Annotated in this window: 51 protein-coding genes and 1 pseudogene (1 of these 52 cut by a window edge); 14 read left to right on the top strand and 38 right to left on the bottom strand. The window is 66.6% G+C overall.

The window, feature by feature from the left end:
- The 4 genes in view from EH199_RS13390 to dnaE are tightly spaced (at most 21 nt apart) and all read right to left on the bottom strand, a layout consistent with a single transcriptional unit that may run on beyond the window.
- Positions 1-246, bottom strand: partial view of a YbjQ family protein gene (locus EH199_RS13390; RefSeq protein WP_124809797.1) — the 5' portion only. The gene continues 75 nt to the left of window position 1, outside the view; only the first 246 of its 321 coding nucleotides appear in the window; it begins with the start codon at positions 244-246; the stop codon falls past the left edge of the window.
- A gap of 4 nt (positions 247-250) precedes the next feature.
- Positions 251-664 carry a DUF1330 domain-containing protein gene (locus EH199_RS13385; protein WP_124809796.1) on the bottom strand — a complete coding sequence of 138 codons (414 nt, stop codon included), beginning with the start codon at positions 662-664 and terminating at the stop codon, positions 251-253.
- 3 nt (positions 665-667) lie between these two features.
- Complete coding sequence (locus tag EH199_RS13380; protein ID WP_223806659.1) at positions 668-2,272, bottom strand: long-chain fatty acid--CoA ligase; 1,605 nt, start codon at positions 2,270-2,272, stop codon at positions 668-670.
- Positions 2,273-2,293: 21 nt separating this feature from the next.
- Positions 2,294-5,884: a DNA polymerase III subunit alpha gene (gene dnaE, locus EH199_RS13375; protein WP_124809795.1), complete on the bottom strand. Its 3,591-nt coding sequence runs from the start codon at positions 5,882-5,884 to the stop codon at positions 2,294-2,296.
- A 186-nt stretch (positions 5,885-6,070) separates the two neighbouring features.
- On the opposite strand from dnaE, the gene EH199_RS13370 reads away from it, so the two are divergent.
- Positions 6,071-7,243, top strand: a complete 1,173-nt coding sequence (locus tag EH199_RS13370; protein ID WP_124809794.1) for a Yip1 family protein — start codon at positions 6,071-6,073, stop codon at positions 7,241-7,243.
- Between the two features lie 153 nt (positions 7,244-7,396).
- Here EH199_RS13370 and EH199_RS13365 read toward each other — a convergent pair whose 3' ends face one another.
- The 5 genes from EH199_RS13365 to EH199_RS13345 all read right to left on the bottom strand — a co-directional run bounded on the left by EH199_RS13365 (position 7,397) and on the right by EH199_RS13345 (position 10,464).
- Positions 7,397-7,885 (bottom strand): glutathione peroxidase, encoded by a 489-nt coding sequence (locus tag EH199_RS13365; RefSeq protein ID WP_124809793.1) that lies wholly within the window; start codon positions 7,883-7,885, stop codon positions 7,397-7,399.
- Complete coding sequence (locus tag EH199_RS13360) at positions 7,882-8,118, bottom strand: hypothetical protein (protein WP_223806658.1); 237 nt, start codon at positions 8,116-8,118, stop codon at positions 7,882-7,884. The genes EH199_RS13365 and EH199_RS13360 overlap by 4 nt, the downstream gene beginning before the upstream one ends.
- 46 nt (positions 8,119-8,164) lie before the next feature.
- A complete protein-coding gene (locus EH199_RS13355) occupies positions 8,165-8,431 on the bottom strand; it encodes a hypothetical protein (RefSeq protein WP_124809792.1) in 267 nt (88 codons plus the stop codon).
- Positions 8,432-8,525: 94 nt separating this feature from the next.
- A complete protein-coding gene (locus EH199_RS13350) occupies positions 8,526-9,215 on the bottom strand; it encodes an ABC transporter ATP-binding protein (protein WP_124809791.1) in 690 nt (229 codons plus the stop codon).
- Between the two features lie 7 nt (positions 9,216-9,222).
- A complete protein-coding gene (locus EH199_RS13345) occupies positions 9,223-10,464 on the bottom strand; it encodes a lipoprotein-releasing ABC transporter permease subunit (RefSeq protein WP_124809790.1) in 1,242 nt (413 codons plus the stop codon).
- Between the two features lie 201 nt (positions 10,465-10,665).
- Here EH199_RS13345 and EH199_RS13340 point away from each other — a divergent pair, with 201 nt between their 5' ends.
- Positions 10,666-12,426: a HAMP domain-containing methyl-accepting chemotaxis protein gene (locus tag EH199_RS13340; protein ID WP_190287266.1), complete on the top strand. Its 1,761-nt coding sequence runs from the start codon at positions 10,666-10,668 to the stop codon at positions 12,424-12,426.
- Positions 12,427-12,438: 12 nt separating this feature from the next.
- On the opposite strand, the gene EH199_RS13335 is transcribed toward EH199_RS13340, so the two are convergent.
- On the bottom strand, positions 12,439-13,089 hold the full coding sequence (locus EH199_RS13335) for a GGDEF domain-containing protein (RefSeq protein WP_190287265.1): 651 nt from the start codon (positions 13,087-13,089) through the stop codon (positions 12,439-12,441).
- Between the two features lie 15 nt (positions 13,090-13,104).
- A complete protein-coding gene (locus EH199_RS13330; RefSeq protein ID WP_124809787.1) occupies positions 13,105-14,190 on the bottom strand; it encodes an MASE1 domain-containing protein in 1,086 nt (361 codons plus the stop codon).
- Between the two features lie 202 nt (positions 14,191-14,392).
- Between EH199_RS13330 and purF the strand changes: the two genes are divergently transcribed.
- Together purF and EH199_RS13320 are read left to right on the top strand one after the other, a co-directional pair.
- Positions 14,393-15,877, top strand: a complete 1,485-nt coding sequence (purF, locus tag EH199_RS13325; protein WP_124809786.1) for an amidophosphoribosyltransferase — start codon at positions 14,393-14,395, stop codon at positions 15,875-15,877.
- On the top strand, positions 15,878-16,597 hold the full coding sequence (locus EH199_RS13320) for an SDR family NAD(P)-dependent oxidoreductase (protein ID WP_124809785.1): 720 nt from the start codon (positions 15,878-15,880) through the stop codon (positions 16,595-16,597). It begins immediately after the preceding gene.
- 4 nt (positions 16,598-16,601) lie between these two features.
- Here the strand turns inward: EH199_RS13320 and EH199_RS13315 are convergent, their stop codons facing one another.
- From EH199_RS13315 to EH199_RS13290, 7 genes and pseudogenes are all read right to left on the bottom strand, one after another.
- Positions 16,602-17,861 carry a cyclopropane-fatty-acyl-phospholipid synthase family protein gene (locus tag EH199_RS13315; RefSeq protein WP_124809784.1) on the bottom strand — a complete coding sequence of 420 codons (1,260 nt, stop codon included), beginning with the start codon at positions 17,859-17,861 and terminating at the stop codon, positions 16,602-16,604.
- A gap of 57 nt (positions 17,862-17,918) precedes the next feature.
- Positions 17,919-19,289, bottom strand: a complete 1,371-nt coding sequence (locus EH199_RS13310) for a deoxyribodipyrimidine photo-lyase (RefSeq protein WP_124809783.1) — start codon at positions 19,287-19,289, stop codon at positions 17,919-17,921.
- An 80-nt stretch (positions 19,290-19,369) separates the two neighbouring features.
- Positions 19,370-20,047: a metal-dependent hydrolase gene (locus tag EH199_RS13305; RefSeq protein ID WP_223806664.1), complete on the bottom strand. Its 678-nt coding sequence runs from the start codon at positions 20,045-20,047 to the stop codon at positions 19,370-19,372.
- Positions 20,048-20,150: 103 nt separating this feature from the next.
- Positions 20,151-20,438: pseudogene (locus EH199_RS24690) on the bottom strand (metal-dependent hydrolase); the annotation flags it as partial.
- The gene (locus tag EH199_RS13300) at positions 20,359-21,387 is read right to left on the bottom strand and encodes a 2-oxoacid:ferredoxin oxidoreductase subunit beta (protein ID WP_124809782.1); all 1,029 of its coding nucleotides are present in this window, start codon (positions 21,385-21,387) and stop codon (positions 20,359-20,361) included. The gene EH199_RS13300 and the pseudogene EH199_RS24690, both read right to left, overlap by 80 nt.
- A gap of 3 nt (positions 21,388-21,390) precedes the next feature.
- The gene (locus tag EH199_RS13295; protein WP_124809781.1) at positions 21,391-21,732 is read right to left on the bottom strand and encodes a hypothetical protein; all 342 of its coding nucleotides are present in this window, start codon (positions 21,730-21,732) and stop codon (positions 21,391-21,393) included.
- A 12-nt stretch (positions 21,733-21,744) separates the two neighbouring features.
- Positions 21,745-23,631, bottom strand: a complete 1,887-nt coding sequence (locus EH199_RS13290) for a 2-oxoacid:acceptor oxidoreductase subunit alpha (protein ID WP_124809780.1) — start codon at positions 23,629-23,631, stop codon at positions 21,745-21,747.
- Between the two features lie 240 nt (positions 23,632-23,871).
- On the opposite strand from EH199_RS13290, the gene EH199_RS13285 reads away from it, so the two are divergent.
- Both EH199_RS13285 and EH199_RS13280 read left to right on the top strand, forming a co-directional pair.
- Positions 23,872-24,840, top strand: coding sequence for an alpha/beta hydrolase (locus EH199_RS13285; protein ID WP_124809779.1), 969 nt, complete (start codon positions 23,872-23,874; stop codon positions 24,838-24,840).
- Entirely contained in the window at positions 24,837-25,322 is a 486-nt protein-coding gene (locus EH199_RS13280) for an RNA pyrophosphohydrolase (RefSeq protein ID WP_124809778.1), read from the top strand. The genes EH199_RS13285 and EH199_RS13280 overlap by 4 nt, the downstream gene beginning before the upstream one ends.
- An 18-nt stretch (positions 25,323-25,340) precedes the next feature.
- Here the strand turns inward: EH199_RS13280 and EH199_RS13275 are convergent, their stop codons facing one another.
- The 4 genes from EH199_RS13275 to EH199_RS13260 all read right to left on the bottom strand — a co-directional run bounded on the left by EH199_RS13275 (position 25,341) and on the right by EH199_RS13260 (position 30,158).
- Positions 25,341-25,847, bottom strand: coding sequence for a hypothetical protein (locus EH199_RS13275; RefSeq protein WP_223806657.1), 507 nt, complete (start codon positions 25,845-25,847; stop codon positions 25,341-25,343).
- A gap of 62 nt (positions 25,848-25,909) precedes the next feature.
- Positions 25,910-27,091 (bottom strand): RsmB/NOP family class I SAM-dependent RNA methyltransferase, encoded by a 1,182-nt coding sequence (locus tag EH199_RS13270; protein ID WP_124809776.1) that lies wholly within the window; start codon positions 27,089-27,091, stop codon positions 25,910-25,912.
- Positions 27,088-28,545, bottom strand: a complete 1,458-nt coding sequence (gene guaB, locus EH199_RS13265) for an IMP dehydrogenase (RefSeq protein ID WP_124809775.1) — start codon at positions 28,543-28,545, stop codon at positions 27,088-27,090. The genes EH199_RS13270 and guaB overlap by 4 nt, the downstream gene beginning before the upstream one ends.
- 65 nt (positions 28,546-28,610) lie before the next feature.
- The gene (locus tag EH199_RS13260; RefSeq protein WP_124809774.1) at positions 28,611-30,158 is read right to left on the bottom strand and encodes a M28 family metallopeptidase; all 1,548 of its coding nucleotides are present in this window, start codon (positions 30,156-30,158) and stop codon (positions 28,611-28,613) included.
- Positions 30,159-30,339: 181 nt separating this feature from the next.
- Here EH199_RS13260 and EH199_RS13255 point away from each other — a divergent pair, with 181 nt between their 5' ends.
- Together EH199_RS13255 and EH199_RS13250 are read left to right on the top strand one after the other, a co-directional pair.
- Positions 30,340-31,233, top strand: a complete 894-nt coding sequence (locus EH199_RS13255; RefSeq protein ID WP_124809773.1) for a neutral zinc metallopeptidase — start codon at positions 30,340-30,342, stop codon at positions 31,231-31,233.
- A gap of 59 nt (positions 31,234-31,292) precedes the next feature.
- The gene (locus EH199_RS13250) at positions 31,293-31,952 is read left to right on the top strand and encodes a hypothetical protein (protein WP_190287264.1); all 660 of its coding nucleotides are present in this window, start codon (positions 31,293-31,295) and stop codon (positions 31,950-31,952) included.
- Positions 31,953-32,177: 225 nt separating this feature from the next.
- Here the strand turns inward: EH199_RS13250 and sdhA are convergent, their stop codons facing one another.
- From sdhA to sdhC, 3 genes are read right to left on the bottom strand one after another with little or no spacing between them, the layout of a single operon-like run.
- Positions 32,178-34,001, bottom strand: coding sequence for a succinate dehydrogenase flavoprotein subunit (sdhA, locus tag EH199_RS13245; protein ID WP_124809772.1), 1,824 nt, complete (start codon positions 33,999-34,001; stop codon positions 32,178-32,180).
- Positions 34,002-34,004: 3 nt separating this feature from the next.
- Positions 34,005-34,388, bottom strand: coding sequence for a succinate dehydrogenase, hydrophobic membrane anchor protein (sdhD, locus tag EH199_RS13240; RefSeq protein WP_124809771.1), 384 nt, complete (start codon positions 34,386-34,388; stop codon positions 34,005-34,007).
- A gap of 35 nt (positions 34,389-34,423) precedes the next feature.
- Positions 34,424-34,849 carry a succinate dehydrogenase, cytochrome b556 subunit gene (sdhC, locus tag EH199_RS13235; protein ID WP_124809770.1) on the bottom strand — a complete coding sequence of 142 codons (426 nt, stop codon included), beginning with the start codon at positions 34,847-34,849 and terminating at the stop codon, positions 34,424-34,426.
- Between the two features lie 163 nt (positions 34,850-35,012).
- Between sdhC and EH199_RS13230 the strand changes: the two genes are divergently transcribed.
- The 3 genes from EH199_RS13230 to EH199_RS13220 are packed head-to-tail and all read left to right on the top strand — an operon-like array spanning position 35,013 to position 37,574.
- On the top strand, positions 35,013-35,726 hold the full coding sequence (locus EH199_RS13230) for an SDR family NAD(P)-dependent oxidoreductase (RefSeq protein ID WP_124809769.1): 714 nt from the start codon (positions 35,013-35,015) through the stop codon (positions 35,724-35,726).
- Positions 35,716-36,621: a subclass B3 metallo-beta-lactamase gene (gene bla / locus EH199_RS13225; protein ID WP_124809768.1), complete on the top strand. Its 906-nt coding sequence runs from the start codon at positions 35,716-35,718 to the stop codon at positions 36,619-36,621. Before EH199_RS13230 ends, bla begins: the two co-directional genes overlap by 11 nt.
- Positions 36,618-37,574, top strand: a complete 957-nt coding sequence (locus tag EH199_RS13220) for a 50S ribosomal protein L11 methyltransferase (protein WP_124809767.1) — start codon at positions 36,618-36,620, stop codon at positions 37,572-37,574. The genes bla and EH199_RS13220 overlap by 4 nt, the downstream gene beginning before the upstream one ends.
- A 1-nt stretch (position 37,575) precedes the next feature.
- Here EH199_RS13220 and EH199_RS13215 read toward each other — a convergent pair whose 3' ends face one another.
- The 6 genes from EH199_RS13215 to recN are packed head-to-tail and all read right to left on the bottom strand — an operon-like array spanning position 37,576 to position 43,668.
- Positions 37,576-38,070: a CinA family protein gene (locus EH199_RS13215; RefSeq protein WP_223806656.1), complete on the bottom strand. Its 495-nt coding sequence runs from the start codon at positions 38,068-38,070 to the stop codon at positions 37,576-37,578.
- Positions 38,067-38,693, bottom strand: a complete 627-nt coding sequence (locus EH199_RS13210) for a LysE family translocator (RefSeq protein ID WP_124809766.1) — start codon at positions 38,691-38,693, stop codon at positions 38,067-38,069. The genes EH199_RS13215 and EH199_RS13210 overlap by 4 nt, the downstream gene beginning before the upstream one ends.
- Positions 38,694-38,697: 4 nt before the next feature.
- Complete coding sequence (gene ligA / locus EH199_RS13205) at positions 38,698-40,881, bottom strand: NAD-dependent DNA ligase LigA (RefSeq protein ID WP_124809765.1); 2,184 nt, start codon at positions 40,879-40,881, stop codon at positions 38,698-38,700.
- On the bottom strand, positions 40,878-41,561 hold the full coding sequence (locus EH199_RS13200; RefSeq protein WP_124809764.1) for a GNAT family N-acetyltransferase: 684 nt from the start codon (positions 41,559-41,561) through the stop codon (positions 40,878-40,880). Before EH199_RS13200 ends, ligA begins: the two co-directional genes overlap by 4 nt.
- Positions 41,558-41,962 carry a putative quinol monooxygenase gene (locus EH199_RS13195; RefSeq protein WP_124809763.1) on the bottom strand — a complete coding sequence of 135 codons (405 nt, stop codon included), beginning with the start codon at positions 41,960-41,962 and terminating at the stop codon, positions 41,558-41,560. The genes EH199_RS13200 and EH199_RS13195 overlap by 4 nt, the downstream gene beginning before the upstream one ends.
- Positions 41,962-43,668, bottom strand: coding sequence for a DNA repair protein RecN (gene recN, locus EH199_RS13190; protein ID WP_124809762.1), 1,707 nt, complete (start codon positions 43,666-43,668; stop codon positions 41,962-41,964). Before recN ends, EH199_RS13195 begins: the two co-directional genes overlap by 1 nt.
- A 141-nt stretch (positions 43,669-43,809) precedes the next feature.
- On the opposite strand from recN, the gene EH199_RS13185 reads away from it, so the two are divergent.
- The 3 genes from EH199_RS13185 to EH199_RS13175 all read left to right on the top strand — a co-directional run bounded on the left by EH199_RS13185 (position 43,810) and on the right by EH199_RS13175 (position 46,696).
- On the top strand, positions 43,810-44,730 hold the full coding sequence (locus tag EH199_RS13185) for a UDP-2,3-diacylglucosamine diphosphatase (protein WP_223806655.1): 921 nt from the start codon (positions 43,810-43,812) through the stop codon (positions 44,728-44,730).
- Positions 44,727-45,788: a glycosyltransferase family 1 protein gene (locus EH199_RS13180; protein WP_124809761.1), complete on the top strand. Its 1,062-nt coding sequence runs from the start codon at positions 44,727-44,729 to the stop codon at positions 45,786-45,788. The genes EH199_RS13185 and EH199_RS13180 overlap by 4 nt, the downstream gene beginning before the upstream one ends.
- A 101-nt stretch (positions 45,789-45,889) precedes the next feature.
- Positions 45,890-46,696, top strand: coding sequence for an enoyl-CoA hydratase/isomerase family protein (locus EH199_RS13175; RefSeq protein WP_124809760.1), 807 nt, complete (start codon positions 45,890-45,892; stop codon positions 46,694-46,696).
- Positions 46,697-46,735: 39 nt separating this feature from the next.
- Here EH199_RS13175 and EH199_RS13170 read toward each other — a convergent pair whose 3' ends face one another.
- The 7 genes from EH199_RS13170 to ahpF form a co-directional block, all read right to left on the bottom strand.
- Positions 46,736-47,545: an outer membrane protein assembly factor BamD gene (locus tag EH199_RS13170; RefSeq protein ID WP_124809759.1), complete on the bottom strand. Its 810-nt coding sequence runs from the start codon at positions 47,543-47,545 to the stop codon at positions 46,736-46,738.
- An 84-nt stretch (positions 47,546-47,629) separates the two neighbouring features.
- Positions 47,630-48,064 carry an Rrf2 family transcriptional regulator gene (locus EH199_RS13165; RefSeq protein WP_124809758.1) on the bottom strand — a complete coding sequence of 145 codons (435 nt, stop codon included), beginning with the start codon at positions 48,062-48,064 and terminating at the stop codon, positions 47,630-47,632.
- Between the two features lie 56 nt (positions 48,065-48,120).
- A complete protein-coding gene (locus EH199_RS13160; RefSeq protein ID WP_124809757.1) occupies positions 48,121-51,744 on the bottom strand; it encodes a hydantoinase B/oxoprolinase family protein in 3,624 nt (1,207 codons plus the stop codon).
- Positions 51,745-51,892: 148 nt separating this feature from the next.
- Complete coding sequence (locus EH199_RS13155; RefSeq protein WP_124809756.1) at positions 51,893-52,282, bottom strand: cytochrome c family protein; 390 nt, start codon at positions 52,280-52,282, stop codon at positions 51,893-51,895.
- A 147-nt stretch (positions 52,283-52,429) separates the two neighbouring features.
- The gene (locus EH199_RS13150) at positions 52,430-52,891 is read right to left on the bottom strand and encodes a MarR family winged helix-turn-helix transcriptional regulator (RefSeq protein WP_124809755.1); all 462 of its coding nucleotides are present in this window, start codon (positions 52,889-52,891) and stop codon (positions 52,430-52,432) included.
- A 226-nt stretch (positions 52,892-53,117) separates the two neighbouring features.
- Positions 53,118-54,587, bottom strand: coding sequence for an ATP-binding protein (locus EH199_RS13145; RefSeq protein ID WP_124809754.1), 1,470 nt, complete (start codon positions 54,585-54,587; stop codon positions 53,118-53,120).
- A gap of 225 nt (positions 54,588-54,812) precedes the next feature.
- Positions 54,813-56,363 carry an alkyl hydroperoxide reductase subunit F gene (gene ahpF, locus EH199_RS13140; protein ID WP_223806663.1) on the bottom strand — a complete coding sequence of 517 codons (1,551 nt, stop codon included), beginning with the start codon at positions 56,361-56,363 and terminating at the stop codon, positions 54,813-54,815.
- Between the last annotated feature and the right edge of the window lie 257 nt (positions 56,364-56,620).

Raw genomic sequence — 56,620 nt, 5'->3', positions numbered from 1 at the left:
GAAGCGCATCATCACCACGGCATCGGCGCCCATCAGCCGCGCGTTCATCACCAGCCGATCGATCGCGTGCCGCCGGGTGTCCTCCACCAGCGCCGAATATTCCTTGATCTCGCCGCCCACGATCGAGCGCAAGCCGGCCAGGATATTGCCGCCCAGCCCCCGGCTGCGCACGACCACGCCGAACACCTGGCCCAGCGCTTCCTGCACTTGGCGCCCGGCCACATTCTCCGTCGTGGTCACGATCATGCGCCTATCCTTTCGTCGATGAAAACCGCACCAGACGGCTGTCCCGCACCGCCGCCTGGCGATGGACGACGACCGGCTTGTATTCGGGGTCCGTCACCATGGCGAGGAACGCCGCCGCATCGGGATAGCCCATGACGAACGTGGCATCCCACGGCCATTCCTCAGGCCCGGTGACGACGCATTCGAAGCCGCCTTCCCAGACCATGCTTGCCCCCACCCTGGCCAGCACCGGCGCGATAGCGCGGTGGTATTCGGCATAGGCCTGCGCGCCCGTCCAGCCCTTGTCCGCCAGCGGATGCCCTTCGGGATAGGCCGCCTTGTCCTTGAAGCGGACAAGGTTCAGCATCCGGATGGGTGTGTCGCGCGGCAGCGCCTTGAAGCGATCGAAGTTCGCGCGGTCGGGATCGATGTAGTCCATGGCTCAGGCGGCCCACTGGAAATCGCGAAACTGGTCGCGCAAGTCCTTCTTGCTGATCTTGCCGGTGCCGGTGTGCGGTATCTCGTCGACGAACACGATGTCGTCGGGCACCCACCACTTGGCGACCTTGGTGGCCAGGAACGCGCGCAGATCATCGGAGCCGACATCGACGCCAGCCTTGCGCACCACGACCAGCAGCGGCCGTTCATCCCACTTAGGATGGAACACGCCGATCGCGGCGGCTTCGGCCACGGCGGGATGGCCGACGGCGGCGTTTTCCAGCTCGACCGAGCTGATCCATTCGCCGCCCGACTTGATGACGTCCTTGGTTCGGTCGGTCAGTTGCAGCGTGCCGTTGGGATGGATTACCGCAACGTCGCCCGTATCGAACCACTGGCCGGTATCGACGGCTTCCTTTTCGCCCTTGAAGTAGCGCTTGACCACCCATGGACCGCGAACCTGCAAGGCGCCGGCGGTCTTGCCGTCGCGCGGCAGGACGATACCGGGATCGCCCAGATCGACGCAGCGCATCTCGACGCCAAAGGGCACCCGGCCCTGCATCGCCTTGATGCCGACCTGCTCGGCGAAGTTCAGGTCGTCCCAGTCCCAGGTTTCGGTGCCGGTGGTGCCGATGGGCGAGGTTTCGGTCATGCCCCAGGCGTGTGCCACGCGGATGCCTTCGCCCATGAAGCGTTCGATCATCGAGGACGGCATGGCCGACCCCCCGCAGACGACCTGTTTCAGGCTGGGCGGCATGCCCATGCCGGACCTGTCTATTTCCTGGAGAAAGGCCAGCCACACCGTCGGCACGCCGGCCGATGCCGTCACCTTTTCGCGCCGAAACAGATCGCACAGCACGGCAGCATCGTTCACCGCCGAATAGACGAACTTGGCGCCCGCCGCCGCACCCGCCCAGGGCAGGCCCCAGCTGGCCGCGTGGAACATCGGCACGATCGGCATCATCACGGTGCGCGCGTCCATGCCGAACACCGCCGGCTGGAGCGAGGAGATCGCGTGCAGCATCGTGGACCGGTGCGTGTAGAGCACGCCCTTGGGATTGCCGGTGGTGCCGCTGGTGTAGCACAGCATGCACGGATCGTTCTCGTCGCCGTCGGCCCAGGTGGCATGGCCGTTTTCGGCGCCGATCCAGTCCTCGAAATGGATAGCCGGCTCGTCGGAATCGAAGCAGACGTAGCGTTCGATCGTCGGCCAGCGCGGCTTCATCCGCTCCACGATCGGCGCGAACGCCTTGTCGAACAGCAGGACGCGGTCTTCCGCGTGGGCCACGATATATTCCAGCTGGTCGTCGAACAGCCGCGGGTTGATCGTGTGCAGGATGCCGCCCGCACCCACCGCGCCATACCAGGTTACAAGATGCCGGTGATGGTTCATCGCCAGCGTAGCGATGCGATCGCCGGGCTGGATGCCGATCCGCTGCAGCGCCTGCGTCATTTTCAGCGCATCGCGGCGAATGCCCGCCCAGGTGGTGCGGCTTTCCGTTCCGTCCGCCCAGTGGCTGACCAGTTCGCGCGCGCCATGTTCCCGCGCGGCATGATCGAGCAGATGGGTAACGCGCAGCTTCCAATCCTGCATGGCTCCAAGCTGCATCGTTTTCCTCTCCCGGTTGTTCTATTCCACCAGCCGCAAGTGCCGTTCCGCGCGCGCGGTCAGCGCCACATTGGCAAGCCCCTCGATGGGAATCAACCGTTCGATTAATTCGCTGTCGAGCCGGAAATCACCGCCCAGCCGGATAAGGGGCTCCTTCGGACTTCCGGTGCGCAGGCGCGCCAGCACTTCGCCTTTCGCGTCGCCGCCGCGCGGCAGCAGCATGGCCAGCTCCGAAATCGCCTCGGGCTTCGTCACATCAAGCTTCAACTGCATCCGCGCCGCGCTGGTGACGGAGGACAGCGGCCGCGCGCCACGCACCGTTACGCGCGGCGGCTCATCGGGATTGGGCCGGTCCAGCTCGACATTCAGCAGCACGCAGGTTCCGTCGCGCGCCCACTGCACGAAGGAATCGACCAGCGCCTCCTCGAAGCACGAGGCGGAGAACAGCCCGCTGCTGTCGGAGAAATCGGCCATGACGAAGTCCTTGCCGCGCTTGGTCTTGCGCTTCTGGACGTTCTCCACCATCGCCGCCATCACCGCGCCGCTGCGTCCACCCGCTTCGCCGCCGCCCGACATCAGGCTGCCATAGGTGCGCGCGCCGTTGGCCGAAGCGACCGCGCGGTATTCCTCCACCGGATGCGCGGCGAAATAGAACCCGAAGTTCTCGCGTTCGGCCGCCATCTGGTCCGCGCGGCTCCACGGCTTCGTATCGGCAAGGCGCGTGGCCGGCACGGCATGGTCATCGCCCCCGAACAGGCCACCCTGCCCGCTGGAGCGAGAACGCGCCGCCTCGTCCGCCACGGCCATCAGCAGTTCGGCGTTGGCGATCACTTGTGCGCGGTTCGGTTCCAGGCAATCCAACGCGCCGCCGGCGGCCAGCGCTTCCAGCTGGCGCCGGTTCATCGATCCCGCCGGAATACGGCGGAACAGGTCGTCCAGCGTCTCGAACGGTCCTTTCGCCTCGCGTTCGGCGACAATCGCTTCCATCGCCTTTTCGCCCACGTTGCGCAGCCCCGCCAGCGCATAACGCACGGCATAGCCATCGTCGGTCCGCTCGACGGTGAATTCGGCAACGGAATGGTTGATGTCCGGCCCATGCAGCGCCACGCCGTTGCGTCGCATGTCGTCCACGAACACGGCCAGCTTCTCCGACTGGTGCATGTCGAAGCACATCGATGCGGCGTAGAATTCGTGCGGGTAGTGCGTCTTGAGCCAGGCCGTCTGGTAGGCGAGCAGCGCATAGGCGGCGGCGTGCGACTTGTTGAAGCCATAGCCCGCGAACTTGTCGATCAAGTCGAACAGCTCGTTGGCCTTGGCGGCCTCGATTGCCGAAACCTCCTTGCAGCCATCGACGAAGCGCTGGCGCTGGGCGTCCATTTCCGCCTGCACCTTCTTGCCCATGGCGCGGCGCAGCAGGTCGGCATCGCCCAGCGAATAGCCGGCCAGGATCTGCGCGGCCTGCATGACCTGTTCCTGATAGACGAAGATGCCGTAGGTTTCGGAGAGGATGCCGGCGAGCTTCTCGTGCGGGTATTCGATGCTCTCCAGCCCGTTCTTGCGCCGCCCGAACAGCGGGATGTTGTCCATCGGACCGGGCCGGTAGAGTGAGACGAGCGCGATGATGTCGCCGAAGTTGGTCGGCTTCACCGCCGCCAGCGTGCGCCGCATCCCTTCCGATTCCAGCTGGAACACGCCCACCGTATCGCCGGACTGGAGCAGCCGGTACACATCGGCATCGTCCCACGGCAGCGTGGACAGGTCGATCGCGATGCCGCGCTTGCCCAGCAGGTCCACCGCCTTGCGCAACACCGACAGCGTCTTGAGGCCCAGGAAGTCGAACTTCACCAGCCCCGAATCCTCGACATGCTTCATGTCGAACTGGGTCACCGGCATGTCCGAACGCGGATCGCGGTAGAGCGGGACGAGCTGCGCCAGCGGCCGGTCGCCGATCACCACGCCGGCGGCATGGGTGGAACTGTTGCGCGGCAGCCCTTCGAGCTGCATGGCAAGGTCGATCAGCCGCTTGACCTCGGGATCGCGGTCATACTCGCGCTTCAGCTCCGCCACGCCGTTCAGCGCACGCGGCAGCGGCCAGGGGTCGGTCGGATGGTTGGGCACCATCTTGCACAGCCGGTCGACCTGGCCATAGCTCATCTGCAGGATGCGGCCGGTATCGCGCAGCACCGCGCGGGCCTTCAGCTTGCCGAAGGTGATGATCTGCGCAACGTGATCGTCACCGTACTTCTGCTGGACGTAGCGGATCACTTCGCCGCGCCGCGTTTCGCAGAAGTCGATATCGAAGTCCGGCATCGAAACGCGCTCGGGATTGAGGAAGCGTTCGAACAGCAGCCCCAGCCGGATCGGATCGAGATCGGTGATCGTCAGTGCCCAGGCGACGAGCGAGCCAGCGCCGGAACCGCGCCCCGGCCCCACCGGAATCGAATGTTCCTTGGCCCACTTGATGAAGTCGGCAACGATCAGGAAGTAACCGCCAAAGCCCATGCGGTTGATGATGCCGATCTCGAACTCCAGCCGCGCGCGGTAGTCAAGCACCTCCTCGAACACGCCCGCTTCCCCTAGCTGCGGAAAATCGCCGGCGGCCAGCTCCACGTCCGGCCCGGTGCACAGTACTTGCGCCAGCTCGGCATGGCAGGCTTCGGGGTAGTACGGCTGCAACCGCGCGACCAGGCCGGTGCGCGAATCCTCGGCGCACATCCGTGCTTCGCCTTCCTTGTCGCCGGCCAAGCTGGGCAGGATCGGCTTGCGCTTGGGCGGCATGAACGCGGTGCGCTGCGCCACCACCAGCGTGTTCGCCAGCGCCTCGGGCACGTCGGAGAACAAGTGCTCCATGATCTCGGCCGGCTTGATCCACCATTCCTGCGAGGAACGTGGGCGATCGGCGCTGTCGACATGCGTCGAACTGGCGATGCACAGCATGGCATCGTGCGCGGCGTAGAACGTGCGCTCGGCGAAGCAGGCAGGATTGGTGGCGATCAGCGGCAGATCGCGGGCATAGGCCATCTCGATCAGCGCTTCCTCGCCCGCTTCCTCCACCTTGTCCCCCCGCCGCACGAGTTCGAGGTAGAGCCGGTCGGGAAACAGCTCCTGCAGCCGATCGCAATAGGCATGGGCCGCCGGCATCTGCCCTTCGGCCAGCAGCCGCGTCAGCGCGCCTTCTCCACCCGCCGTCAGGCACAGCAGGCCATCGGTGTGACCCACAAGGTCCGCCAGCACGACATGCGGCGCGAACTCCAGCGGCCGTTCCAGATGCGCGCGGCTGACGAGATGGCACAGATTGTCGTACCCTTCCGCATCCTGCGCATAGAGGCCAAGCCAGTCGATCGTCGGCGCCTGCGCGCCGAACCCCGGCGCCGCCCCTTCCCGTTCGGGCCGCGCCACGGCGAGCATCGTACCGATCACGGGCTGCACGCCCACGTCCTTGCACGCCTTGGCAAAGGCGACGCTGCCATAGAGCCCGTTGCGGTCGGAAATGGCGATGGCCGGGAAGCCCCGCTCGGCCGCCGTCTTGGCGATCATCTTCGGGTCGATCGCGCCGTCGAGCATGGTGTAGGACGAGAAAATGCGAAGCGGAACGAACGGGGCGTGAGGCATAGATCCGAATATGCCCCCCGTTCGCCGCCTAACCAAGAGCGTCGCGCGCGCTTCCCACCGAAAAATCCGCCCTGCCACCGCCATCGTGACGCGCATCACTTGGTTTGCGACGCTGCCGGGCCTATCCTGCGGCAAAGAAGGTCAAAAAGGTCGCGTGAGTTTCGCCCGATAGGAAAGGACGCGGGAATGACCGACACGCCCGAACTGCCCCCGGCCGACGACCGCAGCATCGTGGAGCGCGCCAAGGCGATCTTGCTCAAGCCCGCCAACGAATGGCCCCGGATCGCGGCCAGCACCGAAACGCCGGACGACCTGATCACCCGCTATGCCGTCCCGCTGGCGGCTATCGGCCCGCTGGCGACGTTCGTCCACGGGCAGGTATTCGGTTACGGCGCGCTGGGGTTCAGCTGGAAACCGGGGCTGGTGGCCGGTCTTGGCAGCGCCGTGGCGACTTACGTGCTCGGCCTTGTCGGCGTGATCGTGCTGGCGCTGATCGCGGACTGGCTGGCGCCGAAGTTCTCCGGTGTCTCGAACCGCACCGCCGCGTTCAAGCTGGTGGTCTATGGTTCCACCGCCGCCTGGCTTGCAGGCGCCGCCCAGCTCCTTCCCGGCCTGGGGCTGCTCGGCCTTGCCGGGCTCTACAGCCTCTATCTCTATTACCTCGGCGCAACGCCAGTGATGAAAGTCCCACAGGACAAAGCCGCCGGATATACGGCGGTTACGATCGCCTGCGCCGTGGTCCTGTACCTCGTGATCGGGGGCGTTTCCGGCGCGTTTCTCACCATGATGGGATCGACCACGGCGATCACGGCACCCGACAGCGGCAAGGTGTCAGGCGCGCTCAGCATTCCGGGCGTGGGCAAGGTCGATCTCGACAAGGTCCAGCACGCGGCCGACCAGTTGGAGGCGCAGTCGAAGGGCGAGGTAAAGGCCGTGGCGCCCGATGCCCTGAAAGACCTGCTTCCCGCCTCAATCGGTCCGTTCCAGCGCACCGGCGTGGAGAGCGGAGCGGTGGGTGGATTGGGCAGCAATGCCACGGGCACCTATGAAACCGGCGACAAGCGCTTCACCCTGCGCATCACCGATATGTCCGCCGTTGGTGCGCTGGCCGGGCTTGGCGCGGCAATGGGCGTCAGCCAGAGCAAGGAAGATGCCGACGGCTATGAACGAACCGGCGTCGTCAACGGGCAGATGCAGTCCGAAAAGTGGAACAACGCCGATCATAGCGGCTCGTTCGGCCGCGCCATCGCCAACCGCTTCATGGTGGAGGCCGAAGGCGATGCGGACAGCATCGACCAGTTGAAGGCGGCCGTCGCGACGATCGATGCCGGCAAGCTCGCGGGGCTGGCGGGTCAATGACCGCCTAAAGCAGGGGGACCGCATCCTTTGGGGCCTGCTCACCCCCGGCCCCTCCCGCTTGCGGGAGGGGAGTGAGACTTGCGTCGCCTCAGGCGGCGTTAGTCGCAACCGGGTGGGCTTTGCGCGCCCAGCGTCCGCAAGCGATACAACTGCCTAGAGCAACGCCTCGATGTCCTTTTCCAGCGCTTCCGGCTTGTCGGTGGGGGCATAGCGGCGCACCACCTTGCCCTCACGGTTGATGAGGAACTTGGTGAAGTTCCACTTGATCCCCTTCGTGCCCAGCACGCCGGGCGCCTCCGCCTTCAGCCACTGGTATAGCGGCGTGGCATCGTCGCCGTTGACGTCGATCTTGGCCATCAGTGGAAAGCTGACGCCGAAATTGACCTTGCAGAAGCTTTCGATCTCTTCCGCCGTGCCCGGTTCCTGCCCGCCGAACTGGTTGCAGGGAAAGGCAAGGATTTCGAAACCCTGTTCGCGATACTTGCGCCATAGCGCCTCCAGCCCGTCGTATTGCGGCGTGAACCCGCATTTCGATGCGGTGTTCACCACCAGCAAGACGGCGCCGAGCTTGTCGGCAAGGTTGATCTCTTCGCCGTTGGGCAACTTTGCCGTAAAGTCCGCGATGGTCCGGGGCGCGGTCATGACAAGCCTTCCCTTTCCGCCAGCGCCAGCATTTCACCGACGTTAAGCGATCGCCCGCCCGGTACGTCGAGCACCAGCCGGGCGCGCTGTTCGGCGGTCATCGCCACAACGGAGCGCAGCAATTCAGCGATCGGACCTTTCTGGACCACGCTGAAATTGTATTGCATCTCAGACCCGCCATCGTCGCGTTCGTGCAGCGTGCCTTCCGCCTGCAGGTCGACCGATTCCATCATTTCTCCCTCCTGTTTGCGGAAGGAGTCGCACGACCACCGGAATGGATCAAGCGGGGAAGTCCGCCCGGCTGACCAGAGCCGCGATTTCCGCCGGATTGTACTGCCGGTCACCGGCCTTTTCGATCACCAGCGCCGCCCGTTCATCGGCCGGCATGCGCGAAACCAGCCGGACCATGTCGGCAAAGCTGCCCGAATGCAGCGCAGCAAAACCGTGGAACAGGCCATCGGCCGCCTCACGACGCATGACCACGGCGTGGTCCGTCCAGAACCCCTGGCGATCTGATCCCGTTTCCGCGCGGATAGTCGTGTTCATTGAACAATCTCCTTCATGCAAGGAGAACGCGCGAAACTGCCCGGGTATCCCGCCAGCGGCCATTACAAATTGGCCATGAACGCGGCGCAGCCGCCTATTCGAGCATGCCTTCGTGCAGCCGCAGCACGCGGTCCATACGGAAGGCCAGGCGTTCGTTGTGCGTGGCCACCAGCGCCGCGCTGCCCTGCCCGCGCACCAGCTTCAGGAACTCTTCCAGCACCCGGTCGGCGGTGGCTTCATCCAGATTGCCCGTCGGCTCGTCCGCCAGCACCAGCGCCGGACGGTTGGCCAGCGCCCGCGCCACCGCCACGCGTTGCTGTTCGCCCCCGGACAGCTGGCTCGGCCGGTGCTCCATGCGATGACCCAACCCGAGCGCGGTCAGCAGTTCCTCCGCCCGCGCCCGCGCTTCTCCGGTGGTCTTCCCCGCCACGAGCTGCGGCAGCACCACGTTCTCCACCGCGTTGAAATCGGGCAGCAAGTGGTGGAACTGATAGACGAACCCCAGCGAATCCCGCCGCAGCGTGGTGCGGGCATCGCCGGACAGCTTCGAGGCATCGACGCCGGCGATCTCGATCACGCCTTCGAAGCCGCCTTCCAGCAGCCCGATCGCCTGCAGCATGGTGGACTTGCCGGAACCCGAAGGGCCAAGCAGCGCCACGATCTCTCCGGGGCGAATCTCGAGATGGATGCCACGCAGCACCTCGATCGTTTCGCCACCTTGCGAAAAGCTGCGGCGCAGGTTGCGCAAACTGGCGACAGGCTTGTTCGTGGCGGGCTGGTTCATGGTCACATCATTCATAACGCAGCACCTGCACCGGATCGGTGCTGGCCGCCTTCATCGCCGGATAGAGCGTCGCCAGGAAGCTCAGCACCAGCGCCATCACGCTGATCACCACGATTTCGACCGGATCGCTGCGGCTGGGCAGTTCGGTGAGGAAGCGGATCGAAGGGTCCCACAGGTTCTGCCCCGTGATCCATTCGACGGCATGGACCACCGATTGCCGGAAATAGAGGAACACGAAGCCCAGCCCCAGCCCAACCATGGTGCCCAGCGCGCCGATCACGAAGCCGATAGTCATGAATATCTTGAGCAGGCTGCGCCGCGTGGCGCCCATCGTGCGCAGGATCGCGATGTCACGTGTCTTCGCGCGCACCAGCATGATCAGCGACGAAAGGATGTTGAACACCGCCACCAGCACGATGATCGACAGCACCACGAACATCGTCACGCGCTCCACCGCCAGCGCCTTGAACAGGCTGCCGTTGATGGTCATCCAGTCCGTCACCACGGCGCGGCCGGCCAGTTGCTGCTTGAGCGGCGCGAGCGTCTGGTTGACGGTGTCGGCGTTGGTCGTGGTTACTTCGATCATGCCGATGGTATCGCCGGTCAGCAGCAGCGTCTGCGCATCGGGGATCGGCATCACGACATAGGCCTGATCGTAGTCATAGACGCCGATCTCGAAGATCGCGGACACGGTATAGGCGATCTGGCGGGGCACGGTGCCGAACGGCGTCGAACGGCCCGCCGGGTTGACCACGGTGACGGTATCGCCCACCCGCGCGCCCAGATTCTCCGCCAGACGCGATCCGATCGCCACGTTGGACGATCCCGGCGTCAGCGCGGCGAACGAGCCGGCCACGCGCTTTTCCTCCAGCCGCTTGATGTCCTCGGCGGTGTTGCCGCGCACCAGGATCGCTTCCACCCGGCCGTTGAACGTTGCCAGCAGGGGTTGTTCGATCAGCGGCGAGGCGCGCGTGACGCCGGGCGTCGCGCGGACCTGCTTCAGGATATCCTGCCAATCGTCCAGCCGTCCGCCGTAGGCCTGGATGATCGCGTGGCCGTTCAGCCCCACGATCTTGTCCAGCAGTTCCGCGCGGAAGCCGTTCATCACGCTCATGACGATCACGAGCGCGGCAACGCCCAGCATCACCGCGGCAAGGCTGATCCCGGCAACCAGGGCGATGAACGCCTCCCCTCGCCCCGGCAGCATGTAGCGCTTGGCGATGGTCCATTCGAAGGTGTTGAGGATCAAGCCGGAACTTTCCTGGATCGAGCGATATCGGCAGGGGATTTAGGCGCGGCGGCGCCCTTGGGCAATGGGGCGTTTTCCGCGCCCGTGCCGCGTCCGGCGATAACGGCATGCCCGGGATGCTACGTAGTGCCCCCGTAACCCCGTTTTGGCCACGCCGGGCGCACTGAGCCACGAACCATGCAGCTTTTCGGGAACAGACCGATGACCATCAGAAAGACAGTCTTCGCGGCAGGCCTCGCCATGCTCCTCATTCTGGTGGCGAGCGTCGCGATCAGCGCGCTGAGGATCAACGACATCCGCATCGGTGGACCGTTGCACACCAAATCGCGCGAAGCGGCCGATCTGGTGGCGGACATCCTGCCACCGCCCGAATATGTCATCGAACCCTATCTCGAAGCATCGATGCTGATGCGCGATCCGTCGCGAGCCGAAGCCACCAGCCGGCGCATCACGGCGCTGAAAGCGGCCTACGACGATCGCCATCAGCACTGGCTGGAATCCGATATCGATCCGGTCGTGAAACGGGCCGTCACCGTGGAGACGCACACTCCGGCGCAGCGGTTCTGGCAGGAACTGCAGGGCCGTTTCCTGCCCGCCGCACGGCAAGGGGATACGGCGGCGATGCAGCAATCGTTCGAGCGCCTCTCCGCGCACTACGCCGCGCACCGGGCGGCGGTGGACCGGACGGTGACGCTTGCAAACGGCTATGGCCAGCGCCTGAACGAGAAGGCCACCGCCAGCCTTTCCGAATCCATGCGCTTGCTCGGCGTGCTGGCGCTGCTGCTGCTGGCGCTGGTCGTGGGCTTCTGCGCGATGGTCATTTTCCGCATCGTTCGGCCGATCGGCAGCATGACCACGCTGATGCAGCGGATGGGCCGGGGTGAAATGGACATCGAGAACCCGCACGAACAGCGCAAGGACGAACTCGGCGAAACGGCGCGCGCGCTCCAGAGCATCGTGCACTACGTGGAGGAAAAGGCACGCGCGGATTCCGAGCGCGAAATGGCCGTGCAGCGCCGCGTCGTCAGCAGCCTTGGGGCGGCGCTCGCCCGGCTGAAGGACGGCGCGCTGAACCATCGCATTGCCGAGGAATTTCCGGAAGCCTATGTCCAGCTGCGCGACGACTACAACCTGGCCGCCGCCGCCATGTCCGAAGCGATCAGCACCGTCATGGCCTCGATCGGGCGCGTCTCGAACAGCGCCTCGGAAATCAACGCGGCCATCACCGAGCTTGCCCAGCGCACCGAGATCCAGGCCAACAGCCTGCAGGAAACCGCCACGGCGCTGCGCGACCTCAACGATACCGTGCAGCACACCGCCGGCGCGGCGCAGGAGGCCGCCTCCACCGTGACGTCGGCGCAGGCCGAAGCGCAGGGCAACACCATCATCGTTTCCGAAACGGTCGGCGCGATGGACCGGATTGCCAGCAGCACGCGGCAGATCGTGCCGATCACCGAAGTCATCGATCGTCTCGCCCACCAGACGCACCTACTTTCGCTCAACGCCAGCGTGGAAGCGGCGCGCGCGGGCGAAGCCGGCAAGGGGTTCGCCGTGGTCAGCGACGAAGTGCGCAACCTTGCCACCAATTCCGCAGACGCCGCGCAGCAGGTCAAATCGCTGATCGAACAGTGCGCCGATCAGGTGGGCGAAGGGGTGACGCTGGTCGGCCGGTCGGGCGAAGCGTTCGACACGGTCATGGCGAAGGTCCTCGCGATCAGCGAGATCATCGGCCGGATCGCCACCTCCGCGCAGGAACAGGCCGAACGCCTTGCGCAAATCAGCGGTGCGATCGGCGGCATGGACCGGGTGACGCAGCAGAACGCCGCGATGGGCGAAGAGTGCAACGCCGCTGCGCGCATGCTGGCTAACGAGGCTGACCAGCTACGCCAGCTGGTCGGGCGGTTCGATATCGGACCCGCCGGCTTGCCCGGCAGCCCGCCCGCGCGGCGCCTTGCCGCCTGACGGGCGTCAGGATCAGGCGGCGACCGCGGTGCGATCGCGGCCCGCGCTCTTGGCCCGATAGAGCGCGGCATCGGCCCGCGAGAGCGTGTCCGAAAGATCGCCATCAAGCACGGCGATCCCCGCGCTGACCGTTACCCGCACGATGATCGATCCCACCGGCACCGCCGAACGCGAAATTTCCTTGCACAGGCGGACGCAGATCTTTTCGGCATGGTCGATCCGGGTTTCGGGCAGGATCACCGCGAATTCCTCGCCGCCGATCCGCGCGATGTGGTCTGTCTGGCGCAGCGCGCGCCGCGCCGCCTGCGCGACCGAGGCCAGCACCATGTCGCCCGCCCCGTGACCAAACCGGTCGTTGACCGCTTTGAAATAGTCGATGTCGAACACCACGATGCAACCGATGACGCCGCTGGCGACGGTCCGTTCGGCCAGATCGAAGAACGCCCGGCGGTTCGACAGTCCGGTCAGCGGATCGGTCAGCGCGGCGATCGAAAGATCCGCTTCCAGCCGCTTGCGCTGTGAAATGTCGCGCGTCGCGCAGATCAGCGCGCCGTCTTCGGGCACCGCACGAAAATGCGTTTCGAACCAACGCGGCTCGCCAAGCTTGGTCAGGGCAAGGTGTTCCACGCTGATCGGTGTGCCTGGTGCGTGGCGCGCGCGCAATCCGGCCTCATGCACCTACTGCAGATGATCCGGGTGGATCAGTTCCGCTACATTCGTGCCGACAAGACCCGCGGGATCATAGCCGCTGACGTAGAGGATCGAGGGCGAGACATAGCGGATGACGCCATCGGCATCGAGATGCATGATGATGTCGCTGACATGATCGGACAACAGGCGATAGCGCGCCTCGCTTTCCGCCAGTTCGCGCATCTGCCGGCGTCGGCGTTCCTGCTCGAACTGGACCGGCAGCGCGAACAGCACCGTCACCGCGATGTAGATTTCGAAGAACTGCATCCGGTCGCCGAGATCGAGATGCATCATCGCCACCGGCCCTTCGCCGCGCATCGTCAGCATGCCGCCGATCAACGCCAGCACGCAGGGCAGGAACGTAGTAACGACGCATGGCGCCCACACCGCGGCCGCAACCACCATCAATACCGGGAACAGCATCAGCGGCCGGTTGGGCTGGCTGAACACCACCGCCGTCAGCACGGTCATCGCCACCACGGCCAGAACGGCCACGAGCCGCCTGTTGTCCGGCAGCACCGGCTGGCCGTTATGCACCGCGTAGGAAAGGCTGATCGTGAAGGGCAGGAACGTGAGCAGACCAACCGCGTGGCCGATCATCCAGTGCACGAAATTGGCGCCTGGATCGATCTCCAGCACCATACCGGTCACCGCCAGGGCCGCCAGGCCGCTGACCATCGGCACGGCCAGCCCGATGCCGAGATAGTATCCCGCCAGCCATTCGAGAGTGTCGCCGGGCCAATAGGCGTCGAAGATGCGCTTGAGCATTATCGCGGCCATCAGGGCTTCCCCCACGTTGACCAGCGCGAGCTGCGCGGCGACGCGCCACCCGAACCCGAAGAAGCCCGTCGCCATGAAGCTGGCAAACGCGCAAAGAGCGATCGTCAACGGCCAGACGCGGCGCCCCGCCGTGAGCAGATATCCCGAGAGCAGCGCGCTTGATACCCAGATCATGGCGACGCCGCCGCTAAAACGGCTGATATGCACGGTCGTTGCCGCCGTGGCGAAATACAGCAGGGCCATGCCGGCAGGCCCGGCGATGGAGCGAGCAGCAAGGAAGCGGGAGGGGATCATGCACCCCCTTGTCTCTCGCAATGGTTAAATTCCGTCTAAGAGGAAGCCCCTATCCGCCGGCCGCACCGACGGAAACCGGCCCCAGAACGGCAACCTGGCGCGAATGTCGTGCCCGCCCCTTGCGTTCCGGGGCAATCGGGGCCACATGGGCGCCTTCGCTGGCCGGCGCTGTTGCGCCCTCGTGACGAGTCCTCGAGGACCCATGACTTTCACCGATCTTACACATGACCACGCACCCTGGGACGTGGATGGCGACAAGCTGCGCGAAGAGTGCGGCATCTTCGGCGTAATCGGCACGCGGGATGCGGCCGCGATGGTTGCGCTGGGGCTGCATGCCCTCCAGCATCGCGGGCAGGAAGCGGTGGGCATCACCAGCTTCGATGGGCAGGAATTCTATTCCCGCCGTGGCATCGGCCACGTTGCGCAGAACTTTTCCAGCGAACAGGCGCTGGCGGAACTGCCCGGCTCTACGGCCGCCGGCCACGTCCGCTATTCCACCACCGGCGGGTCGGGCCTGCGCAACGTGCAGCCGCTGTTCGCCGATCTTGCCACGGGCGGCTTCGCCATCGCGCACAACGGCAACATCTCCAACGCGATGTACCTGAAGCGCGATCTCGTGCGCAAAGGCGCGATCTTCCAGTCGACCTCCGACACCGAAGTCATCATCCACCTCGTCGCCACCAGCCGCTATCCCACCCTGCTCGATCGCTTCGTCGATGCGCTGCGGCTGGTCGAAGGCGCCTATTCGCTGATCTGCATGACACCGGCCGGCATGATCGCCTGCCGCGATCCGCTGGGTATCCGGCCGCTGGTGATGGGCAAGATCGGTGATGCGGTGGTCTTCGCCAGCGAAACCGTCGCGCTCGACGTGGTGGGTGCGGACTTCGTGCGCGAAGTCGATCCCGGCGAACTGATCCGCGTGGCGCATGACGGCGCGATCGAAAGCCACCGTCCGTTCGGCAATACCAGCGCGCGCCCGTGCATTTTCGAGCACGTCTATTTCAGCCGTCCGGATTCGCTGATGGGCGGCCGTTCGGTCTATCAGGTGCGCAAGGCGATCGGCGCGCAGCTCGCCATCGAAAGCCCCGCCGATGCCGATCTGGTGATCCCCGTGCCCGACAGCGGCGTGCCGGCCGCGCTGGGCTATGCGCAGCAGTCCGGCATTCCGTTCGAGCTGGGCATCATCCGCTCGCACTATGTCGGCCGCACGTTCATCCAGCCGTCGGACGGCGCGCGCCATGCCGATGTGAAGCGCAAGCACAACGCCAACCGCGCGCTGGTGGAAGGCAAGCGGATCGTGCTGATCGACGATTCGATCGTGCGCGGCACCACCAGCATGAAGATCGTGCAGATGATGCGCGATGCCGGTGCCAGCGAAGTGCACATGCGCGTCGCCAGCCCGCCGACGGAACACTCCTGCTTCTATGGCGTGGATACCCCGGAACGGTCGAAGCTGCTCGCCGCGCGCATGAACGTGCCGGCGATGGCCGATTTCATCCAGGCCGACAGCCTGGCCTTCGTCTCGATCGACGGGCTTTACCGCGCGGTGGGCGAAGCGCAGCGCAACAACGGCTGCCCGCAGTATTGCGATGCCTGCTTCACCGGCGATTACCCGACGCGGCTGACCGACGTGGGCGATCGCGACGCCACCGATCAGCTGCCACTGCCGGTCGGAAAGGTCGCCTGAATGACGCAGGGCAGCGGCCCCCTGACGGGGCAGGTCGCGCTGGTCACGGGCGCCAGCCGGGGCATCGGCGCGGAAACCGCGCGCGCCCTGGCCGCCGCCGGCGCGCATGTGGTGCTCGTCGCGCGATCGGCCAAGGAGCTTGAGCAGGTCGAGGAGGAAATCTTCCAGGCCGGCGGCAGTGCCACGATCGCGCCGGTTGATCTGACCGAACCGGAAGGCATCGCGCGGCTCGCCACGGCCATCTCCAGCCGCTGGAGCGCGCTCGACATCCTGGTCATCAACGCCGCCACGCTGCCCACGCTGACGCCCGTGTGGCAGATCGATCCGCGCGAGTTCAACCTGGCCATGACGCTCAACGTGATGGCCACGCAGGCGCTGATCGCCGGCTTCGACGCCATGCTGAAACGCAGCGGCAACGCCCGCGTCATCGGCGTGACGAGCAGCGTGGGCGCGAAACCCCGCGCCTACTGGGGCGCTTATGGCGCCTCCAAGGCGGCGTTCGACAACCTGCTGGAATCCTACGCGCAGGAAGTCCGGGCGATCTCGAACATCCGCGTCACCGTGCTCGATCCAGGCGCCACGCGCACGAAGATGCGCGCTCGCGCCTATCCGGGCGAAGACCCCAATTCGGTGAAAGCGCCGGACGTGGTCGCCGGGCGGATTGTGGCGCTGGCGCAGGAAACCCACGAAAGCCCACATCGCGAGCGCGTGGAAGCCTGATCCTTCAGCTCTGCTTCACCAGCGTGACCTGGCTGACGTCGATTCCGCCGCCCAGGAAGCCGCCCTCGCAATACATCAGGTAGTAGCGCCACAGGCGCACGAAACGGGCGTCGAACGCCGGCGGCAGGCGCCCTTCCTCCACGGCACGGTCGAACGCCTCGCGCCACAGGCGCAGCGTGCGAGCATAGTCCGCGCCGAAATCCTGCCGGTCCTCCCACGCCAGTCCGCGTTCCGCCGCCAGCGCGCGGAACGCGCTTTCGCGGATCAGCAGACCACCGGGGAAGACGTAGGCCTGAATGAAATCAGCGCTGGCGGCGTAGGCATCGAACAGGTCGTCGCGGATCGCAATGAACTGGATGGCCGCGCGTCCGCCGGGTTTCAGATGGCGGGCAATGCAATCGAACCACGATGGCCAGAACCGCCGGCCCACCGCCTCGACCATCTCCACGCTGGCGATCGCATCGAATTGCCCATCGACGTCGCGATAGTCCTGATGGCGATAATCGGTGCCGGGCACAGCCCGTTCGCGCGCCCAGGCCAGTTGCTCGTCCGACAGGCTGATGCCGACGACCCGCGCTCCGTGGGCCTGCGCGAACCGACGGGCGAGGAAACCCCAGCCGCAACCGATCTCCAGCACGCTCGCCCCCGGCGCAAGATGCAGCCGTTCCGCCAGCCGATCGACCTTGTGGACCTGGGCGGTTTCCAGGTCGGCATCCGGCGCAAGCCCGGCCCACAGCGCGCTGGAATAGCTCATCGATGGATCGAGCCAACAGGCGTAAAAATCGTTGCCGAGATCGTAGTGCGCGGAAATGTTCAGCCGCGCGCCCTTGCGGCTGTTGCGGCGCAACGCGTGCAGCACGCGGCCGGCCCAGCGCCAGGGCCCCTTGGCGCGCGCCATGTCCCCCATCGCCCTTGCGTTGCGCATGAACAATGCAAACAGGGTCACCGGGTCCGGGCTTTCCCATTCGCCGGCTTCCCAGGCCTGATACCAGCCGACCGAGCCCGCCGTCGCAAGCCGCAGCAATCCACGCCAGTCGTGCAGCGTGATTTCCGCCGCGTATCCCGGCGCACGCGCGCCGAACAAGCGGGTGGAACCATCGGGCAGACGGGCCAGCAGCGATCCTTCCGCCAGCCCGGTATCGATCCGGTCCAGCAGGCGGCTCATCGATCCGGTGATGAGCCGTGCCAGCAGCCCCGTGCCGGCGGTCATCGACCGGCCCCCCGCCACCAGATGCCCACCTCGTACCGGTGTTTGCGCGTTCATGGCGATACTATGCGCGGTTGATATCGGGACCGCAATCCCGACCGGCGCGAGAAAGGATCAGATCGTCTTCAAAGCCGCATGGGCTTCCAGCGCGCGCTGGCGCCCGGCAGCGTGGCCAATGATCGGCGCCGGGTAGCCGCCGGGCCGCACCGGCGGATCGTGGACAAGGGGATCGGGCACGCCCGCCAGTTCGGGCACCCAGCGCCGGATATAATCCCCCGCGTCGAACTTGGGCGATTGCGTCAGCGGGGCCATGATCCGCACGAACATGTTGGAATCGACGCCTGTGCCCGCGCTCCACTGCCAGTTGACCGCGTTGGAGCCATAGTCGGCATCGACCAGCGTATCCCAGAACCACTGTTCGCCGCGCCGCCAGTCGATCAGCAAATGCTTGATCAGGAAGCTGGCCGCGATCATCCGCACGCGGTTGTGCATCCAGCCCGAAGCCCACAGCTCGCGCATCCCGGCATCGACGATGGGATAGCCGGTGCGCCCCTGGCACCAGGCGCGGAAATCGCGGTCCGCCTCCGGCCCGGTGCGCCATGCCATCTGATCGAACGGCGCGCGTGCGTTGCGGGCGCCATAGTCCGGGAACTGGAGAATCACGTTCTGCGCATAGTCGCGCCAACCCACTTCCCCCAGGAACGTGCCGACCGATCCGCCCGCGTCGCGCACCGCATGCCAGATTGTCGCCGGCGATATCTCCCCGAAATGCAGGTGCGGGGAAAGCCGCGATGTCGCCTCCACCGAGGGCAGGTTGCGCCGTTCGGCATAGCGCCGCGCACGATCGGCGAACGCCGCCAGCCGTTCGCGCGCGCCGGACTCGCCCGGCGTCCATTCGGCGCGAAATCCTTCTGCCCAGTCCGGGGCGACCGGCAGCAATGCCCAGTCGGCCAGCGCGTCGCTTTCCGGCCATACCTCCGGTGCGGGCAGGGTTTCGGGCGCGGCCAGCGGCGCGGGTGGTGGCATCTGTTCGGTCAGCGCCCGCCAGAACGGGGTGTAGATGCGATAGGGTTGCCCTGCCCCGGTTCGCACCGATCCCGGCGGGGCAAGGTAATTCCCGTGATGGAGCACCAGATCGAGCCGCTGCGCCACCGCGCGCTCCGCATTGCGCCACCAAGGCTCGTAATGATGCAAGGCATGAACCCGCACGGCGCCCGTTTGCGCGGCAAGCGCCGCCAGCACGTCCTCGCAGCGCCCCCGCCGCAGCACCAGCCGCGATCCCCGCGCGCGCAAGTCCGCGTCCAGGCTGGACAGACTGTGGTGCAACCACCAGCGCGACGCCGCGCCCATGCGCCGGTGGCGCGGCGTCTCATCGTCCAGTACATAGACCGGGATCACCGGCCCTTCCGCCGCCGCCGCGTGGAACGCCGCCTGATCAGCCAGCCTCAGGTCGCGACGCAGCCAGACAATGACGGGTGGTTTCATGAAAATGCGCAGTCCTTCATGCGGGGGACTTTCCTAGCGGACCCGCCCGGTCATCCGGAAGCAGCCCCAAAGGGCAGACGTCATCCGCCCCCGCACCCGGCTCCGTCCACGGGCAGCGTGACAACGGTGTTGAAGTTGCGGCTCATGGCGGGGCCGGTGAAGCGGGCATCGCCAAACGTCACCACCGCACGGCAGCGTCCTTGTTCCACGCGCGCCACCGGCATTTGCGACCAGGCCAGGAACTTGCGTGCCGGCGCCGTGGCCTGCGCCGCGCGGCGGACGATCGGCTCCTGCATCCGGTCGGCCATCGGCGCGCCGAAGTCCACCAGCCCCTCAAGGCGGCGCAACGGATCATAGCGCCCCTGCACGATGAAGCCGTCTTGTCGCCAGACCACATCGCGCCGCCAGAACAGCAGCGGCTCGGGCGCGGCGAATATCCGGTCCGGCGTGGCATAAGGCGCATCGCGCGTCGGCGCGGCCCACGCCAGTGCGGAAATGGCAATGTTGCCGCCAATGAACAGCGCGGTTCCCGCCAGCGCCAGGATCGCCGGGCGACCGTTTCCGGTCCGCCGGGCGCGCCAGATGCCCAGCCCCAGCATCGCCAGCAGCCAGGGCGAGATAATGAACAACCCATCGGTGTGGAACCAGCGCGCGCTCGCCGGCGAAAGCAGCTGGATCGCATAGACGTTCTGCAGATCGAGCAGAGGGTGGGTCAACGCGCCGATCCAGCACAGCGCCAGCAGCCAGCCGAAGCGCATCGGCGGGCTTATCGTCTGCCAGTCGTCCCCGCCGCGCCTGCCAGCGGTCCAGCAGCCACAGCAGGATCGCCAGCACCGGCGGAAGCACCAGCACGCCTCCGATCAGGCCATGGGTGAAGCCGCGGTGCATCGCCAGCGGCGGCCACGGCGCCCAGCCGAAGAACACATCGATATCGGGCAGGTTGGCCGCCAGCACCGTGGCGGCCAGCCCCTTGCGCGTGCGGCGCTTCAGCCCGGTTTCGGCCAGCGCCCAGCCGACAAGGCTATGGGTCAGGTTATCCAACGCTGCCCTGCCGGCCCGTTCGCGCGATTCAGGCGTCCACCGTCCAGGTCTGGCCCTTGGCGAGCAGCTTGGCGAGGTTCGCGCTCTTGCCCGCGCGCGCCTGCGCATCCTGCGCCAGCACGGTCGCTTCGTAGGTCGGGCGGGGATCGTCGTAGATCACGCCCAGCGCCATCGGGAACGGGCCGAACGGCATCTCGACGAGCATATGCGCGATCGCGCGGTTCTTCACGTTGTGCACGATCACGCCCGCCGCCTGCCAATCGCCATCGACCACGTCGACGACCTTGAGGCTCAGCGTATCCATGTCGAGCGCGATGCCTCTCACGCCGCCGCTCTTCTCGCTGCCGAACAGCATGGGCTCGCCGTCCTTTACCCAAAGCTGGTTCTGGTCGGCCACGCCCTTGGCGGTGAAATCGTCGAAGCGGTCCTTGTTATAAACGATGCAGTTCTGGAAAATCTCCACGAACGCCGCACCCTGATGGCCGTGCGCGGCCTTGAGCACCGAGGACAGGTCCTTCGACACGTCATAGGCCCGCGCAATGAAGCGCGCGCCCGCGCCCAGCGCAAACGCGCAGGGCAGCGCCGGCCGATCGACCGAACCGAGCGGGGTTGTCGGCGAATGCGTGCCTTCGCGGCTGGTGGGCGAATACTGGCCCTTGGTAAGGCCATAGATCTCGTTGTTGAACAACAGGATCTGCGTGTTCACGTTGCGCCGCAGGATGTGCATCGTGTGATTGCCGCCGATCGACATGCCATCGCCATCGCCGGTGACCAGCCACACGTCGAGTTCGGGATTGGCCAGCTTGATTCCGGTCGCGAACGCGGGGGCGCGGCCGTGGATCGTGTGGAAGCCATAGCTTTCCACGTAGTAGGGGAAGCGGCTGGAGCAACCGATCCCGGAAACGAACACGGTCTTGGCGGGGTCCGCACCGATCTCGGGCAGCGTGCGCTGCACCGCCTTCAGGATCGCGTAGTCACCGCAACCGGGGCACCAGCGCACTTCCTGATCGGTTTCCCAGTCCTTGAGCGTGGTCTTGATGGGGGTCATGTCGTTCATAGTTCAATCCAAGTCGCAAATGCGTTTTGTGAAGCGCAGTCGGAGGCCATCTACCCCCAAAACAACATTCTCAACCGCAAAAACAGCAATATACCCAATCCGCCGCCATGGCATGCTTGAAGTATCGCTAGAGGTTAAAATCGCATAACCACTTGCTGCGAGCGCGTCTGAAACGTTCTTCCATTCATCATCGTCAGCTACCGCACCTTTGTCATGATAGTCCCTTGGGGGGCTCCACCAATACTGATGCAGGCAGGGTAACCGTTTGCCGTCTATATCCGGATAGCGGTTCGCATTCTCGATGACGGCGAACCAACTACCTTGCTGACCAACGGCTCTAGGCACCCAATTATCCTCCTAAGCCAATACCTCGGCGATCGCAGCCTCGATTTCGGCGATGGTGAACGGCTGGCCACTCGTCTTGTTGAGCGGCTTCGCGTCCAGCAGGAACTGGTCGCGCAGCACGGTCTTGAACTGGCCGGTGTTCATCTCGGGCACGAGGATGTTCTCGTACTGGCCAAGCAGGTCGCCCAGGTTGGTCGGCAGCGGCCAGACATGGCGGACATGGACGTGCGAGACATCCAGCCCCCGGGCGCGGGCGCGGCGCACGGCCTGGTGGATCGGCCCGAAGGTCGATCCCCAGCCAACGACCACCAGCTTGCCGCCTTCGGTGCCGAGCGTCACGTCCTGCTGCGGAATGCCGTGGGCGATGCCGTCCACCTTGGCCTTGCGCGCGTCGGTCATGGTCTGGTGGCTGGCCGGCGAATAATCGATGTTGCCGGTGCCGGGGTTCTTCTCGATGCCGCCGATGCGGTGCATCAGGCCCGGCGTACCCGGCTTGATCCACGGACGCGCGCCCTTTTCGTCGCGCGCGAAGGGCAGCAGTTCGCCATCCGGGCCGTTCTTCTCTTCGAGGAACTTGGCTGGGAACGGTGTGTAGCTGGCCGGATCGGGCACCTTCCACGGCTCGGCGGCGTTACCGATATAGCCATCGGTCAGCAGCATCACCGGCGTCATGTATTCCACCGCGATGCGGCAGGCCTCGATCGCGCAGTCGAAGGCATCGGCCGGCGAACGCGCCGCGATCACCGGCATCGGCGCATCGCCGTTGCGGCCATAGACGGCCTGGTAGAGATCCGACTGCTCGGTCTTGGTCGGCAAGCCGGTAGAAGGACCGCCGCGCTGCGAATTGACGATGACCAGCGGCAGCTCGGTCATGATGGCAAGGCCCATCGCCTCGCCCTTCAGCGCGATGCCGGGGCCGGACGACGAGGTGACGCCAAGCTGCCCCGCATAGGACGCGCCGATGGCCGAAGCGATCGCGGCGATCTCGTCTTCCGCCTGGAAGGTGGTGACGCCGAATTCCTTGAGCTTGGCCAGATTGTGCAGGATCGCCGAAGCCGGCGTGATCGGATAGCCGCCGAAGAACATGGGCAATTCCGCAAGCTGCGCCCCGGCCACGAGGCCCAGGCTCACCGCTTCCGCGCCCGTCACCGTACGATAGAGGCCCGGAGCGGTTTCCACCGGCGCGATGTGATACTGCTTCAGCGGCCCGGCGAGTTCCGCCGTCTCGCCATAAGCATGGCCGGCGTTGAGCGCGGCGATGTTGGCTTCGGCCAGCACCGGGGCCTTGGCGAACTTGGCGTTCAGCCAGTCCACCAGCGGCTTGCGGTCCCGATCGAACATCCACAGGGCCAGGCCCAGCGTCCACATGTTCTTGCAGCGCAGGGCTTCCTTGTTGCCCAGGCCGAACGGCTTGACCGCTTCGAGCGTCAGCGCCGAAATGTCGAACGCCAGAAGCTGCCACTTTTCGAGGCTGCCGTCCTCGAGCGGGTTCTGGTCGTACTTCGCCTTTTCAAGGTTGCGCTTGTTGAATTCGCCGGTGTCCGCGATGATGAGGCCGCCGGCCTTCAACTGGCCGACATTGGTCTTGAGCGCGGCCGGGTTCATCGCCACCAGCACGTCGGGCGCGTCGCCCGCGGTTTCGATCTCGGTCGATCCGAAATTGATCTGGAACGCGGAAACGCCGAACAGCGTGCCCTGCGGCGCGCGGATTTCGGCCGGAAAGTCCGGGAACGTCGCCAGATCGTTGCCCGCCAGCGCGGTCGACAGCGTGAACTGACCGCCGGTAAGCTGCATCCCGTCGCCGGAATCGCCCGCGAAGCGCACGACGACCGCTTCGGGTGCGGCGGGCGTGGTCCCGCCAGTCAGGGCGTCCGGACCTTCTGCAAGTGCTGTAACCATTCTCTTCCTCGTCTGCGCAACCGCGCTCTGGCAGCACGATCCGCCTATGTCTCCATCAATCCGCACGCAAAGAAGAAAATCTCTTCGACGCGAAACGCTGGAACGTCCTTGATTCCCATCGGAGACGCTAGTCAAGTTGCAAAAGCAGACTTAGGCATGATGGCGAAAAACGATTCCCGATCTCAAATGGACCGGGAACGCCACCCGCCGCACCGGCAACCGGAAGAGGAACCCGCAGCCATGTCAGACAGTGAGACGATCGACCGCCCGCAGCACTTCGTCCGGCCCGACGTGAAGGGTTTCCTCGATTACCTCAACGGCACCGGTGCCCCGCCGATGAGCGAGCTGGGGCTAGAAGCCGCGCGCGCCAGCTATCTGGCCATGCAGGAACTGGCGGAGCAGGACCCGCGCGATCTGGCGGTGATCCGCGATCTGACCTGCCCCGGCCCGGCCGGCCCGATCCCGCTGCGCTTCTACGACGCGCGCGACACACGCGAACCCGGCCCGGTCGTGATGTTCTATCACGGTGGCGGCTTCGTCATCGGCGATCTCGAAACCCACCACCGCCTCTGCACCGAAATCGCCGCCGAACTGGACCTGCCGGTCGTCGCGGTGGATTATCGCCTCGCGCCCGAAGCCCCCTTCCCCGCCGCGCCCGACGATTGCGAAGCCGCGACGCGGTGGGTAGCCGGCAGCCCGGCGGAACTCGGTCGCACGTTCACCGGCCTTATTCCCATGGGCGATTCGGCCGGTGGCAACCTCACCATCGTCACCACCCAGGCGCTGCAGGAAAAGCCCGCCGCTGTTCCAGTGGTCATCCAGGTGCCGATCTATCCGCTCAGCGACGACCGGCCCGACCACGACTCGTTCCTCTCCTTCGCCGACGGTTTCCTGCTGACGAAGGACACGATGGAATGGTTCGCCGATGGCTATCGCGCCGTACCGGGTGACAAGCGCGCCTATCCGCTCTACGGCGACCACTCGAACATGCCGCCCACGGTGCTGGTCACCGCAGGTCTCGATCCGATTCGCGATAGCGGCCGGGTCTATGGCGCTCAGTTGATCCTCGCCGGATCGGACGTGATCTTCCTGGAAATGAAGGGTACGATCCACGGGTTCACGCAGATCCGCAAGGCACTGCCGAGCGCGCAGGCTGACATGCGGTCCATCTTCGAGGCGGTCCGCCTGCTGCTGGAAAGGTTGAAATGAACGAAGAGTTTGCGGGGCTTCCCTACCGCCCCTGCGTCGGTCTGATGCTGGTCAACGCGCATGGTCAGGTTTTCGTGGGCCGGCGCATCGATGAACGGGCGGGGGAAGCCTGGCAGATGCCGCAGGGCGGCATCGACGACGGCGAGGAACTGCATCCCGCCGCGCTGCGCGAGCTGGGCGAGGAAACCGGCCTCACACCCGATCTGGTGACGGTCATCGCGGAAAGCCGCGAGGAATACTTCTACGACCTGCCCGATGAACTGCTCGGCAAGATCTGGAAGGGCCGCTATCGCGGGCAACGGCAGAAATGGCTGCTGCTGCGTTTCATCGGCCAGGATCAGGACGTACGGCTGGACGCGCACGAACACGCGGAATTCCGCGAATGGAAATGGATCGATCCGGAACTGCTGCCGGACGTGATCGTGCCGTTCAAGAAGCGCGTCTACCGTCAGGTTCTGGAAGAATTCCGCGACCTTATCTGACGCGCCGACGGGGCTGCGTCAGTTCGATTCCACCGTCGGCTGGGGCTTGATCGCCTCGGCCGAAACCACCTTCGGTGCCGGTCCCTTGGCGATCACGGCGGCCAGATCCTCAGTCTCGGCGCAGGTCTTGCCACACAGCCCTTCCAGCCGCGACAGGTTGCGTCGCGCCTTGTCGACGGCGCCCTTTTCCACCATCGCGCCGCCTTCGCCCGAAATGGCGGCCAGGTTGTTGGGATCGCGCGACAGCGCCAGCCGGTAGTAATGGATCGCCTTGCCCTGCATCCCGCTGCGCCGCGCGGCATCGGCCAGCGCCACGAACGTGCCGGTGTTGCCCGGATCGACCGCCAGCGCGGCCTCGAAGCTGTTGGTCGCCCCTTCAACGTCGCCCGCCGTGAGCGCCTTGCGCCCCGCGTCCAGCAACGCCTGCGCCCGGGGGTCGATCGCCTCGGTCACCTTTGCCGTTCCCATGCTTCCGGTGACGCCGGCAAGCAACGAAAGGGCAAGGGCAACGGGTGTGTAGCGCATCACGAACTCCTTCAGCCGGGAGCCAGGGCGTGGTGATCCGGCGGTCATGGCCTTATCATCTATCATAGGCGGCGAAGCGTCGAGAAGAAAAACCCGTCGGTCCCGTCATGCGCCGGGGAAAGCCGCCATCCCGCCCCCCGTGCCCGCCCGGCCGGCATCGCCGGGAGATCGGACCGCCAGTCCTGCCTTTCGGCCAGGAACGCAGCCACCCCGTCCGCGCCTTCGGCATCGAGCAGCGAACAGACGATATAGGTCAGCCGTCCGCCCGGACGCACCAGATCGGACGCCACGCGCAACAAGCGCGCCTGCGTCGCCGCGTACCGTGCGATCGCGTTGGGCGACAACCGCCAGCGCGCCTCGGGATTGCGCCGCCAGGTGCCCGTGCCCGAACAGGGCGCATCGATCAGCACGGCATCCGCCCTGCCCGCCCAGTCCGCCAGCATCGCCGCTTCGCGGTCCGGATCGAGCAGCCGCGTTTCCGCGATCGCTCCCGCGCGCGCCGCGCGTTCGGGCAAGCGTGACAGGCGCGGCCGGTCGATATCGCAGGCCAGCAGATGCCCGCGGTTCTCCAGCGCCGCCGCCAGCGCCAGCGTCTTGCCGCCGGCGCCCGCGCACAGGTCGATCACGCTTTCGCCCGGCTGGACCGCCAGCGCCGCGCAGGCGAGCTGGCTGCCCGTGTCCTGCACTTCGAACAACCCTTGCGCGAATTCCGGCCAGCTTTCCGCCGCGGTGCCCGCCGGCAGGCGCAGCGCGTCCGGCGCGACGGTGCGCTCCGCCGCCACCGGCAGGCGCGCGGCCAGTTCCTCGCGCGTGGTCTTCAGCCGGTTGGCCCGCAGGTCCAGCGGCGCCCTGCCCAGCAAGGCGCCCTGCTCGTTGGCGTCCAGGCCCGAGGCCAGCAGCGCCTCCTCCAGCCAGCGCGGCGCAATGCCGCCCGCCGCCGCCGGTTCGCCCGGCGTGATCGGCGCGGGACCATAGGTGGAACCATCGAAAAGGGCGGCCAGAACGGAATCTTCCGCCGCCAGCCGCAGCACCGCGGCACGGCCGCTCGCCGGCGCTTCACCGCAGGCGCGGATGGCGTTCCACGCCAGTTCGCGGATCGCGCGGCGATCCTTCGATCCCACGAAGCGCCGCGCCCGGAACCACTCCGCCGCGATCCGGTCTGCCGACGCGCCCTGCCGGGCCGCCGCCGCGATCACCGCGTCAAGGATGTCGATCGCGGCCTGGACGCGCGCGGCGGGGGTCACCGCGTGGGGTAGTTCGGCGCCTCGCGCGTGATCGTCACGTCATGGACGTGGCTTTCGCGCAGGCCCGCGTTGGTGATGCGCACGAACTTGGCATTCTTGCGCAGACTCTCGATCGTGGCGCTGCCGGTGTAGCCCATCGCCGCCTTGATCCCGCCAACGAGCTGGTGGACCACGTCCTTGGCCGGTCCCTTGTAGGGCACCTGTCCCTCGATGCCTTCGGGCACCAGCTTCATCTGGTCCTTGATGTCCTGCTGGAAATAGCGGTCCGCCGAACCGCGCGCCATCGCGCCGACCGACCCCATGCCGCGATAGGACTTGTAGGCCCGGCCCTGGTACAGGAACGTCTCGCCCGGCGCTTCCTCGGTGCCGGCCAGCATCGAACCGATCATGATCGAGCTGGCGCCCGCCGCCAGCGCCTTGGCCGCATCGCCCGAGGTGCGCAGGCCACCATCGGCGATTACCGGCACATTGCTGCGATCGGCTTCCTCGGCGCATTCCATCACGGCGGTCAACTGCGGCACGCCCACGCCCGCGACGATGCGCGTGGTGCAGATCGATCCCGGCCCGATGCCCACCTTGATGCCGTCCGCCCCGGCATCGATCAGCGCGCGGGTCGCTTCGCCCGTGGCGACGTTGCCAGCGATCACTTGCACCGTGTTGGAAAGCTTCTTCACGGCTTCCACCGCGCGCGCGACATCGCGGTTATGGCCATGCGCGGTATCGATGATGATCACGTCGCATTCGGCCTCGACCAGCGCCTTCGTGCGCTCCAACCCCTTTTCGCCCACGGTTGTGGCGGCGGCCACGCGCAGGCGGCCCGCCGCGTCCTTGGTAGCGCTGGGGAACGTCACGGCCTTCTCGATGTCCTTCACCGTGATCAGGCCGATGCAGTGGAAGGCATCGTCCACCACCAGCAGCTTTTCGATCCGGCGCTGGTGCAGCAGGCGGCGCGCATCGTCGCCGCTGGTGCCGAGCTTCACCGTGGCCAGGTTCTCGTGCGTCATCAGTTCGCGCACCGGCTGCGCCGGATTGTCGGCAAACCGCACGTCGCGATGGGTAAGGATGCCAAGCAGCTTGCCGCTTGGCTCCACCACCGGAATACCGCTGATCTTGTTGGCGCGCATGATCGCCTGCGCCTCGCCCAGCGTGGCATCGGGCGCGATCGTGATCGGGTTGACCACCATGCCGCTTTCGAAGCGCTTGACCGCGCGGACCGCTGCCGCCTGTTCCTCCACCGTCAGGTTCCGGTGCAGCACGCCGATCCCGCCCAGCTGCGCCATGACGATCGCCATGTCCGCCTCGGTCACGGTGTCCATCGCCGAGGACAGCACCGGAATGTTGAGCGAGATCGCGCTGGTCAGGCGGGTGCGGGTATCGGCCTGCGATGGCAGCAGATCGGACTCGCCGGGACGCAGAAGAACGTCGTCGAAGGTAAGGCCGAGGGGGATATCCATGGTGCTGCCACTTTCAGTCCGGGGAGAATCGTGGCGGCCCATGTAATCAAGCCGGGCGGTTTGCGCTAGGGGGTAGCGCCTTTGGTCGCACCGCCGCCCGATCCGGGCGCCGGAACGCGCTTCGCGTCGGCGAATTCGCGCACCAGTTCGGTGTGCAGCGTCACGTCATCGGCCATGCCGCCCACCTCGATCAGGTCCGCCTTGTCCGCCGGGGTGTGGTAGCGCTCCTTCATGAACCGGTCGAGCCGCTCGGGATCGCCATAGCTGCTGCTGACCATCACCGCCGGTACATCGTGCTGCATAAGCGCCCAGCTATCCTGCCGCCGCACGAAAGCGTTGGCGGCATCGTCATTCACCAGCCTGCGCTTCATCCGCGCCACCACGCGGCCGATCCCGGCATCGAGCCCGGTCATGCCCCGGCCGACGATCGCGACCGGCCGCCCGGCCGGCACCAGCCCCGTGCTGTCGACATTGAAGGCGGCCACCACCTTGTCGAGCGGCAGCGGCGGGTTCTCGGCAAACGCCATCGCACCCAGCAGACCCAGCTCCTCGCCCGTGGTCGCGACGAAATAGACATCGCGGTCCATCGGCTTGGCGCCGCGCGCCTGCCCGCGCACCAAGCTGCGCGCGACTTCGGTGATCACCGCCACGCCCGACGCATTGTCGACCGCGCCGGGGCAAAGCCTGGGCGGCGTGCCGCACTGGCCGAAGTGATCCCAGTGCGCCATCACCAGCACCGCGCCGGCGGCGGGATTGCGCCCCTCGATCTTGCCGATCAGGTTGTGCGTCCGCACGCGCGTTTCCGTGCTGGTCGCCTCCAGCGATCCTTCCACGCCCAGCAGGCGCGAAACAAAGCCAGCCGCGGCCGCCTCGTGCCGCAGGGCGACCACATCGCGCGCGGCGCCACCCGCCAGCATCTGCCCGGCAAAGGCCGGAGTCACGAAAGCCTCGATGTCCCCGCCCAATTGCCCGCCCGCCAGCGCATAGCCCGCGCGCCGACGGCGGGCCGTCACTTCGTCGATGCGCCGATCGCCGTCCAGCACCACGATCACCGCCGATGCGCCGGCATCGAGCAGACGCCCCGGCCGGTCCTCGGTCGGGGCGGAGGGTGTCCCCGGCGGCAGGCTGTCGAGCATCAGCGCGATCCGACCCGCCAGTTCCGCGCGCGGCGGCACCGGCCCGATGCCATGCCCCACGAACAGCACCGGCGCATTCTCCACCAGGCTGCGCAGGCCGGACGTGACGACGAAAGCCCCGTCCTGCGAAACCGCCAGCCGCTGTTTTCCGCGGCGGAACGCCACGCGCGAGGCAGCCGGCACGCGCTCCACCAGTTCCACGGGGGCGAACCACGCACTGCCGGGATTGTTCGTGCCCGATTCCAGCCCGATGTCGAACCATTGCCGGGCAAGATAGCGCAACGTCTTCGTCTCGCCGTCGGTGCCCGGCTCACGGCCGCCGAATTCCTCGCTGGATAGCGTGACCACATGACTGCGCAGCGCGGCTTCCAGCGGCGTGTCCCGCCGCGACACGGGCGAAGCGGCGTTGAGCAGCGACAGCCCGGCCACGGCCACCGCCGTCGCCCGAACCAGCCGAAGCCTGCCAACACGACTCATCGACGCCCCCAAACGCTTCAACGCAGACCCGTGCTGGCAAATGCCCGAAGCCGGCGCAAGTTCCTCCTTTGGGTTCAAAAGATGAACCACCGCTGGGCAGGTTCGTTCGCGGTATTGGCCAGATCAGGCCTTTCTGTGCCATAGCGGCAGCCGGGACCGGAAAGGACAGGCAGACAAGACGATGCGGCTCGACGACTTCGACGATTCGATCAACGTGGAGGATCAGCGCGGCGGCGGCGGTCGCGGCTTTCCCGTCATCGGCGGCACGGGCGGGCGGCTCGGCTGCGGCACTATCGTGATCGCGCTGATCGCGGTCTTCGTGTTCGGCGCCGATCCGGCGCAGATGCTCGGCTCGCTCCAGCAGCAGACCCAGGAGCAGCAGAGCCTTCCCGCCGGCCCGGCCGAGGCGGGCGGCGGCTCCAGCGTGCAGGAAATCTGCTCCGTGAACCCCTTCAGCCGCGAAAGCTGCAACGCGCTATCCTCGCTCAACAAGACGTGGAAGCCGCGCTTCGACAAGGCCGGGATCGCGTTTCGCGCACCGAAGCTGGTGTTCTATTCGCAGCAGGGCCAATCGGGCTGCGGCGCGGCGCAAAGCGCGATGGGGCCGTTCTACTGCCCGCCGGACCAGGGCATCTACATCGACACCGATTTCTACACCGAGATGGACAAGCAGATGGACGCGGGCGGCGATTTCGCGCGCGATTACGTGATGGCGCACGAATATGGCCATCACATCCAGAACCTGCTTGGCCTGTCGGATCAGGTCCACAGCCTGCAACAGCGCAATCCTTCCCGCGCCAACGAACTCTCGGTACGGCTGGAATTGCAGGCCGATTGCTATGCCGGCGTCTGGGCCGGGCTCAACAAGGACCGGATCGAGCCGGGCGACATCGAGGAAGGGCTGAAGGCCGCGCACCAGATCGGCGACGATACGCTGATGAAGGCGGCCGGGCGTCGTCCGGTGGAAGCCGCCTTCACCCATGGCAGCGCCGCGCAGCGCATGACCTGGCTGCGCAAGGGCATCGAAACCGCCGACGAGGACCAGTGCGACACCTTCTCCGACCTTCGGCAATGAGGCCCTAAGGAACCCGAAGCGGCAATGGGCGTATTCTCTCCAAACCGGGGAGTTTACCGATGACGAAACAAAGCCTCGTTTCCCTCGCGGCCCTTTGCGCCACGCTCACCGTCGGCCTGATCCCGGCCGGCGGTTCGGCACAGACGGCGGTCGCCCCCAAGGACGTGACCGCCGGCGACGTGGTGACCAAGCCACTGTCGGACATGAATCTCAAGAAGGAGGATATTCCACCCATCCTTCTGAACGCCCGCGACAAGCCCTATGATCTGACCGGCCTGCGCCGGTGCAGCGATCTGCAGGGCGAAGTGCGCCGGCTCGACGCCGTGCTGGGCGACGACATCGACGTGGTCGAGGAAAAGACTGCGGGCGAAAAGCGCGGCAACACCGTGGGTTCGCTCGCCAAATCGGTGGTGGGATCGCTGATCCCGTTCGGCGGCATCATCCGCGAGATTTCGGGCGCCAACGAGAACCAGCGCCAATGGCAGGTCGCGCTCTATGCCGGTTCCGTCCGTCGCGCCTTCATCAAGGGCGTGGGACAGCAGCGCGGCTGCCGCTATCCGGCCCATGCTGCCAGCGCCGCCGATGTCGCCCGGCTGACGGCCACGCGCGAGGCCGAGGACCGCAACAGCAAGGCGGAAAGCCGCGACACGAAAGAGAGCAAGGACGGCACCCGCTACGAATCGCGCGCAGTCGTCCAGCCCACACCGCGACGGCGATAGAAATGTAAGACAATCATGACGCTTGAAAACTCTTGCCTCAAGCGTTCGTCATTGCGAGCGTAGCGAAGCAATCCAGAGCGGCTTTAGCGTGGCTCTGGATTGCTTCGTCGACTAGCGTCTCCTCGCAATGACGATGGTGAGGTGCGAAAAAACATATACACCAAATGAAAAGACCCCCGGATCGCTCCGGGGGTCTTTTGCTGTTCGCGTGTCCGCGAAGATCGATCAGTACACGCGGGCCTTGGGCTTGATGTACTCGACATCGTCGGTCAGCGTGTATTCGTGGACCGGGCGGTAATCCAGCTTCACGCCGCCGCCCTGGCCGCCCCAGCCGTCGAACCAGGCGACAGTGTGCTTCATCCAGTTCTTGTCGTCGCGGTTCGGGAAGTCCTCGTGCGCGTGGGCGCCGCGGCTTTCCTTGCGGTTGTAGGCGCCGTGCATGGTGACCGACGCCTGCGCGATCAGGTTGTCCAGTTCCAGCGTCTCGATCAGGTCCGAGTTCCAGATCAGCGAGCGGTCGGACACGTTAACGTCCTGCATACGCTGGTAGGTTTCGCCCAGCTTCACCTTGCCTTCGGCCATCAGTTCGTCGGTGCGGAACACCGCTGCGTGGCCCGACATCGTGCGCTGCATCTCCACGCGGATTTCCGCGGTCGGCGAACCACCCTTGGCGTTGCGGAAGTGGTCGAGGCGGCCGAGCGCGAGGTCCGCGCTGTCCTTGGGCAGCGAGTTGTGCGCGGTGCCGGGCTTGACCAGTTCCTTAAGGCGCAGGCCGGTGGCGCGGCCGAACACCACGAGGTCGATCAGCGAGTTCGAGCCGAGGCGGTTGGCGCCATGGACCGAAACGCAGGCCGCCTCACCCACCGCGAACAGGCCGGGGACGACCGTTTCGGGGTTGCCGTCGGCGCCGATCGTCACGACTTCGCCGTGGTAGTTCGTCGGGATGCCGCCCATGTTGTAGTGGACCGTGGGAACGACCGGCAGCGGCTGGCGCGTCAGGTCCACGCCGGCGAAGATCTTGCCGCTTTCGGTAATGCCCGGCAGGCGTTCCGCCAGCACCTTCTGATCGATGTGATCGAGGTGCAGGTAGATGTGGTCCTTGTGCGGGCCAACGCCACGGCCTTCGCGGATTTCCATGGCCATCGAGCGCGAAACGACGTCGCGGCTGGCGAGGTCCTTCGCCGAAGGGGCATAGCGCTCCATGAAGCGCTCGCCTTCGGAATTGGTGAGGTAGCCGCCCTCGCCGCGCGCGCCTTCGGTGATCAGCACGCCCGCGCCGTAAATGCCGGTGGGGTGGAACTGCACGAATTCCATGTCCTGCAGCGGCAGGCCGGCGCGCAGCACCATGCCGCCGCCGTCGCCGGTGCAGGTATGGGCCGAGGTGGCGGTGAAGTAGCAACGGCCGTAGCCGCCCGTCGCCAGCACGACCGCGTGGCTGCGGAAGCGGTGGATCGAGCCGTCATCGAGGCACATCGCGATCACGCCACGGCATTCGCCGTTTTCCATGATCAGGTCGATCGCGAAGTATTCGATGAAGAAGTCCGCGTCGTACTTCAGCGATTGCTGGTACAGCGCGTGGAGCATGGCGTGGCCGGTGCGGTCCGCCGCCGCGCAGGTGCGCTGCACCGGCGGGCCTTCGCCCATGTTCTGCATGTGGCCGCCGAACGGACGCTGGTAGATCGTGCCGTCCTTGTTGCGGCTGAACGGCACGCCCGCGTGCTCCAGCTCGTACACCGCCGCTGGCGCCTCGCGCACCATGTATTCGATCGCGTCCTGGTCGCCCAGCCAGTCCGATCCCTTGACGGTATCGTACATATGCCAGGTCCAGTGATCCGGCGTGTTGTTCTGGAGCGAGGCGGCGATGCCGCCCTGCGCCGCCACGGTGTGCGAGCGCGTGGGGAAGACCTTGGTGATGCAGGCCGTGCGCAGGCCCGCCTGGGCGCTGCCCATCGTGGCGCGCAGGCCGGAACCGCCCGCGCCGACCACGACCGTGTCATAGGTATGGTCGATGATCTTGTAGGCGGGCTGGGTGGAAGCAGAAGAAGCCATGGATCAGGCGCCCCCGAGAGCGATGCGGAGAACCGAAAGGATGCCGAAAGCGGCACCGGCGAAAGGCACGAGGTTGACGAGCAGCCAGGCGGTGAACTTGCCGGCATCCTCGTGCAGGTAGTCCTCGAGCATCACCTGCACGCCAAGGCGCGCGTGATAGAACGTGTTGATCATGATAAGGATCAGCGCCGTGGACGAGAGCGGACGCGCCGCCCAGGCATGGACCGTCGCATAATCGTAGGCCGGCAGCAGCGCCAGGCTGGCCAGCAGGAACGGTATGAGAACGATGTTGCCGACCGCGGTCAGACGCGAGAGCAGCCAGTGATGCGCGCCCTGGTGGCTGGAGCCCAGCCCGCGGACGCGTCCGATTGAGGTTCCGTTACCCATGGTATCCCCGACGTTTGAATGGACCCTGCCGGCGCTTAGCGCAGCAGCAGGAAAGCCCAGAAAAGGATGGTGGAAGCGATCGAGAAGATCAGCGTGACAACCGACCAGCGCGCATTGGCGTGCAGTTCGTAACCGGCGCCGATATCGAGGATCAGGTGGCGCACGCCGCTGGCGAGGTGCTGGAAGAACGCCCAGGTCAGGCCCACGAACACGATCTTGCCCAGAATGGCGGTGACGAACTGGAGCGCGCCGCCGGTGCCGGTCCAGACCCAGCCCAGGAAGCTTGCATAGGCTTCGGGACCGCTGGCGATCGCGCCGACCCACCACAGGAGCAGGCCAAGACCGGCAAAAGCCAGGCCATTGCCGGTAACGCGGTGAAGGATCGAAACCAGCATGGCCGGCCCCCAACGCCAGATCTGGAGATGCGGCGAAATCGGCCGGTTGCTGCGCGCCTGCGCCATGTGAACCCCCTAAAATGGTTGGCGATCGCGTTTTGGGCCGCGATCGGGAAGCGATTCGGTATTAGTCGAAATGCCGACCTGTGCAAGCGGACCAAAGTACAATTCGCCCCGCTCGGCGCCGACGCGGTTGCACCGCAACGAAACCGACTGCAAGAGGAACTTCATGACCTTCCCCCACGTCCTCGTCACCGGATCGTCGCGCGGCATCGGCGCAGCCATCGCCAAGAGCCTGGATGCGCGCGGAGCCCACGCCATCCGGCATGGCAACACACCCCGCGCCGGAACGCTGGCCGCCGACCTGTCCGACCCTTCCGCGCCGCAACAGCTGTGGCAGGCCGCCCTGGCCCAGGCGGGCGGCACGATCGATGTGCTGGTCAACAATGCCGGCCTGTTCGAGGCGAACCCGCTCGACCGGTCCGACATCGCCTGGCTGGACGGTTGGGAGGACACGCTGCGGATCAACCTGACGTCCGCCGCGCAGCTATCGCGCTTCGCCGTGCGGCACTGGCTGGAGCGCGGCGTGGCAGGGCGCATCGTTCATATCGCCAGCCGCGCCGGCTATCGCGGAGACTCGCCGGATCACTGGCACTATGCCGCCGCCAAGGGCGGGATGCTGGCGCTGCACAAGACGATCGCGCGCGGCTATGCGGCGAAGGGCATCCTCAGCTACGCGATCACGCCGGGCTTCACCGATACGGCCATGGCGGGTGATTATCTCGCAAGCCGGGGCGGCCCCGGCCTGCTGGCGGACATTCCGCTGGGCCGCGTGGCCACGCCCGACGAAATCGCCGCCATCGCGGTATTCTGCGCGCTCGACGCGCCCCCCAGCATGACCGGCGCGGTGATCGACGCCAACGGAGCCAGCTATGTCCGCTAAAGCGCTTGCCCTTGCCGCCCTTTTGCTGGCCGGCGCTCCCGCCGCCCATGCCGCCACCGCGCCGGCCCCCGCCGATCCCGTGGCGGCGCGGGCGATCCTGTCCGCCTGCGAGGGCAAGGACAGCTTTTCCGATCCCGCGCCCGCCGCGCGCATCTATGGCAACGTGTGGTACGTCGGCACCTGCACGGTCAGCGCGATCCTGCTCACATCGCCACAGGGCAATGTGCTGATCGATGCCGTGACCGAACAGGCCGCGCCTTCGATCCTTGCCAACATCCGCGCCGCCGGCGTCGATCCGCGCACGATCCGCTGGATCGTGACCAGCCACGAGCATTTCGACCATGTCGGCGGCCTGGCCACGCTGCAACGCGCCACCGGCGCGAAGATCGCGGCGCTGCGCGCGGGGCTGCCGGCGTTGACCAGCGGCAAGACCAGCCCCGCCGATCCGCAAGCCGGCCACATCGATCCCTTCGCGTCGGTCCGCGTCGATCGCGTGCTGCGCGATGGCGAAGTGTTGCGCGTGGGGCCGCTGGCGCTGACCGCGCTGGCAACGCCCGGCCATACCGAAGGTTCGACCAGCTGGCGCTGGACCAGTTGCGGCGGCAACGCGGGCTGCCAGCGCTTCACCTATGTCGACAGCCTGACCGCTCTGCCGCTGGGCAACTACCGCTTCGCGGATCACCCTGACCGCGTGGCCATGTTCCGCCGCACTTTCGCCCGCGTGCGTGCGTGGGATTGCGGCATCCTGCTCACCCCGCACCCGTCGGCCAGCGATTTGATCGAACGGATGGCCGGGCAAGCGCCACTGCGCGATCCCGGCGCCTGCCGTGTGCTCGTCGATGGGGCGCAGGATCGGTTGAACAAGGCCCTGAAGGACACGACGCCACGACCATGAGCTGGAAAATCACCGTTTACGCGCCGCGTCCCATCATCCAGGCCGCGCTCACCGCGCACGAGGACGTGTTCGACTGGGATGCCGACATTGTCATCGCCGGCAGCGAGATTGCCGAGGACAAGCCGGAGGACTGGCAGCTCGAAGCGTGGCTTCCGCGCAAGCCGGCGCGCGCGGACAAGGCGGCGATCACCGCGCTGTTCGCGGATGCCGAACCCGATCTGCTGATCGAGAAACTGCCGGACGAGGACTGGGTCACGCTGAGCCAGGCCGGGGTCGAGCCGATCGACGAAGGCCCGTTCCACGTCCACACGCCCGAATATCCCCCGCGCGCGGAGCCGGGCATCCGCAACTTCGTGATCCCCGCCAGCCAGGCCTTCGGCACCGGCCAGCACGCCACCACCGCCGGCTGCCTCGCCATGCTGGCGCACATCAAGGCGCAGGGGACCATCGTGCGCAATCTGGCCGACATCGGCACCGGCACCGGTCTGCTCGCCTTCGCCGCGATGCACTTGTGGCCGTCCGCGCGGGCCATCGCCAGCGACATCGACGCGGTCTGCGCGCCGGTGGTGCTGGAGAACGCGCAAGGCAACGGCGTGGCGATCGGCGATGGTTCCGGCGCGCTGACCATGGTCGTCGCCGCCGGGATGGATCACCCGCTGCTCGCCGCCAGCGCGCCCTATGACCTACTCATCGCCAATATCCTGGCCGGGCCACTGACCGAACTTGCCCCCGCCTTCGCCGGCGCGGTCGCCCCCGGCGGGTCGGTGCTGCTGGCCGGTCTGCTCGAAACGCAGGAACCGGCGGTGCGCGCCGCCTATCGCCGCGCCGGCCTGCGCCTTGCCGCGCGCCTGGTGCGGGGCGACTGGTCGATCCTGTGGCTGCGCCGCCGGCAGGGTGGCGCGGTGCGCGAAAGCCGGGTGGGTGCCCTGCCCGAATGGTCGAAGCGCTGGTAGCTCAGCGCGCCGCCAGCGTATCGCGCAGCAGCGCTAGTCCGGCACGCGCGAAGGCGAACATGTTGGCCAGCCGCTCCTCGCTGCCGGTCGAAACCACGGCGGACGCCGAAACGCCCGGCCCGACCACGGCCACGGCGCTAGTGCCGGAAGCCACGCCCAGCGGATGCTTGCCCGGCCCCGCCGCGCCGGTCTCGGCCAGGCCCCAGTCCGCGCCATAGCGCTTGCGGATCAGGTCCGCCTGCGCCAGCGCATAGCTTTCCGTGGCCGAGGTCAGCCCGCGCAGCGATCCGGGCTCGTGCCCCAGCACGATCCGCCGGCCCTTCAGCGTATAGATCACGCCGCTGCCCAGGAAGAACGCCGACGCGCCCGGCATGGCGAGCAACCCGGCCGACATCAAGCCGCCCGTCGCGCCATCGACCACCGCCAGCGTCTCGCCCCGCGCCTTCAGCAGGGCCCCCGCTTCGGCGCCGATCGCGGCAAGTTCCTCGATCGTCACGCGCGCGATCCCACCAGCGCCAACCCGAAGGCCACGAAGATGCTGCCCGTCAGGCGGTTGAACGCCTTCTTCAGCCCCGGCCGCGTCAGGAACCCGGCAATGCCCCGGCCGCCCAGCGCATAGACGAAGTACCACGAAATCTCGATCACCGAGAACGTCAGCACCATTACGCCGAACTGCGGCAGCTTGGGCTGCGTGGCATCGATGAACTGCGGCAGGAAGGCCGCCGCAAACAGCAGCGCTTTGGGATTGCTGATCCCGATGACGAAAGCGGTGCGGAACACGCGCCAGGTCGAGAGGCCGCGATCGACCTCGCCCTCGCCGATATCGATGGCGGCATCATCGGCCGTCCACGACCGGTAGCCGAGGTACACGAGATAGGCCGCGCCGGCGTAGCGCAGCACGGTGAACAGGCCCGGAATCGCCAGCAGCAACGCGCTCAGCCCCAGCGCAGACGCCGTCAGCAGGCCGAACACCGCGATGAAGCACCCCGCCATCGCCGCGAACGACCGCGCCAGCCCCAGTTCGACGCTGCGCGCCATGACGTGCAGCATGTTCGGCCCCGGCGTGGCCGAAACGAAGAAGACGGTGACCGCATAGAGCCACCAGGTATGCCAGGCCATGATCCTATCCCGCGTTCCGGACGATGTCGGCCCAGGCCGCCTCGTCGATGACTTCTATGCCGAGTTCGGCGGCTCTTTTTAGTTTGCTGCCCGCACCCGACCCCGCCACGATCAGGTCGGTCTTGGCGGATACGGCGCCTGCCGCCCGCGCGCCCAGCGCCTCGGCCTGCGCCTTGGCTTCGTCGCGGCTCATCGTTTCGAGCTTGCCGGTGAAGACCACAGTCTTGCCGGAGACCTCGCTGTGTCTGGTTTCGACGACATAATCCGGCGGCGAGACTTCGGACAGGAGATCGTCCCACACCGCCACGTTGTGCGATTCGTGGAAGAAATCCGCAAGCGCCTCGACCACCACCGGCCCCACGCCGTCGATCGACAGCAATTCGGCCCTCGCTTCGAGCACGTCTGGCGACAGGGCATCGGACGCCTCCGCTGCCTGTTTCGTCGACGCGAAGGGAGCATGCGCCCGCTCCACCACCGCGCGCAGCTTCGGCAGCGTCACGAACCGCTTCAGCAGGTCGCGCGCGGTCACCGCGCCCACGTGGCGGATGCCCAGGCCGAACAGCAGGCGCGCGGCGTCGGGCTGGCGCTTGGCCTCGATCGCCATCAACAGGTTATCGACAGACTTGTCCTTCCACCCCTCGCGCCCAACGATCTCGTCGCGCCGCTGGCGCAGGCGATAGATATCGGCCGGGCTTTCCAGCCAGCCGAGCGCGAAGAACTCCGCGATCGTCTTCTCGCCCAGCCCCTCGATATCCAGCGCGGCGCGGCTGACGAAGTGCCGGAGCCGTTCGGTGCGCTGCGCCGGGCAGATCAGCCCCCCGGTGCAACGGACATCGACCTCGCCCTCCTCGGCCACCGCTTCCGAGCCGCATTCGGGGCAGTGATCGGGAAAGTGATAGGGATCGCGGGGTTCGTCGCGCGTCAGGTTCTCGACCACCTGCGGAATCACGTCGCCCGCGCGCTGCAGAACCACGCGATCGCCCACGCGCACACCCAGCCGGCCGATCTCGTCGCGGTTGTGCAGGGTTACGTTGGTGACGGTGACGCCGCCGACCAGCACGGGCTTCAGCCGTCCCACCGGCGTCAGCTTGCCGGTGCGGCCCACCTGGATGTCGATCGCTTCCAGCGTGGTCTCGGCGCGTTCGGCCGGGAATTTGTGGGCCAAGGCCCAGCGTGGGGCCTTGGCCACGAAGCCCAGCCGCTGCTGCCAGTCCAACCGGTCGACCTTGTAAACAACGCCGTCTATCTCGAACGGCAGGCTAGCGCGCTGGCTGGCGATTGCGTAATAATGGTCTAGCATAGCTTCAAGAGAGTGCGCTCTTTTGAGCAGACTAGAAACCCGCAGACCAAGTTGTTCTACAACCCGCATGGTATCGTACTGAGTTTCCGCAACAGGCTCGGTCAGAACTCCCCAACCATGAGCAAAAAACTTGAGAGGCCGGGATGCGGTTACAGTTGGATCCTTTTGACGTAACGCCCCAGCTGCAGCGTTTCTCGGGTTAGCGAACTGTCGGACTTTGCTGTCGTCGAACGCTTCCCCTTTTGCCTCTGCCTGCGCCCGCGCCTCATCGATCAGGCGCTTATTTAATGCGCGAAAGGCTACCTTTTCCATATAGACTTCGCCACGGATTTCAAAAACGCGCGGTGGCGGCGAATTGCCTAGTCTAGTTTGGCGCCATTCAAGCTCATGGGGTATGCCGTCAATATGAGCAACGTTCGCGGTTACGTCTTCGCCGACTTGCCCATCGCCACGGGTCGCAGCGCGTACCAATTTGCCATGCTCGTAGCGCAATGAGCAGGACAATCCGTCGATCTTATCTTCGACAGTAAATTGCACCAGCTCGTCATCCGGCAGCGCGAGGAAGCGCCGCACACGCGCGACGAATTCCGCGACTTCCTCGTCCGAGAACGCGTTGTCGAGGCTCATCATGCGAACCTCGTGCGCCACCTTGGACAGGGGCGAAGCGCTGACCTCGTGCCCGACCGCGTTGGTGGGGCTGTCGGCGCGGACCAGATGCGGAAACGCCGCTTCCAGTTCAGCATTGCGGCGCACCAGCGCATCGTATTCCGCGTCGGGAATCTCGGGCGCGTCCTCGGCGTGATACAACTTGTTGGCGCGATTGATGGCGCGCGCCAGCCGCATCAGTTCGTTGGCGACATCGGCCTCGCTCATGCCTTCCACGCTCATGCCGCCTTCCCCAGCACCGTCACCATCAGTTCACGCCGCGCCCGATAACCAAGCGTTTCATAGAGCGCGATCGCTCCCGCATTGGCCGCATAAGTGTGCAGGAACGGCGTTTCGCCCCGCGCCGCAAAGCCCGCCATGACGCGCAGGATCAGCCGGCGCGCCAGTCCCTGTCCGCGAAATTCGGGATACGTGCAGACCCCGCTCAGTTCGGCGAAGCCATCGGCGGGCTTGAAGCGTTCGCCGGCCATGGCGATCAGCCGCCCTTCCCGCCGGATTCCGTAAAAGGTGCCATAGCGGTGCGTCAGCGTACCCCATGGCCCCGGCGCGGTGGCACTGGCGATGGCCGCCATGTCGGCAGCATCGTCCTCTCCCAGCACCGCGATCCCGTCATCGTTCCCGGCCTGAGGCTGAGGGCCATCCGCCACCATCTGGAGCAGCGGCGCGGTGCGCACGACGAAGGTTCCCGCCGGGGGTGCGACCGGGTCGGCTTCGACAAGCCAGATGTCGTCTCCAGCGCCCCCCAGCACCCCGGCAAGCGCATCGTTCCACCCCGGAGCGCAGGCCGCGAACGGCCCGTAGCGCGGATCGATCCGGACCACGGCGTCATCCCCGGACGCAAGCGCGGACAGACGGCCGCGCAGCGAGTTCCACACCGGCCGGTCAAGCGGATGCGCCGTCATTCCGGCACCGTTCCGGCAACGGGCGAAACCTCGGCACGCGCGCCGAAACCGGCGATGATCGGCCGCGCCTTGCGGATGGCTTCCTGCACTTGCGGCAGTTGCAGGCTCGCCTTGTGCGAAGCCTCGTCCTTCCACACTTCGGTTATCCAGATCGCGTCCGCATCCGCGCGGTCCTTCCACACCCGATAGCCGAGATTGCCCGGCATGGCCGCGCTTCCCTCGGTCAGGTAACCGATCAGTTCGTCACGGCGGCCGGGCGCGGCCTTCATCTGCCCGATCAGGCCATAGACCTGCGATTCTTCGATTTCTTCCATGGTATGCGCTTCCATTCCCCACGCCCGGCCAGCCAGCAACATGGCGGCGGCGGCACCGCCGATCATCGTGCGCCGGCTGACGAACATCACGCCTGCTCCAGCAACCGGTCGGCCTGCGCCCGCGCTTCGGCGGTGATCTCCGCGCCGGACAGCATCCGCGCGATTTCCTCCTGCCGACCGGCGGCGTCCAGCAGCACCACGGACGTCCGCGTCACGACGCCCTGGCTGGACTTGGCGATCAGGTAATGCGCGTTGCCGCGCGCGGCGACCTGAGGGCTGTGCGTGACCGCCAGAAGCTGCCCGCCGCCCCGGCCGTTATTGTGCGCCAGCCGTGCCAGACGTTCGCCGATCGCGCTGGCAACCGCGCCGCCCACGCCCCGGTCGATCTCGTCGAAGATTACCGTCGCCGCACCGCCTTCCTCCGCCAGCGCCACCTTGAGCGCCAGGATAAAGCGCGAAAGCTCGCCGCCGCTGGCGATCTTGCCCAGCGGCGCGAAATCCGCGCCGGGGTTTGTCGCGATCAGGAATTCCACCGCGTCGATACCACCCGGCCCCCAGCGGTCCTCGGGCAGGCGGAGAACGGCGGTATGGAACCGGGCGGCGTCCAGCTTCAGCGGCACCAGTTCGGCGGCCACCGCCTTGTCCAGCCGGCGCGCGGCATCGGCGCGGGTGACGGACAACGCTTCGGCCTTGGCGCGATAGTCCAGCCCCGCCTCCTGCGCCGCGCGCTGCAACGCGCCGATCTGCGCTTCGCCGCCTTCGATGGCATCGAGCGCCAGACGCATCTCGTGCATCCGGTGGGGTAGTTCATCGGGCGTGCAGCCATGCTTGCGCGCCGCGCCGCGCAGGTCGAACAGCCGCGTCTCGATCCGGTCGAGCGCCTGCGGATCATGCGCCAGCGCTTCCGCCGCCGCCGAGAGCTTGTCCTCCGCCTCGCTCGCCTCGATCACGGCGCGGTCCAGCGCCTCGAGCGCTTCGGCCAGCAGCGGATGCTCCGCCGCGATGCGATCGAGCCGCCGCGCCGCCGCGCGCAACGAAGCCAGCGCGGAATCGGACCCGGCCCACAAATGCTGTAATTCGGCGAGATCGCCAGACAGCCGCTCGCCCTTCTGCATCGCCGCACGCTGCAGCGCGAGGTCTTCCTCCTCGCCGATCACCGGCGCCAGCGCGGTCAGTTCGGCAAGATGGGCGAGCAACAGATCCTGCTCCGCCATCGCCGCTTCCACCCGTGCCCTGGCGGTCGCGAGCGCGGTTTCGGCGCCCCGCCACTTGTCCCAGGCGGCCGCTACGGCGCCGGTATCGGCGCGGGCATAGCGATCGAGCAACATGCGGTGCCCGCGCGCGTTCACCAACCCTCGGTCGTCATGCTGCCCATGCAGTTCGACCAGCGCCGGCGCGATTTCGCGCAGCAGCGCCACGCCCACCGGCTGGTCGTTGATAAAGGCCTTGCTGCCCCCGCCAGTTCCGGTCCCGGCATCGCCGCTCGCCGCGCGCAGCCGCCGGCGCACGATCAGCGGTTCGCCCGGTTCGATCTCCACGTCCGCTTCGGCCAGCGCATGGCGGATCGGATCGGGCAGGCGATCGAACTCGAACGTGGCGGTCACGCTTGCCTGATCCTCGCCCGCGCGCACAAGGCCGGCATCGGCCCGATCGCCCAGCACAAGCCCCAGCGCATCGAGCAGGATCGACTTGCCCGCGCCGGTCTCGCCGGTGAGCACACCGAGTCCGCCTGGAAACGCAAGGTCCAGTGCCTCGATCAGCACGATGTTGCGGATGGATAGTCCGGTCAGCATGGGCGAGTGTTCTTAGCCGTTCGGAAACGCGCCGTCACCATCCGTTCACGGCTTGTTTCAGCCCTGTGACACCGCGCCACACACCCGCAACCTGATTGGGGCAAGGGATTCGCTGAAAACAACCGCAAAGGAGGCACGGCCATGCCCAAGCAACGCCAAGCCAAGCCAGCGTTCCGGTCCACGTTCCAGACGGTCACCGAACTAGCCACTTCCGTTCCGGCGTGGCTCGACCTGCCCGAACCACGCGGCTTCCGGCCCAAGCGCAAGGTCCGGACGGTATGGATTTCCGACATCCACCTTGGCACGCGCGGCTGCAACGCGGCGATGCTGCTGGATTTCCTGGCCTCCATCGAATGCGAAACGCTCTACTTGGTCGGCGACATTGTCGATGGCTGGCGGCTGAAAAAGGGTTGGTACTGGCCGGATGCCCACAACGAGGTGATCCGCCGCGTGCTCAAGATGGCGCACCGGGGCACGCGCGTGGTGCTGATCGCGGGCAACCATGACGAGATGCTGCGCCCTTACGCCGGTATGAGCTTCGGCGGCGTGGAACTGGCGCTGGAGGCGATCCACACCACCGCCGACGGGCGTCGCCTGCTCGTTACCCATGGCGACGGCTTTGACGGCGTGGTGCTCTATGCCCGCTGGCTCGCGTTCCTGGGCGACAAGGCCTACGAGTTCCTGCTACGCGCGAACCGCTGGTTCAACCTGCTGCGCCGCCAGTTCAAGCTGCCCTACTGGTCGCTTTCGGCCTACCTCAAGAAGCGCGTGAAAAACGCGGTCCAGTTCGTTTGCGACTTCGAGGAAGCCGTGGCCCACGCGGCGCGCGAACAGGGCGTGGACGGCGTGGTCTGTGGCCACATCCACTGCGCCGAGATCCGCCAGATCGGCGATGTGACCTACTACAACGATGGCGACTGGGTCGAAAGCTGCACCGCGCTGGTCGAGGATCATCAGGGCGCGATCGCTATCGTCGACTGGGCGGCGGAAACGCGCGAGGCGGAGATGAAGCACGGCAAGCACTCCGCCCCGTCCACCGCGCGCGAGGAGGAACCGGCATGAGGATCGCGATCTGCACCGATGCCTGGCACCCGCAGGTCAACGGCGTCGTCCGCACCCTGTCGACGACGGTCGATCGCCTGAACGCGCGCGGGCACGAGGTCGAGCTTATAACGCCCAGCCAGTTCCGCACGCTGCCCCTGCCCGGCTACAGCGAGATCCGGCTGGCGATGGCCCCGCGCTTCGGCACGCGGCGCACGTTGAAGGACTTCGCGCCCGATGTTGTCCACATCGCCACCGAAGGCCCAATCGGCTGGAGCGCGCGGGGCTGGTGCAAGAGCACCGGCACGCCCTTCACCACAGCGTTCCACACCCGCTTCCCGGACTATGCGGCGGTGCGCACAGGGCTGGACGCCTCGCACTTCTGGCCGGTGATGCGCCGGTTCCACAACCATTCGCGCGCCGTGCTGGTGTCCACGCCCACGCTGGCGGGCGAACTGGCGGCGCAGGGCATCGGCCGCGCGCGCCTGTGGTCGCGCGGGATCGACCGCTCGCTGTTCCATCCACAGCACGATCCGCTGCCCGAAATGGCCGCGCTTCCCGGCCCGGTGATGCTCTACGTCGGGCGCGTGGCGATCGAGAAGAACCTGGAAGCCTTCCTCACCAGCACGGTTCCCGGCAGCAAGGTCGTGGTCGGCGACGGCCCCGATCTCGTCCGCCTGCGCGAAGCCTTCCCCGAAGCGACCTTCCTGGGCGCGCTGGCGGGCGAGCAGCTGGCGCGGGCCTATTGCTCGGCGCACGTCTTCGCGTTCCCCAGCCGTACCGATACCTTCGGCCTCGTCATGATCGAAGCGCTGGCCTGCGGCCTGCCGGTGGCGGCCTTCCCCGTGCCGGGTCCGCTCGACATCGTGGGAGTGGACGGCCACGGCCCCGGCGGCGACCTTCCCATGCGGGTGGGCGCGCTGCGCGACAATCTGGACCACGCCATCGCCGACGCCCTGCGCTGCGACCGGCTGGGTGCCGCTGTCCATGGCGCAAGCTACAGCTGGGACCGGGCCACCGACCAGTTCCTGACGGCGCTGACCGAGGCGCACCAGAAGCAGGTTCCCGCCTTCGCCTGACGCATCCCCAGGAAGGGGGGAGCGCTCTAAAGACGCGCTCCCCCCTCTTCCATGATGCCCGCCCTTTCCTCTACGCTTCACCGCAGAGAGGATTCGAATTCATGGCGGAACACTACAACACCATCACTGTCGAAAGCCGCGGGCCGGTCGACTGGCTCACGCTGAACCGGCCCGAGGCCATGAACGCCATCTCGCTGGAGATGGTGCGCGAACTCAACGCCTATTTCGGCGGGCTGTACAACAATGGCTCCGTGCGGATCGTGGTGATGCGCGGAGCTGGCCGGGCGTTCTGCGCCGGGCTGGACATCAAGGAGCGCAGCGAGGACGAGCGCGCCGCCATTCCCTTTGGCGGCGGCTTCGGCTTCCAGGGCTATCTGGCGGATGTCTACGTCAAGATGCGGCGCTGTCCACAGCCGATCATCGCGCTGGTCCAGGGCGCGGCCTGTGGCGGCGGTTTCGCCTTCGCGCTGGCGTCCGACATCCGCATTGCCGGCGAAAGCGCCCGCATGAACGCCGCCTTCATCCGCCTGGGTCTGTCCTCGTGCGACATGGGCGTCAGCTATTTTCTGCCGCGCCTCGTCGGCGTTTCGGTGGCGTCCGAACTCATGCTGACCGGCCGCTTCATCCACGCGCCACGCGCGCTGGCGACCGGGCTGGTTTCGGAAGTGGTGCCGGACGAACGGCTGGCCGATGCGGCACAGAGCTATGTCGATGAAATGCTGATGGCTTCGCCGAAGGGCCTGCGCATGACCAAGGAAGGGCTCAACCTCGCGGTCGATGCCCCCAGCCTCGAAGCGGCGATGGCGATCGAGAATCGCAACCAGATCATGACATCGAGCAGCCCGAACTTCGCAGAAGGGATGCGCGCCTTCCTCGAAAAGCGCAAACCGGTCTACGTTCCGGACTGAGCAAGGCTCCGGGGCGGGCTCACCCGCTCCGGATCGCGATCAGGCTGCGTTGGCGCCGGGGGCCTTGCTGTTCATCAGGCGATAGGCCTTCTGATACCATTCGCTGCCGGGATAGTTGTTGCCCAGCACCGCCGCCGCCTTCTGCGCTTCTTCCGGCACGCCGAGGGCCAGATAGCTTTCGACCAGGCGATAGAGCGCTTCGGGCGTGTGGCTGGTCTGCTGATACTTGTCGACCACCACGCGGAACCGCAGGGTGCCCGCCAGCCACTTGCCGCTGCGCTGGTAGAAGCGGCCGATCTCCATTTCCTTGCCGGCAAGGTGATCGTTCACCAGGTCCATCTTCAGCCGCGCATCGGTGGCATAATCGGTATTCGGGAAACGGCGCATCACTTCGTTGAGCGCGGTCTGCGCCTGCAAGGTGATCTTCTGATCGCGCGTCACGTCGCTGATCTGTTCGTAATAGCACAGCGCGATCAGGTAATAGGCGTAGGGCGCGTCCTTGTTGCCGGGGTGAATCGACAGGAAGCGCTGAGCCGATTGCGTCGCCTTGGCGTAATCGCGCGCGGCGTAGTAGCTGAACGCGCTCATCAGCTGCGCGCGGCGCGCCCAGGGCGAATAGGGATGCTGGCGTTCGACTTCGTCGAACAGCGCCGCCGCCTGCTTGGCGTTGCCCTGATCCAGCCGTTCCTTGGCCGCCATGTAGAGCGTATCGACGTCCCGCGCGACATAGGCCACGTCCTTCTTGGAACGCGCGCCGCCGGCGCAACCGGCGGTCAGCCCAAGGGCGGCGGTGGCGGCGGCGAGAACGGCAATCCGCAGCGGGGTGCGGCCATGGGCGATAAACGTCATGGCAGCCCTATAGCCAGCGCCCCCATGAACGCCAAGTGAAGTTGTGCATGCATCGATTTCAGGATGTGACGGCGCACGCGAAGATCACGCGTCCTCGAACGGCGGGATCACCGGAATCGGATCGGCCAGCGTGATCCGGTCCAGCATCGCCGCCATTTCATCGCGCAACTGAAGCATCAGGCCGCGCAGCCGGCATTCCGCCTCCGGCAGGCAGTTCGTGCAGGTTTCGTGCGCGTTGCGGCTGGCGCAGGGCACCAGCGCAAGACTGCCGCGCGTCAGGCGGATGATGTCGCCATAGCGGATATCCACCGGCGGCAGGGCCAGTTCGTATCCCCCTTCGCGCCCGCGCTGCGAAACGACGATTCCCTCGCGCGCCATTTCCGACAGAATCACGGTCAGGAACTTGCGCGGAATGTTCTGCGCATCGGCAATCGCATCCAGCCGCACCGGCCCCTGTCCGAAGGTATCGGCAAGATGCTGCAAGGCCCTGATGGTGTAGCGCGTCTTCTGCGAGAGCATGAAGACACAAAACCGTCTCGCACGCGAAAGTCAATCGCAGCGGTAGAAAACCTTGCCTAATCCACGACAACTTCGTCCGGCGGACCGTAACCGCCACCGCCCGGGGTCTCGATCACGAACACGTCACCCGGTTCCATCGCGGCAGACGCGGTGGCGGGCAGGTGTTCGACACGCCCATCCGCCCGCTCGATCCGGTTGCTCCCGGTTTGTCCGTCCGCGCCGCCATGCAGGCCGAATGGCGGCACGACGCGGCGGTTGGAAAGAATGCCCGCCTCCATCGCTTCGAGAAAGCGCACTCTCCGCACCGCGCCATCGCCGCCGCGATGATGGCCGGCCCCGCCCGAGCGGCGCCGGATGGAAAACTCCTCCAGCAGCACCAGGAAGCGGGTTTCCAGCACTTCGGGATCGGTCAGGCGGCTGTTGGTCATGTGCGTCTGCACCACCGCCGTTCCGTCGAAATCCGGCCCGGCGCCCGATCCGCCGGCGATCGTCTCGTAATACTGGTGGCGCGCATTGCCGAAGGTGAAGTTGTTCATCGTTCCCTGCGCCCCCGCCATCGCCCCCAGCGCGCCGAACAGCGCGTCGGTCACCACCTGGCTGGTCTCGACATTCCCCGCCACCACGGCGGCGGGCGCTTGCGGGCGCAGCATCGATCCTGCGGGCACCACCACGGTCAGCGGACGCAGGCACCCTTCGTTCATCGGCACCGCATCGTCGATCAGCGTGCGCACGACATAGAGCACGGCGGCACGCACGACCGGCAGCGGCGCGTTGAAATTGTCGCCCAGTTGCGGGCTGGAGCCGGTGAAGTCGATCGTGGCATGGCGGGCCGCGCGATCGATCGCCACGCTCACGGCAACCTGCGCGCCGTTGTCCATCGCATAGATGAAGCGCCCGTCGGCCAGCCGATCCAGCAGCGCGCGCACGGCGGCCTCGGCGTGATCCTGCACGTGGCCCATATAGGCATCGACCACCGCCCTGCCCTGCTCCGCGGCGATCCGCCGCAGTTCCGAGGCTCCCCGCGCGCAGGACGCGACCTGCGCTTTCAGGTCCGCGATGTTCTGGTCCACGTTGCGCGAAGGCCAGCGCCCCGACGATAGGCGCGCGCGCAAGTCCGCCTCGCGCAACTGCCCCTCGTCCACCAGCAGCACGTTGTCGAGCAGCACGCCCTCCTCGTCCAGCGTGCGGCTGCCCGGCGGCATCGATCCGGGCGCGATCCCTCCGATGTCCGCGTGATGGCCGCGCGCGGCAACGAACCAGGCCGGCGCCGCATCGCTCTCTTCGGCAAACACCGGCATCACCACCGTCACGTCGGGCAGATGGGTGCCGCCATCATACGGCGCGTTGAGGACATAGGCATCGCCGGGGCGCAGCCCGCGCCCGTCCCGCCCCTGCCCGCGCCGGGCCAGCACGGTGCGCACGCTTTCGCCCATCGATCCCAGATGCACCGGCATGTGCGGCGCGTTGGCGATCAGGCTGCCGTCCCGGTCGAACAGCGCGCAGGAGAAATCGAGCCGCTCGCGAATGTTGACGGACGAAGCGCTGTGCTGGAGCGCCGCGCCCATTTCCTCGGCCACTGCCATGAACAGCCCGCTCATGATCTCCAGCCGCACCGGATCAAGCGCGGTATCCGCCCCACGGTCCACGATGCGCGGTTGTGCCCGGCGCAGGATGAGGTTGCCGATGGCGTCGACTTCGACGCGCCAGCCCGGTTCGACCACCGTGGTCGATACCGGATCGACGATCACTGCCGGCCCCGTCGCGGTGAAGCCGCAGGCCAGATCCTCGCGCCGGTAAAGCGGCGTGACATGGCGTTGGCCGGCGGTGAACATCGAAACGGTGCCGGCTGGCGGCCCCGAGCGTTCGGGCAGGACGGCCACCGGGACGTCGGCATGGTCCGAGGAGGCCACCGCCTCGACCCGCACGGCTTCCGCCATGATCCCGCCTTCGGGCGCGAAGCCGAAGCGGTGCTGCCAGTCTGCCGCAAAGGCAGCGTGCATCGCTTCGAGTGGTGCAAAAGCCACCTCGATCGTGTTCTCGGTCCCCTGCGGCCGCAGATGCAGCGTCACCTCGCGGCGCAAGGTGGCCCGCCCGCCATTGCCGGCGACCAGTTCCGCCTCCGCCGCGTCCCCCAGCAGATCGACCGTGTGGGCGATGGCGGCCGCACCCTCCGCATCCAGCAGGCACCCCAGCGTGGCCTCACGCACCGCGCGCCGGTCGGCCAGGCCCATGCCATAGGCGGAAAGCACGCTCGCCAGCGGATGGCACTGCACGGTATCGATCCCCAGCGCATCCGCCACCAGGCAGGCATGCTGCCCGCCCGCGCCGCCGAAGCAGGCCAGGGTGGCGCGCGTGACGTCATGGCCCCGCCGCACGGAAATCGCCTTGATCGCGTTGGCCATATTGGCAACGGCAATGCGCAGGAACCCTTCGGCCGCCTCCTCGGGCGAAACCGCGCGCCCGGTAGCCGCGTGGACGTGCGCGGTCAGTTCGGCGAAGCGGCGTTCCACCGCGTCGCGATCGAGCGGTTCGTTGCCATCCGGCCCGAACACATGCGGGAAATGATCGGGCTGCAACTTGCCCAGCAACAGGTTGCAGTCGGTCACCGCGAGCGGACCGCCGCGCCGGTAACACGCCGGCCCCGGCACCGCGCCGGCCGATTCCGGACCGACCAGGAAGCGCGTGCCATCGAACCGGCAGATCGATCCGCCTCCCGCCGCCACGGTATGAATGCGCATCATCGGGGCGCGGATGCGCGATCCCGCCACCCGCGCCTCGACCTCGCGCTCGTAGCTGCCGGCGTAGTACGAAACGTCGGTCGAGGTGCCGCCCATGTCGAAGCCTACGACTTGCGCGAAACCCGCCGCTTTCGCCGTCGCCGCCATGCCGACGATGCCCCCGGCCGGGCCGGAGAGCACTGCGTCCTTGCCGTGAAACGCCTCACCCGCCGCAAGCCCCCCGCTCGACTGCATGTAGAGCGCCGCGACCGCCGGCCCCAGCCCCGCTTCGAGGCCAGCGACATAGCGGCGCAGGACAGGCGAGAGATAGGCATCGACCACCGTCGTATCGCCCCGCGCGATCAGCTTGATCAGCGGCGCCACGCGATGGCTGACCGAAATCTGCCCGAACCCCACCTCCGCCGCGATACGGGCGAGCGCGGCCTCGTGCGCGGGATACTTCCAGCCATGCATCAGCACGATCGCGATGGAACGCAGCCCGTGATCGAACGCGGATTGCAGCGCGGCGCGGGCGCGATCTTCGTCCAGCGCGGCCAGCACCGTGCCATCAGCCATGACCCGCTCGTCGATTTCCACGGCTTGCGCGAACAGGGGCACCGGAAGATCGATTTTTCGCGCGAAGATGTCGGGCCGTTCCTGCGTGCCGATGCGCAGGGCATCGCCAAACCCGCGCGTGATCGCCAGCAGCGTCGGCTCGCCCTTGCGTTCGAGCAAGGCGTTGGTGGCGACGGTCGTGCCCAGGCGCAGTTCGGCTGGCGGCAGTGCCGTTCCCGCGCGCACGCCAGTCAACCGGCGCATCGCCTCGACGGCCGCATCGTCATAGCGGCCGGGATCTTCGGACAGGAGTTTTGCGCGGTGCAACGCACCATCGGGCGCTATCGCCACGACATCGGTGAAGGTGCCGCCGCGATCGACCCAGAATCGCCAGGTGTCTTCAGTCACGCGCCCGCCTTAGCCGCTTGAAATCCGGCTGGCACTATCCGCGTCCGATCGTTCGCTGTCGGGACACGCGCCCAAACCAGCCAAACCGGGTACAAAAGCAAGCGGCCCGGCGCTGACGCACCGGGCCGCTCAGGCATTCCTCGATGGGTCAGCGCGCGGCCTGTTGCAGATAGGCAATCAGGTCCGCGCGATCCTGCGGATTGGGGAGGCCGGCAAAGGCCATGCGCGTGCCCGGCACGTAACGGGTGGGCGAGGTGAGGAAGGCATCGAGCGTGGTCTTGTTCCACGTCACGTTCTTGGCCTTCATCTGCGCCGAATAGTTGAAATTCGCCATTGCGGCGGACTTGCGGCCGACGATGCCTTTCAGCGACGGTCCCAGGCGCGTGGCGCCGGTATTGAGATCGTGGCAGGCAGCGCAACGGGCGAACACGGTACGACCGCGCGCCGCGTCACCAGCAGGCCCGGAAGGAGCAGCCGATGCAGCCGACGCGGCGATACCAACGGCGGCCAGACCGGCCATCACGGCAACAAACTTCATCAACGCACTCCCCAAAAATGCCTTTTGGCTAACAAGTTTCGTGGCCAAACTGCCCCGGCGGGGCTGACCCGCGCATGAACGGATACAACGGCTTGGCTGCGTTGCCTAAACCCTATTCAGCGATTTTCGCAAGCGGGCAGTCCGTCCTCAGTCCTTGGCTGGCGCCGACGCGCAGACCTTGATGATCAGACGGAACAGTTCCGCGCGTTCGTCTTCCGAAAGGCAGGCAGTCAGTTCCCGTTCGTGCGCGGCAATGATCTCGCGCGCTTGTTCCAGCACCCGCTCACCATCCTCGGTGATCCACAGCCCGCCGGCGCGACGATCCAGCTTCGATGGCTCGTTCACCACGTAGCCGTTCTTGGTCAATTGCCGCACGAACTGGTGAACCGTGGGCCGTTCGATCTGGAAGAAGCGCGAAAGGTCCGATTGCTTCACCCCGGGATTGGCGTTTGTCAGCCACAGGATGGCAACCTGCTTGGGCGTAACCTTCAGGACATCCAGCTGCCGTTCCAGCCGCGAGATGAACAGAGAATTGGCGGTTCCGATATGGACGCCCAGAATGGCGTCCATCCCGTCAACCAGCAGCCCCGCCGCTGTTCCCGACGCCATGGTCACTTCCGAAGCCAACGATCCGATACCTTTCCAGCCGCGCCATCCTTAACGAACGATACGGAACAAAACCGCCGTTTCATTAGGGTCACGAAGTGTTTTACGCAAAGCCTTTTGCACCGCACACAGGTCCACAGGACGAAACCCGCGTCATTTCAGCACGATCCGGATGCATTTGCGAATGCCGAAAACACCGTCGTCCCATCTACCGTGCGATAGCGAAGGGTCAGGCTGCCATCGGCGCGGTAGTCAAGCCCAGTTCCGGAATGCCGATGGAACGACGCCCACCGTAATCGGTGCGAACCACGATCAGGCCGCTGCGTTCGAGATGTTCCAGCAGACGGCGGATGCGCCCCGGCGAACGGGTGCCATAGACTTCGGCCAGCTTGTCGTCGTCGGGGCATGGTGTGCCCTCCGCCGCCGCGCGGGCCAGCACCAGGAACGGGGCGAGCAGGTCGTCGGGCACGTCGCGCCCGATGCGCAACACGTCCTGCCAGCGCGGCTCGCTATCGTCGGCAATGCCGGCCACCGCCATCGCGAAACGCCGCCGGAACGCCGCCAGATCGATGCCCGTGTCGCCCAGCCGCTGCATCCGGCAGCGCACGGTGAAATCCTGGAAAAGCTGCGCCGCGGGCTGAAAAGTGCAGTCCGGCTCCAGCGCCATGTCAGCCAGGATCGCGGCGACGTCGGCGGCGGTTTCCTCTTGCGCGAACAGGCTGGGTTCGGCGGGCGGATCGACCTGTTCGGCGGCCGGCACATAGCCCTCGATCCGTTCGAGCAGTTCGCCGCTTTCGACCGGCTCGGCCTCCGGTTCGGGCGCGCGCGGCAGGGCTTCCATCGCCAGCGGTTCGGCCAGCAGCAGCGATTCCATGTCCTGCCCCGAAGCCGAAGGCAGCGGCATCAGCCCCTGCACCACGTTGCGCGCGCGGGTCTGCACCTCGCCGATGCGGACGCCCACCGGGCGGCGGCAGATCGCGGGGCCAAGCCCCAGGAAATGCCCCCGCTCCAGATCGCGGATCTGTTCGGCCTGGCGCCGCTCCATGCCCAGCAGATCGGCCGCGCGCGCCATGTCGATATCTAGGAACGTGCGCCCCATCAGGAAGTTGGAAGCCTCGGCGGCGACGTTCTTGGCCAGCTTGGCCAGCCGCTGCGTGGCGATCACCCCGGCCAGGCCGCGCTTGCGCCCCCGGCACATGAGGTTGGTCATCGCCGCCAGCGACAGGCGGCGCACTTCATCGGTCACGTCGCCCGCGGCCGCGGGAGCGAACATCTGCGCCTCGTCCACCACCACCAGCGCGGGATACCATTCGTCGCGCGGGGCATCGAACAGGGTGTTGAGGAACACCGCCGCGCACCGCATCTGCGCTTCCAGTTCCAGCCCGTCGAGCGCCAGAATCACCGAGGCACGATGCTTGCGGATGCGTGCGGCGAGCTTGGCGATCTCGGCCTGATCGTAAGCCGATCCATCGACCACGACATGCCCGAACGGCTCGGCCAGCGAGACGAAATCGCCTTCCGGATCGATCACCACCTGTTGGACCAGCGCGGCGCTTTCCTCCAGCATCCGGCGCAGCAGGTGCGACTTGCCGGACCCGGAATTGCCCTGCACGAGCAGGCGGGTCGCCAGCAGTTCCTCCACGTCGATCCGGACAGGGGCGCCGGACCGGTCGGCACCGATGATGATGGATGCGCTCACGCCGTGGCTGTGGCCGGGCGGACCTGAGTCGGCAAGGCCGATGGGGCGATTTGCTGTAGAAAGGTGGGTGCCTTGCTTGCCCGGCCCCTTCCCTCACACGTCGCTCCAGCGAACGCTGGGACCTCAGGCCTTTGCAGGAAGACCGTCGTTAGGTGGAACCCTGCCGCCCGAGGTCCCAGCGTTCGCTGGGACGACGGTTTGCATTCACCATAACGACGGCTTCCATCAATGCCGGATCAGGTAATCGAACGCGGAAAGCGCCGCCTTCGAACCTTCGCCCATGGCGATAACGATCTGCTTGTAAGGCACGGTCGTCGCGTCACCCGCCGCGAACACGCCCGCTGCGCTGGTCTCGCCACGCGCGTCGATCTCGATCTCGCCGCGGTTGGTCAGCGCCACCGAATGGTCGAGCCATTCGGTGTTGGGGACAAGGCCTATCTGCACGAAGATGCCTTCCAGCACGATTTCGTGAACTTCCTCGGACTTGCGATCGCGGTACTTGAGGCCGGTCACCTTGTCGCCATTGCCCAGCACTTCGGTGGTCAGGGCCGAGGTGATCACGGTCACGTTGGGCAGGCTGTTCAGCTTGGCCTGCAGCACCGCGTCGGCGCGCAACTGGCTGTCGAACTCGATCAGCGTGACGTGGGCGACGATCCCCGCAAGGTCGATCGCCGCTTCCACGCCGGAGTTGCCACCGCCGATCACCGCCGTGCGCTTACCCTTGAACAGCGGGCCATCGCAGTGCGGGCAATAGGCGACGCCCTTGTTGCGGTATTCGTCTTCGCCGGGCACGCCCATCTGGCGCCAACGCGCGCCGGTCGACAGGATGACCGTCTTCGCCTTCAGGCTGGCGCCGCTTTCAAGCTGCACCTCGGCCAGCCCGCCATTGAGCGGGGGCACCAGCTTCACCGCCTTTTGCACGTTCATCACGTCCACGTCGTATTCCTTGACGTGTTGTTCGAGATGCGCGGCCAGCTTCGGCCCTTCGGTGTGCGGCACCGAGATGAAGTTCTCGATCGCCATGGTATCGAGCACCTGCCCGCCGAAGCGTTCGGCGACGACACCCGTGCGGATGCCCTTGCGCGCGGCATAGATCGCCGCCGCCGCGCCGGCGGGTCCGCCGCCGACGACCAGCACGTCGAACGGCTCCTTGGCGGCGATCTTTTCCGCTGCCCGCGCCGCCGAACCGGTATCGAGCTTCGCCACGATCTGCGCCAGGTCCATGCGCCCCGATCCGAACGGTTCGCCGTTGAGGAACACCGTCGGCACGGCCATGATCTTGCGGCGTTCCACCTCGTCCTGGAACACGGCGCCGTCGATCGCGACGTGCGTCACGTTCGGGTTGAGCGCGGCCATGATGTTCAGCGCCTGCACCACGTCGGGGCAGTTCTGGCAGGTCAGCGAGAAGAACGTCTCGAAGTGCAGCGGCCCTTCCAGCGCGCGCACCTGATCGAGCAGTTCGGCATCTTCCTTGGGCGGATGGCCGCCCACGTGCAGCAGCGCCAGGATCAGCGAGGTGAACTCGTGCCCCATAGGCAGGCCGGCGAAGACCGCTTCCGCCCTGCCTTCGTCGGCGCGGATCGCGAACGAGGGCTTGCGCGCGTCCGTGCCGTCGAAGCGGGCGGACACCTTGTCGGACTGCGCGGCGATTTCCTCGACGAGGCTGCGCGTTTCGGCCGACTTGGCACTGTCATCCAGGCTGGCGACCAACTCGATCGGGCGGCGCAGGTTGCCGAGATAGGCTTTCAACTGGCCAGTGGTAGCGGCATCGAGAATAGGCATGGCGGTTCTCTTCAGACAGGTGGATGCATCGCCGGGATCGCGCGGATGCCGGAACGCGGAAATGAACGGCGGGAGACGCTCAGGGGAAACGCTGGGTTCCCGTAGCCCTGAGCTTGCCGAAGAACTGCCTTGTTGGGGTGGACGGCTCCCAACGGCATCGCAATGTGCCAGAGTGAGTGCGTTGCAAGACTCAATCAAGGGAGCCGCCCGTGGAGCAAATTACCCGCATAGGCATGGATACGTCAAAGAAC

This window comes from Novosphingobium sp. LASN5T (genome assembly GCF_003856955.1).
In the GTDB taxonomy this organism is placed as follows: Bacteria; Pseudomonadota; Alphaproteobacteria; order Sphingomonadales; family Sphingomonadaceae; genus Novosphingobium.
The sequence above is the reverse complement of the archived record's forward strand: the minus strand, read 5'-3'. Positions and strand labels throughout refer to the sequence as shown.

What these genes read in the sequence shown, in the direction of transcription:
- EH199_RS13300 (WP_124809782.1), bottom strand. Translation starts at nt 21,387, where the DNA reads ATGAACGACATGACCCCCATCAAGACCACGCTCAAGGACTGGGAAACC.
- guaB (WP_124809775.1), bottom strand. Translation starts at nt 28,545, where the DNA reads ATGGATATCCCCCTCGGCCTTACCTTCGACGACGTTCTTCTGCGTCCC.
- EH199_RS13285 (WP_124809779.1), top strand. Translation starts at nt 23,872, where the DNA reads ATGTCAGACAGTGAGACGATCGACCGCCCGCAGCACTTCGTCCGGCCC.
- EH199_RS13320 (WP_124809785.1), top strand. Translation starts at nt 15,878, where the DNA reads ATGACGCAGGGCAGCGGCCCCCTGACGGGGCAGGTCGCGCTGGTCACG.
- EH199_RS13200 (WP_124809764.1), bottom strand. Translation starts at nt 41,561, where the DNA reads ATGACGGCGCATCCGCTTGACCGGCCGGTGTGGAACTCGCTGCGCGGC.
- EH199_RS13185 (WP_223806655.1), top strand. Translation starts at nt 43,810, where the DNA reads ATGCCCAAGCAACGCCAAGCCAAGCCAGCGTTCCGGTCCACGTTCCAG.
- EH199_RS13165 (WP_124809758.1), bottom strand. Translation starts at nt 48,064, where the DNA reads ATGCTCTCGCAGAAGACGCGCTACACCATCAGGGCCTTGCAGCATCTT.
- bla (WP_124809768.1), top strand. Translation starts at nt 35,716, where the DNA reads ATGTCCGCTAAAGCGCTTGCCCTTGCCGCCCTTTTGCTGGCCGGCGCT.
- EH199_RS13280 (WP_124809778.1), top strand. Translation starts at nt 24,837, where the DNA reads ATGAACGAAGAGTTTGCGGGGCTTCCCTACCGCCCCTGCGTCGGTCTG.
- sdhC (WP_124809770.1), bottom strand. Translation starts at nt 34,849, where the DNA reads ATGGCGCAGGCGCGCAGCAACCGGCCGATTTCGCCGCATCTCCAGATC.
- EH199_RS13155 (WP_124809756.1), bottom strand. Translation starts at nt 52,282, where the DNA reads ATGAAGTTTGTTGCCGTGATGGCCGGTCTGGCCGCCGTTGGTATCGCC.
- EH199_RS13380 (WP_223806659.1), bottom strand. Translation starts at nt 2,272, where the DNA reads ATGCAGCTTGGAGCCATGCAGGATTGGAAGCTGCGCGTTACCCATCTG.
- EH199_RS13350 (WP_124809791.1), bottom strand. Translation starts at nt 9,215, where the DNA reads ATGAACCAGCCCGCCACGAACAAGCCTGTCGCCAGTTTGCGCAACCTG.
- EH199_RS13275 (WP_223806657.1), bottom strand. Translation starts at nt 25,847, where the DNA reads ATGCGCTACACACCCGTTGCCCTTGCCCTTTCGTTGCTTGCCGGCGTC.
- purF (WP_124809786.1), top strand. Translation starts at nt 14,393, where the DNA reads ATGACTTTCACCGATCTTACACATGACCACGCACCCTGGGACGTGGAT.
- EH199_RS13195 (WP_124809763.1), bottom strand. Translation starts at nt 41,962, where the DNA reads ATGTTCGTCAGCCGGCGCACGATGATCGGCGGTGCCGCCGCCGCCATG.
- EH199_RS13260 (WP_124809774.1), bottom strand. Translation starts at nt 30,158, where the DNA reads ATGAGTCGTGTTGGCAGGCTTCGGCTGGTTCGGGCGACGGCGGTGGCC.
- EH199_RS13340 (WP_190287266.1), top strand. Translation starts at nt 10,666, where the DNA reads ATGACCATCAGAAAGACAGTCTTCGCGGCAGGCCTCGCCATGCTCCTC.
- EH199_RS13290 (WP_124809780.1), bottom strand. Translation starts at nt 23,631, where the DNA reads ATGGTTACAGCACTTGCAGAAGGTCCGGACGCCCTGACTGGCGGGACC.
- EH199_RS13230 (WP_124809769.1), top strand. Translation starts at nt 35,013, where the DNA reads ATGACCTTCCCCCACGTCCTCGTCACCGGATCGTCGCGCGGCATCGGC.
- EH199_RS13175 (WP_124809760.1), top strand. Translation starts at nt 45,890, where the DNA reads ATGGCGGAACACTACAACACCATCACTGTCGAAAGCCGCGGGCCGGTC.
- EH199_RS13355 (WP_124809792.1), bottom strand. Translation starts at nt 8,431, where the DNA reads ATGAACACGACTATCCGCGCGGAAACGGGATCAGATCGCCAGGGGTTC.
- dnaE (WP_124809795.1), bottom strand. Translation starts at nt 5,884, where the DNA reads ATGCCTCACGCCCCGTTCGTTCCGCTTCGCATTTTCTCGTCCTACACC.
- EH199_RS13330 (WP_124809787.1), bottom strand. Translation starts at nt 14,190, where the DNA reads ATGATCCCCTCCCGCTTCCTTGCTGCTCGCTCCATCGCCGGGCCTGCC.
- EH199_RS13385 (WP_124809796.1), bottom strand. Translation starts at nt 664, where the DNA reads ATGGACTACATCGATCCCGACCGCGCGAACTTCGATCGCTTCAAGGCG.
- EH199_RS13365 (WP_124809793.1), bottom strand. Translation starts at nt 7,885, where the DNA reads ATGACCGCGCCCCGGACCATCGCGGACTTTACGGCAAAGTTGCCCAAC.
- EH199_RS13150 (WP_124809755.1), bottom strand. Translation starts at nt 52,891, where the DNA reads ATGGCGTCGGGAACAGCGGCGGGGCTGCTGGTTGACGGGATGGACGCC.
- recN (WP_124809762.1), bottom strand. Translation starts at nt 43,668, where the DNA reads ATGCTGACCGGACTATCCATCCGCAACATCGTGCTGATCGAGGCACTG.
- EH199_RS13250 (WP_190287264.1), top strand. Translation starts at nt 31,293, where the DNA reads ATGACGAAACAAAGCCTCGTTTCCCTCGCGGCCCTTTGCGCCACGCTC.
- sdhA (WP_124809772.1), bottom strand. Translation starts at nt 34,001, where the DNA reads ATGGCTTCTTCTGCTTCCACCCAGCCCGCCTACAAGATCATCGACCAT.
- sdhD (WP_124809771.1), bottom strand. Translation starts at nt 34,388, where the DNA reads ATGGGTAACGGAACCTCAATCGGACGCGTCCGCGGGCTGGGCTCCAGC.
- EH199_RS13255 (WP_124809773.1), top strand. Translation starts at nt 30,340, where the DNA reads ATGCGGCTCGACGACTTCGACGATTCGATCAACGTGGAGGATCAGCGC.
- EH199_RS13305 (WP_223806664.1), bottom strand. Translation starts at nt 20,047, where the DNA reads ATGCGCTTCGGCTGGCTGCTGGCGCTGTGCTGGATCGGCGCGTTGACC.
- EH199_RS13180 (WP_124809761.1), top strand. Translation starts at nt 44,727, where the DNA reads ATGAGGATCGCGATCTGCACCGATGCCTGGCACCCGCAGGTCAACGGC.
- EH199_RS13210 (WP_124809766.1), bottom strand. Translation starts at nt 38,693, where the DNA reads ATGGCCTGGCATACCTGGTGGCTCTATGCGGTCACCGTCTTCTTCGTT.
- EH199_RS13310 (WP_124809783.1), bottom strand. Translation starts at nt 19,289, where the DNA reads ATGAAACCACCCGTCATTGTCTGGCTGCGTCGCGACCTGAGGCTGGCT.
- ligA (WP_124809765.1), bottom strand. Translation starts at nt 40,881, where the DNA reads ATGAGCGTGGAAGGCATGAGCGAGGCCGATGTCGCCAACGAACTGATG.
- EH199_RS13170 (WP_124809759.1), bottom strand. Translation starts at nt 47,545, where the DNA reads ATGACGTTTATCGCCCATGGCCGCACCCCGCTGCGGATTGCCGTTCTC.
- EH199_RS13315 (WP_124809784.1), bottom strand. Translation starts at nt 17,861, where the DNA reads ATGAACGCGCAAACACCGGTACGAGGTGGGCATCTGGTGGCGGGGGGC.
- EH199_RS13220 (WP_124809767.1), top strand. Translation starts at nt 36,618, where the DNA reads ATGAGCTGGAAAATCACCGTTTACGCGCCGCGTCCCATCATCCAGGCC.
- EH199_RS13360 (WP_223806658.1), bottom strand. Translation starts at nt 8,118, where the DNA reads ATGATGGAATCGGTCGACCTGCAGGCGGAAGGCACGCTGCACGAACGC.
- EH199_RS13370 (WP_124809794.1), top strand. Translation starts at nt 6,071, where the DNA reads ATGACCGACACGCCCGAACTGCCCCCGGCCGACGACCGCAGCATCGTG.